Annotated in this window: 53 protein-coding genes and 1 pseudogene (2 of these 54 cut by a window edge); 37 read left to right on the forward strand and 17 right to left on the reverse strand. The window is 45.3% G+C overall.

Annotated features, from left to right (window positions below; all coding sequences use genetic code 11):
- Together EWM62_RS17900 and EWM62_RS17905 are read left to right on the forward strand one after the other, a co-directional pair.
- A protein-coding gene (locus EWM62_RS17900) for an aldo/keto reductase (protein WP_129878048.1) crosses the window boundary here: on the forward strand, window positions 1-20 show its 3' end. 850 nt of this gene lie to the left of the window's left edge; 20 of the gene's 870 nt are visible here — the last part of the coding sequence; the start codon falls outside the window, past its left edge; it ends in the stop codon at window positions 18-20.
- Between the two features lie 77 nt (window positions 21-97).
- Window positions 98-487 (forward strand): hypothetical protein, encoded by a 390-nt coding sequence (locus tag EWM62_RS17905; RefSeq protein WP_129878049.1) that lies wholly within the window; start codon window positions 98-100, stop codon window positions 485-487.
- A gap of 104 nt (window positions 488-591) precedes the next feature.
- Here EWM62_RS17905 and EWM62_RS17910 read toward each other — a convergent pair whose 3' ends face one another.
- Window positions 592-885: a YciI family protein gene (locus EWM62_RS17910; RefSeq protein WP_129878050.1), complete on the reverse strand. Its 294-nt coding sequence runs from the start codon at window positions 883-885 to the stop codon at window positions 592-594.
- A gap of 148 nt (window positions 886-1,033) precedes the next feature.
- On the opposite strand from EWM62_RS17910, the gene EWM62_RS17915 reads away from it, so the two are divergent.
- From EWM62_RS17915 to EWM62_RS17930, 4 genes are all read left to right on the forward strand, one after another.
- The gene (locus tag EWM62_RS17915; RefSeq protein ID WP_129878051.1) at window positions 1,034-2,203 is read left to right on the forward strand and encodes a galactokinase; all 1,170 of its coding nucleotides are present in this window, start codon (window positions 1,034-1,036) and stop codon (window positions 2,201-2,203) included.
- 25 nt (window positions 2,204-2,228) lie between these two features.
- Entirely contained in the window at window positions 2,229-2,762 is a 534-nt protein-coding gene (locus EWM62_RS17920; protein WP_129878052.1) for an RNA methyltransferase, read from the forward strand.
- A gap of 173 nt (window positions 2,763-2,935) precedes the next feature.
- Window positions 2,936-3,949, forward strand: coding sequence for a Kelch repeat-containing protein (locus EWM62_RS17925; protein ID WP_129878053.1), 1,014 nt, complete (start codon window positions 2,936-2,938; stop codon window positions 3,947-3,949).
- 116 nt (window positions 3,950-4,065) lie between these two features.
- Entirely contained in the window at window positions 4,066-4,728 is a 663-nt protein-coding gene (locus EWM62_RS17930; protein ID WP_129878054.1) for a YdeI/OmpD-associated family protein, read from the forward strand.
- Window positions 4,729-5,336: 608 nt separating this feature from the next.
- Here the strand turns inward: EWM62_RS17930 and EWM62_RS17935 are convergent.
- Entirely contained in the window at window positions 5,337-6,818 is a 1,482-nt protein-coding gene (locus EWM62_RS17935; protein WP_129878055.1) for a glutamate synthase subunit beta, read from the reverse strand.
- A gap of 7 nt (window positions 6,819-6,825) precedes the next feature.
- Entirely contained in the window at window positions 6,826-11,349 is a 4,524-nt protein-coding gene (gltB, locus tag EWM62_RS17940) for a glutamate synthase large subunit (RefSeq protein WP_129878056.1), read from the reverse strand.
- 250 nt (window positions 11,350-11,599) lie between these two features.
- Here gltB and EWM62_RS17945 point away from each other — a divergent pair, with 250 nt between their 5' ends.
- From EWM62_RS17945 to EWM62_RS18000, 13 genes and pseudogenes are all read left to right on the forward strand, one after another.
- Window positions 11,600-12,091, forward strand: a complete 492-nt coding sequence (locus EWM62_RS17945) for a D-glycero-alpha-D-manno-heptose-1,7-bisphosphate 7-phosphatase (protein WP_129878057.1) — start codon at window positions 11,600-11,602, stop codon at window positions 12,089-12,091.
- A 7-nt stretch (window positions 12,092-12,098) separates the two neighbouring features.
- Window positions 12,099-12,533 (forward strand): DUF4844 domain-containing protein, encoded by a 435-nt coding sequence (locus tag EWM62_RS17950; protein ID WP_129878058.1) that lies wholly within the window; start codon window positions 12,099-12,101, stop codon window positions 12,531-12,533.
- Window positions 12,534-12,544: 11 nt separating this feature from the next.
- On the forward strand, window positions 12,545-14,080 hold the full coding sequence (locus EWM62_RS17955) for a hypothetical protein (protein WP_129878059.1): 1,536 nt from the start codon (window positions 12,545-12,547) through the stop codon (window positions 14,078-14,080).
- A gap of 348 nt (window positions 14,081-14,428) precedes the next feature.
- Window positions 14,429-15,280, forward strand: coding sequence for an ATP phosphoribosyltransferase (hisG, locus tag EWM62_RS17960; RefSeq protein WP_129878060.1), 852 nt, complete (start codon window positions 14,429-14,431; stop codon window positions 15,278-15,280).
- A gap of 40 nt (window positions 15,281-15,320) precedes the next feature.
- Window positions 15,321-16,679 carry a histidinol dehydrogenase gene (gene hisD / locus EWM62_RS17965; RefSeq protein ID WP_129878061.1) on the forward strand — a complete coding sequence of 453 codons (1,359 nt, stop codon included), beginning with the start codon at window positions 15,321-15,323 and terminating at the stop codon, window positions 16,677-16,679.
- A 117-nt stretch (window positions 16,680-16,796) separates the two neighbouring features.
- Window positions 16,797-17,843 (forward strand): histidinol-phosphate transaminase, encoded by a 1,047-nt coding sequence (gene hisC / locus EWM62_RS17970; RefSeq protein ID WP_129878062.1) that lies wholly within the window; start codon window positions 16,797-16,799, stop codon window positions 17,841-17,843.
- 2 nt (window positions 17,844-17,845) lie between these two features.
- Window positions 17,846-18,994, forward strand: a complete 1,149-nt coding sequence (gene hisB, locus EWM62_RS17975; RefSeq protein ID WP_203235082.1) for a bifunctional histidinol-phosphatase/imidazoleglycerol-phosphate dehydratase HisB — start codon at window positions 17,846-17,848, stop codon at window positions 18,992-18,994.
- Window positions 18,995-19,061: 67 nt separating this feature from the next.
- Window positions 19,062-19,652: an imidazole glycerol phosphate synthase subunit HisH gene (gene hisH / locus EWM62_RS17980; RefSeq protein ID WP_129878063.1), complete on the forward strand. Its 591-nt coding sequence runs from the start codon at window positions 19,062-19,064 to the stop codon at window positions 19,650-19,652.
- Window positions 19,653-19,655: 3 nt separating this feature from the next.
- Window positions 19,656-20,405 carry a 1-(5-phosphoribosyl)-5-[(5-phosphoribosylamino)methylideneamino]imidazole-4-carboxamide isomerase gene (locus EWM62_RS17985; RefSeq protein ID WP_129878064.1) on the forward strand — a complete coding sequence of 250 codons (750 nt, stop codon included), beginning with the start codon at window positions 19,656-19,658 and terminating at the stop codon, window positions 20,403-20,405.
- A 48-nt stretch (window positions 20,406-20,453) separates the two neighbouring features.
- Window positions 20,454-20,798: pseudogene (locus tag EWM62_RS19620) on the forward strand (endonuclease domain-containing protein); the annotation flags it as partial.
- Window positions 20,796-21,635, forward strand: coding sequence for an imidazole glycerol phosphate synthase subunit HisF (hisF, locus tag EWM62_RS17990; protein WP_238989388.1), 840 nt, complete (start codon window positions 20,796-20,798; stop codon window positions 21,633-21,635). The pseudogene EWM62_RS19620 and the gene hisF, both read left to right, overlap by 3 nt.
- A 65-nt stretch (window positions 21,636-21,700) precedes the next feature.
- A complete protein-coding gene (gene hisIE, locus EWM62_RS17995) occupies window positions 21,701-22,288 on the forward strand; it encodes a bifunctional phosphoribosyl-AMP cyclohydrolase/phosphoribosyl-ATP diphosphatase HisIE (protein ID WP_129878066.1) in 588 nt (195 codons plus the stop codon).
- Between the two features lie 84 nt (window positions 22,289-22,372).
- On the forward strand, window positions 22,373-23,275 hold the full coding sequence (locus tag EWM62_RS18000; protein WP_129878067.1) for a WD40 repeat domain-containing protein: 903 nt from the start codon (window positions 22,373-22,375) through the stop codon (window positions 23,273-23,275).
- Here EWM62_RS18000 and EWM62_RS18005 read toward each other — a convergent pair.
- A complete protein-coding gene (locus EWM62_RS18005) occupies window positions 23,272-24,033 on the reverse strand; it encodes a C40 family peptidase (RefSeq protein WP_129878068.1) in 762 nt (253 codons plus the stop codon). The two genes, EWM62_RS18000 and EWM62_RS18005, sit on opposite strands and share 4 nt — an antisense overlap.
- A 107-nt stretch (window positions 24,034-24,140) precedes the next feature.
- A complete protein-coding gene (locus tag EWM62_RS18010; protein ID WP_067061870.1) occupies window positions 24,141-24,494 on the reverse strand; it encodes a 4Fe-4S dicluster domain-containing protein in 354 nt (117 codons plus the stop codon).
- Between the two features lie 104 nt (window positions 24,495-24,598).
- Between EWM62_RS18010 and EWM62_RS18015 the strand changes: the two genes are divergently transcribed.
- From EWM62_RS18015 to EWM62_RS18050, 8 genes are all read left to right on the forward strand, one after another.
- Window positions 24,599-25,621 (forward strand): acyl-CoA reductase, encoded by a 1,023-nt coding sequence (locus EWM62_RS18015; protein ID WP_129878069.1) that lies wholly within the window; start codon window positions 24,599-24,601, stop codon window positions 25,619-25,621.
- Window positions 25,622-25,726: 105 nt separating this feature from the next.
- On the forward strand, window positions 25,727-25,930 hold the full coding sequence (locus EWM62_RS18020) for a fructose-6-phosphate aldolase (RefSeq protein ID WP_129878070.1): 204 nt from the start codon (window positions 25,727-25,729) through the stop codon (window positions 25,928-25,930).
- A 5-nt stretch (window positions 25,931-25,935) separates the two neighbouring features.
- Window positions 25,936-26,619, forward strand: a complete 684-nt coding sequence (locus EWM62_RS18025) for a cell division ATP-binding protein FtsE (protein WP_129878071.1) — start codon at window positions 25,936-25,938, stop codon at window positions 26,617-26,619.
- A gap of 180 nt (window positions 26,620-26,799) precedes the next feature.
- Window positions 26,800-27,375, forward strand: coding sequence for a nucleotide exchange factor GrpE (locus tag EWM62_RS18030; protein WP_129878072.1), 576 nt, complete (start codon window positions 26,800-26,802; stop codon window positions 27,373-27,375).
- A 117-nt stretch (window positions 27,376-27,492) separates the two neighbouring features.
- Window positions 27,493-28,656, forward strand: coding sequence for a molecular chaperone DnaJ (gene dnaJ, locus EWM62_RS18035; RefSeq protein ID WP_129878073.1), 1,164 nt, complete (start codon window positions 27,493-27,495; stop codon window positions 28,654-28,656).
- Between the two features lie 140 nt (window positions 28,657-28,796).
- Entirely contained in the window at window positions 28,797-29,702 is a 906-nt protein-coding gene (locus EWM62_RS18040) for an ABC transporter ATP-binding protein (protein WP_129878074.1), read from the forward strand.
- Window positions 29,703-29,705: 3 nt separating this feature from the next.
- The gene (locus tag EWM62_RS18045; RefSeq protein ID WP_129878075.1) at window positions 29,706-30,950 is read left to right on the forward strand and encodes an ABC transporter permease; all 1,245 of its coding nucleotides are present in this window, start codon (window positions 29,706-29,708) and stop codon (window positions 30,948-30,950) included.
- A 148-nt stretch (window positions 30,951-31,098) separates the two neighbouring features.
- Window positions 31,099-32,037, forward strand: coding sequence for a Ppx/GppA phosphatase family protein (locus tag EWM62_RS18050; protein ID WP_129878076.1), 939 nt, complete (start codon window positions 31,099-31,101; stop codon window positions 32,035-32,037).
- Here EWM62_RS18050 and EWM62_RS18055 read toward each other — a convergent pair.
- From EWM62_RS18055 to EWM62_RS18065, 3 genes are read right to left on the reverse strand one after another with little or no spacing between them, the layout of a single operon-like run.
- Window positions 32,024-32,281, reverse strand: coding sequence for a hypothetical protein (locus EWM62_RS18055; RefSeq protein WP_129878077.1), 258 nt, complete (start codon window positions 32,279-32,281; stop codon window positions 32,024-32,026). The two genes, EWM62_RS18050 and EWM62_RS18055, sit on opposite strands and share 14 nt — an antisense overlap.
- A 2-nt stretch (window positions 32,282-32,283) precedes the next feature.
- A complete protein-coding gene (locus tag EWM62_RS18060) occupies window positions 32,284-33,684 on the reverse strand; it encodes a radical SAM protein (RefSeq protein WP_129878078.1) in 1,401 nt (466 codons plus the stop codon).
- Complete coding sequence (locus EWM62_RS18065; RefSeq protein WP_129878079.1) at window positions 33,684-34,427, reverse strand: prolipoprotein diacylglyceryl transferase; 744 nt, start codon at window positions 34,425-34,427, stop codon at window positions 33,684-33,686. The genes EWM62_RS18060 and EWM62_RS18065 overlap by 1 nt, the downstream gene beginning before the upstream one ends.
- Before the next feature lie 82 nt (window positions 34,428-34,509).
- On the opposite strand from EWM62_RS18065, the gene EWM62_RS18070 reads away from it, so the two are divergent.
- Window positions 34,510-36,477 (forward strand): M1 family metallopeptidase, encoded by a 1,968-nt coding sequence (locus EWM62_RS18070; protein ID WP_162499874.1) that lies wholly within the window; start codon window positions 34,510-34,512, stop codon window positions 36,475-36,477.
- 109 nt (window positions 36,478-36,586) lie between these two features.
- Here EWM62_RS18070 and EWM62_RS18075 read toward each other — a convergent pair whose 3' ends face one another.
- The 5 genes from EWM62_RS18075 to EWM62_RS18095 all read right to left on the reverse strand — a co-directional run bounded on the left by EWM62_RS18075 (window position 36,587) and on the right by EWM62_RS18095 (window position 39,306).
- Window positions 36,587-37,150 carry a Maf family protein gene (locus tag EWM62_RS18075; protein ID WP_129878080.1) on the reverse strand — a complete coding sequence of 188 codons (564 nt, stop codon included), beginning with the start codon at window positions 37,148-37,150 and terminating at the stop codon, window positions 36,587-36,589.
- A 135-nt stretch (window positions 37,151-37,285) separates the two neighbouring features.
- Window positions 37,286-37,807: a KdsC family phosphatase gene (locus EWM62_RS18080; RefSeq protein WP_129878081.1), complete on the reverse strand. Its 522-nt coding sequence runs from the start codon at window positions 37,805-37,807 to the stop codon at window positions 37,286-37,288.
- Between the two features lie 77 nt (window positions 37,808-37,884).
- On the reverse strand, window positions 37,885-38,127 hold the full coding sequence (gene iscX / locus EWM62_RS18085) for a Fe-S cluster assembly protein IscX (protein WP_129878082.1): 243 nt from the start codon (window positions 38,125-38,127) through the stop codon (window positions 37,885-37,887).
- A 44-nt stretch (window positions 38,128-38,171) separates the two neighbouring features.
- Window positions 38,172-38,504, reverse strand: a complete 333-nt coding sequence (locus EWM62_RS18090; protein ID WP_129878083.1) for a 2Fe-2S iron-sulfur cluster-binding protein — start codon at window positions 38,502-38,504, stop codon at window positions 38,172-38,174.
- Window positions 38,505-38,523: 19 nt separating this feature from the next.
- A complete protein-coding gene (locus tag EWM62_RS18095; RefSeq protein WP_129878084.1) occupies window positions 38,524-39,306 on the reverse strand; it encodes a Rossmann-like and DUF2520 domain-containing protein in 783 nt (260 codons plus the stop codon).
- Between the two features lie 76 nt (window positions 39,307-39,382).
- Between EWM62_RS18095 and EWM62_RS18100 the strand changes: the two genes are divergently transcribed.
- The 3 genes from EWM62_RS18100 (at window position 39,383) to EWM62_RS18110 (ending at window position 42,490) form a co-directional block, all read left to right on the forward strand.
- Window positions 39,383-40,303 carry an alpha/beta fold hydrolase gene (locus tag EWM62_RS18100; protein WP_129878085.1) on the forward strand — a complete coding sequence of 307 codons (921 nt, stop codon included), beginning with the start codon at window positions 39,383-39,385 and terminating at the stop codon, window positions 40,301-40,303.
- Window positions 40,304-40,331: 28 nt separating this feature from the next.
- Window positions 40,332-40,667 carry a YbjQ family protein gene (locus EWM62_RS18105; RefSeq protein WP_129878086.1) on the forward strand — a complete coding sequence of 112 codons (336 nt, stop codon included), beginning with the start codon at window positions 40,332-40,334 and terminating at the stop codon, window positions 40,665-40,667.
- A gap of 452 nt (window positions 40,668-41,119) precedes the next feature.
- Complete coding sequence (locus EWM62_RS18110; RefSeq protein WP_129878087.1) at window positions 41,120-42,490, forward strand: dipeptidase; 1,371 nt, start codon at window positions 41,120-41,122, stop codon at window positions 42,488-42,490.
- A 132-nt stretch (window positions 42,491-42,622) separates the two neighbouring features.
- Here EWM62_RS18110 and EWM62_RS18115 read toward each other — a convergent pair whose 3' ends face one another.
- Window positions 42,623-43,723: a mandelate racemase/muconate lactonizing enzyme family protein gene (locus EWM62_RS18115; RefSeq protein ID WP_129878088.1), complete on the reverse strand. Its 1,101-nt coding sequence runs from the start codon at window positions 43,721-43,723 to the stop codon at window positions 42,623-42,625.
- Between the two features lie 110 nt (window positions 43,724-43,833).
- Here EWM62_RS18115 and EWM62_RS18120 point away from each other — a divergent pair, with 110 nt between their 5' ends.
- From EWM62_RS18120 to EWM62_RS18140, 5 genes are all read left to right on the forward strand, one after another.
- Window positions 43,834-44,208, forward strand: coding sequence for a hypothetical protein (locus EWM62_RS18120; RefSeq protein ID WP_129878089.1), 375 nt, complete (start codon window positions 43,834-43,836; stop codon window positions 44,206-44,208).
- A 159-nt stretch (window positions 44,209-44,367) separates the two neighbouring features.
- Window positions 44,368-45,108, forward strand: a complete 741-nt coding sequence (locus tag EWM62_RS18125; protein ID WP_129878090.1) for a DUF4290 domain-containing protein — start codon at window positions 44,368-44,370, stop codon at window positions 45,106-45,108.
- Window positions 45,109-45,250: 142 nt separating this feature from the next.
- Window positions 45,251-46,558 carry a UDP-N-acetylglucosamine 1-carboxyvinyltransferase gene (gene murA, locus EWM62_RS18130; protein ID WP_129878091.1) on the forward strand — a complete coding sequence of 436 codons (1,308 nt, stop codon included), beginning with the start codon at window positions 45,251-45,253 and terminating at the stop codon, window positions 46,556-46,558.
- A gap of 106 nt (window positions 46,559-46,664) precedes the next feature.
- Window positions 46,665-48,221 carry an ArnT family glycosyltransferase gene (locus EWM62_RS18135; protein ID WP_129878092.1) on the forward strand — a complete coding sequence of 519 codons (1,557 nt, stop codon included), beginning with the start codon at window positions 46,665-46,667 and terminating at the stop codon, window positions 48,219-48,221.
- Window positions 48,221-48,592: a DMT family protein gene (locus EWM62_RS18140; protein ID WP_129878093.1), complete on the forward strand. Its 372-nt coding sequence runs from the start codon at window positions 48,221-48,223 to the stop codon at window positions 48,590-48,592. The genes EWM62_RS18135 and EWM62_RS18140 overlap by 1 nt, the downstream gene beginning before the upstream one ends.
- 189 nt (window positions 48,593-48,781) lie before the next feature.
- On the opposite strand, the gene EWM62_RS18145 is transcribed toward EWM62_RS18140, so the two are convergent.
- A complete protein-coding gene (locus EWM62_RS18145) occupies window positions 48,782-50,143 on the reverse strand; it encodes a pyridoxal-phosphate dependent enzyme (protein WP_129878094.1) in 1,362 nt (453 codons plus the stop codon).
- Between the two features lie 152 nt (window positions 50,144-50,295).
- Here EWM62_RS18145 and EWM62_RS18150 point away from each other — a divergent pair, with 152 nt between their 5' ends.
- Window positions 50,296-56,145, forward strand: a complete 5,850-nt coding sequence (locus tag EWM62_RS18150; RefSeq protein ID WP_129878095.1) for an alpha-2-macroglobulin family protein — start codon at window positions 50,296-50,298, stop codon at window positions 56,143-56,145.
- A gap of 51 nt (window positions 56,146-56,196) precedes the next feature.
- Here the strand turns inward: EWM62_RS18150 and EWM62_RS18155 are convergent, their stop codons facing one another.
- Together EWM62_RS18155 and clpX are read right to left on the reverse strand one after the other, a co-directional pair.
- Entirely contained in the window at window positions 56,197-57,057 is an 861-nt protein-coding gene (locus tag EWM62_RS18155) for an AMP nucleosidase (RefSeq protein ID WP_129878096.1), read from the reverse strand.
- 136 nt (window positions 57,058-57,193) lie between these two features.
- Window positions 57,194-57,671, reverse strand: partial view of an ATP-dependent Clp protease ATP-binding subunit ClpX gene (gene clpX / locus EWM62_RS18160; protein WP_129878097.1) — the final stretch only. 761 nt of this gene lie beyond the right edge of the window; the window shows 478 of its 1,239 coding nt (coding positions 762-1,239); the start codon falls outside the window, past its right edge; its stop codon occupies window positions 57,194-57,196.

Here is a 57,671-nt window from a genome sequence, read left to right on the forward strand (position 1 = left end):
TATCGCCCCCGGTTGGATAATCTCTCCGGAAGAATTTAATTATAAAGGATGCTGAAATAACCGGCATCCTTTTTTGTTATTCTGTATTTTTGTGCCGATGAAGAGCAAAGAAGAAATATTGAACAGCTATTATTCGCACGCCGCGGATGGCACGCCCGAAATAGCCGCCGATGGGTTATTGCAAGCCATGGAAGATTACCGGCTGCAAGCCGAAGAAGGCGCTTTTAACGCCGCCCGCGAGCTTAACAACGGCCAGCCTATATTTGCCACCTTTGCCGATTATAAAGCCAACCTGCAGGCTAAAACAGGATCTCTGCCAAAAGAAGATACTATTAGGCTGATCGCTGACAGCATTATAGAGCAATTTCTGCCCGATGACCCTGACCATCATACTTTTGAATTTAGCTTTAAAGCCGAAGGCGCAAACCACACCGTAGTTTACAAAAGAAATACCACAGGTCAATGGGAATACACGGGAAGGAAATAGTTAAAAAGTTTAAGTTTAAAGTTAAAAGTCAAATTTGATGTCCGGGACTCACCGAAGTCGGGGTTAACAGCAAGTTCTTTCGACTTAAACTTTTGACTTTCGACTTATCCCACATTTGCCACCCTGAATGGTTTCACATCTACGGTTTCCCATATCTTTTGGGTGATGTAGGGTTCGCTTTGCTGCCATGCTGCAAGGGCTTCCTCGGTTTCAAACTGCACTATCATTACCGATCCTATCATTTCGCCTTTGTCATTTAAGATAGCGCCACCCAACACATAATTGCCGTTCTCTTTTAAAACTTTGGCTGCGTCTAAATGATGCGGGCGTACATTCATGCGGCGTGCAAGGGCGCCTTCATCAGTATGGTCATAAGCGGTAACAAGGTATTGGTTCATGTCTGGAGATGTTTGTTTATAGGATAATTACAAATAACAGCAAGTTCTGTTTAGCATGCAAATTATCGCTGTGAAAAAAAATTTCGGGTGCCATACAGGAATAACTGTATAATTTACAATATTTGTTTTTCAATTACGAAAACCATTTATGAGAACCGATCTGAAACAAGAATTTATTAAGCGATATGGTAAAGAAGCCACGGAAACTTATTTTTCGCCGGGCAGGGTAAACCTTATTGGCGAGCATATCGACTACAACGGCGGACTGGTTATGCCGTGCGCTATTACTTTTGGTTCGTATTTACTGGTATCGCCTAATAACGATAATGTTTTCAGGTTTAAAAGCCTCAATTTTCCTGAGCAGGCCGAGGTACCCATGCATACCGAACACAAAAAAACAGGCGAGGTTTGGTATAACTACCCGGTTGGCGTAATAGCCCATTTTTTAAACGACGGTAAAGAACTGCAGGGCCTTGATATGCTGTTTTATGGCGATATCCCAATCGGTTCGGGCCTGTCGTCGTCTGCATCTATAGAGGTGGTAACTGCTTTTGCTTTGAATGACCTGTTTACAGCCGATTATAGCCGACTGGATCTGGTGAAACTATCACAATCGGTCGAGAATAAATTTATTGGCGTTAACTGCGGCATTATGGACCAGTTTGCCGTTGCCTTTGGCGAAAAGAACAAAGCCCTGATGCTGAACTGCGATACGCTGGATTACCAGGCGGTTGACAGCAACCTGGGCGATTACCTGCTGGCCATTATCAACACCAACAAGCCCCGCAAACTGGCCGAATCGAAATATAACGAGCGCGTAGAGGAATGCCAAACCGCCCTTGCAGCATTAAAGCAGGAACTGGATATTAATCACCTGTGCGATATCGACGCCGAAACTTTCAAGCAATACAAATACCTGATAACAGATAGCGTAGTTCAGGGCCGTGCCAAACACGTGGTGGAGGAGAACGACCGCGTAAAGCTGGCTGCAAAAGCCTTGAGCAATAACAACCTGGCCGAATTTGGCCGGCTGATGTACGCCTCGCACCAATCCCTGCGCGACCTGTACGAGGTAAGCGGCGTGGAACTGGATACCGTTGTAGACTACTGCAAAACCAACCCGGATGTTGCAGGTGCCCGTATGACCGGCGCTGGCTTTGGCGGCTGCGCCATTGCCCTGGTAAAAAGGGATGCCTTTGATAAATTCAGCAAGGAGGTTACCGGATACTACAACGATAAAATTGGTTATGCGCCTTCGGTTTACGCATCCCTGATAGGTGACGGCGTAGGTATATTGAAAGAGACGGTAAAATCGTAATTTCGCGGTTTATCATTTCAATAATATGCGCAAGTTAAAACTCGACGAACTGAACCGTGCTACTGTAGCCGAATTTAAGGCGCAAGATAAACTGCCCGTGGCCGTGGTGCTTGATAACGTGCGCAGTATGCACAATATCGGCTCCATATTTCGCACTTCAGATGGTTTCGCGGTTGAGCAGGTTTGCCTTTGCGGCATCACCGCCCAGCCCCCGCACCGCGAGATCGAAAAAACAGCCCTGGGTGCTACCCAATCCATCAGCTGGGCCTATTTTGAAACACCCTTGCAGGCGGCAGAACAACTCCGCGCCGATGGTTATAAGATCATCGCTATTGAGCAGGCCGAGAACAGCATTATGCTAAACACCTTTATCCCCGCCCCTAACCAAAAATACGCGCTGATATTTGGCAACGAAGTAAACGGCGTTAGCGATGAAGTAATGCAGCATATAGATGCCTGCATCGAGATCCCCCAGTTTGGCACCAAGCATTCTTTCAACATCGTAGTATCGGCAGGTATTGTTTTGTGGGATTTTTATTCGAAGATAGTTCACGGGTAATCGTTCATGGTTCATGGTGAAATATTAATACTCATGGAAGTTTGCTGTATAGGCAATTAATCAACAATATTTTATCGTTTCGGGCATTTTGGTAACCAAATGATAATCAGAAAATTAAATTTGTTTGTTTGGTTTTTATCGTAACTTTATAGTATACCCTTACTATAATCATTATGCCTAAATTAAGCCTGGCGTTAATTTCAATTTTATTGTGTTTCGCCCTCACCTCATGTAAAGACCTGCAGGTAGAACCTGATACAGACAATGACACCGACACCACGCAGGTAGGGGCAAAAGGATGGACGCAGGTGCAGGATTATCCCGGCACCGCGCTTCGCTGGACGTTCGGATTTTCGGAGGGTGGTAAGGGTTATGTTATTGGCGGGCAATATGAGGCCTCTTCCGACAACAGCGCTGCCAATGTATTTCAGTACGATCCTTCGGCAAATAAATGGTCGCATCTAAATGACTATCCCGGCAGCGGGATGGGGCTGATGGCCGGTTTCTCCATCAACGGCAAAACATACCTGGGCACCGGGTTTAACTACGGTACAAATCTTTTACAAAGCGATTTTTGGGAATACAATTCCACCAATGATACCTGGATACAGAAGGGAGATTTTCCAGGCGGTAAAAGGCAGGGTTCAATATCTTTTGCAATTGGTGGTCATGGATATTTAATTGGCGCGCTGTCGCGATTGAAACAGGACGTTTGGAAATACGCGCCCGCTACCGATGAATGGACCCAAATGGCAGATTATCCCGGAACGGGCAATGCCGAAATGATAGGCATTACCGTTAATGGCAAGGCTTATGTTGGGGCAGGCGCCGGCACAGATGCTGTTGTGAGTGATTTTTGGGAATACGACCCTGCGCTTGACAAGTGGATACAAAAAGCCGATATTATTGAGCCGCTTTATAACCCGGTTGTTTTTACTAAGGGCACCAAAATTTATGTTGTTGGCGGGATTGGCCAGAATATGAAATTTCGTAACCAGGTTTTGATATATGATACGGCAACAGATCAGTGGACCAAAGCGGAAGATTTTAAAGGGAAGGAACGGTCGGCAGCTGTTGGATTTGTAATTGGCAACACCGCGTACTTTGGCCTTGGGGCAAGCAGTAAAATTGCGGGCGGGGCCACATACCCCATATATTTAAACGATTTTTGGAAATTTAATCCCTAATGTATCTTCCGCGTAAACACTAATACTTTAGTAAATAGTAGTTTTTAATTGGCACAACTTAGCTAAAATCAATAAATTGCAGCTGCCATAAACTATCAACTATTATCTATCAACCAATGAACGCCCTTGCCAAAAAACTGCAAATAAAATCCGGCCAAACGTGGCTGATACTTAACCCGCCCGAGGATTACCTGGCATTGCTCGAGCCGCTTCCTGATGGTGTTACGATCAAATTTGGGGTTGATGGCAATTTAGACGGCGTGCAGGCATTTGTTAAAAATAGCGTTGAGTTAGCGCAATCTTTACAGCAATTAAAGCCTGCTCTTAAAGATGATACTACGCTTTGGATCATTTATCCCCGGAAAAATTCGGGCATCGATACCGATCTTTCCATGATGGCAAGCTGGCCCGAACCTGAGCAATATGGCCTGCGCCCGGTTGCTGCCGTAGCTATCAATAATGTTTGGAGTTCCCTGCGTTTCAAGCCGGAACACCTTGTTAAAAAATCGAACACCAGTAAAGAGGCCATTTCTAAACAAAACGACTACTCCACCTATATCGATGTTGATAAAAAACAAATAACCCTGCCCCCTTATTTGCAGGAAGCGCTTGCTCACGAGCCCGCCGCGATTGCAACTTACGAAAAGCTGGCGTGGTCGCACCGTAAGGAGTACGTAGTTTGGATATTAAGCGCAAAACAGGAACAAACCAGAGCCAACCGCATAGCCAAAATGATAGAAATGCTGCTGGCGGGTAAGAAAAACCCGGCGGATAAATAAGCGTCACGCATCAGGTGTCCCACTATTTGTATTAGAAAAAGCTATAATTATGCAATTATTTGATAATCAATTAATTATAAATTGACTTTAGATATTAAAAAGTCAGCTAAAATTATAAATAATTGATATACAGATAATTAATTTTATAAAGAGTGTCCCACTCGTTTCTGAATGGGACAGAATGGGACACCCCTGTACAGCGAAACATCCTGATTATAGTTTATACTTTTAGTACTGTTACTGTAAGTACTTTACTCATTTGTAGTCCCAAAACATTCCATCCTCACCGTCCAATCAAGCGTCTAAGTTTGATTTTTCGTATGATCAGTGTCTATGCTAATGCACTCGTAAGTTTCGGGAGCGTGGACGCTCCCGTTTGTTACGTTAAGCGTTGACAGTTAAACGGGCGGAGAGACTTTCCCCACGCGTCATTGCGAGGTACGAAGCAATCTCCGGATAGAAGGTCGAAACTATGCATGGTCGATAATCACAGTTCTGAGATTGCTTCGTACCTCGCAATGACGGCTTTAGAATCCCTGCCCCCACAAAAAAACCCTTGCAGAATTAACTGACAAGGGTTTAGGTATATAACTGACTAACTATTATTCTTAATAAAAAACCTGTTCAAACTGGTTAACGGCGTCTTTACTTTCCAGGTTGGAGTGGCCCATCAAAAACTCGTCGACTTTACGGGCAGCCTCGCGGCCTTCTGATATGGCCCAAACCACCAGCGATTGCCCGCGGCGCATATCGCCTGCGGCAAATACTTTGCTTACATTAGTTCGGTAAACACCTTCTTTGGCTTTTACATTCTTACGCTCGTCAAGCTCAACGCCTAATTGCTCCAGCGTGCCTTCAAACTGCGGGTTTACAAAGCCCATGGCCAGGAATACACGCTGGCAAGGGATCTCGCGCTCGCTGCCTTCCACTTCGTTGAATTTTATCGGGCGGCCCATCACATCTATCTCCCAGCTTACATCGGTCACTTTAAGGGCCCTAAGGTTGCCATCAGCATCGCCTAAAAACTCTTTGGTGTTTATACCCCATGAGCGCTCAACGCCTTCCTCGTGCGAGCTGGTAGTCTTTAGCACCATTGGGTAAGTTGGCCACGGCATATGCGGTGTGCGCTGCTCTGGCGGCTGCACCATCACCTCAAATTGCTTTACAGACCTTGCACCCTGGCGGTTTGATGTGCCCACGCAATCGCTGCCTGTATCACCGCCGCCAATCACTACTACGTCTTTATCTGTCGCCAGTATATCTTCGCCTTCAACCGCTATGCTGCTAACGCGCTTGTTTTGTTGCTTCAGAAAGTCCATGGCGAAGTAAACGCCTTTAAATTCCCTGCCCGGGATAGGTAAATTACGCGGAATGGTTGAACCACCTGTTAGTACTACGGCATCGTGGTTGCGTACAACTTCATCAACAGCAACATTTTTGCCCACTTCGGCATTGCATTTAAATTCGATACCATCCTCTTCCATGATCTGGATACGGCGGTCTATCACCCATTTTTCCAGTTTAAAATCGGGGATGCCATAACGCAGCAAACCACCGGGGCGGTCGTCGCGCTCAAATACGGTGACACTGTGGCCCGCCTTGCTCAATTGCGCGGCGGCGGCCAGCCCTGCCGGGCCCGAACCTATTACAGCTACCTTTTTGCCCGATTTTATCAGCGGGGCAACAGGTTTAACCATGTTTTTTGAGTAGGCAACCTCTATGATATGTTTCTCAATTTCCTCGATAGCTACAGGGGGCTTGTTGATACCTAACACGCATGCAGATTCGCAAGGTGCAGGGCAAATGCGGCCGGTAAACTCCGGGAAGTTATTTGTTGACGATAGGATCTGGTACGCTTCGTCCCAGTTTTTGCGATACACTGCATCGTTAAACTCCGGTATCACATTACCAAGCGGGCAACCCGAATGGCAAAACGGGATTCCGCAGTTCATGCAGCGTGCCGATTGCTGGTTTAGCTTTTCATCAGTGTACAAACCAACAAACTCATTATAGTTTTTAACCCTTTCGGCAACAGGTGTTTTAGCGGGGAGTTCCCTGTTAAATTCCTGAAATCCTGTAACTTTTCCCATTATGATATTAGCTTACGGTTTGATATTCTAATTTTTCTAACACTTTCTTGTACTCCTTAGGGAATACTTTTACAAATTGCGATGAAGCCTTACCCCAGTTTTTGAGGATGCCCTGAGCAACCTTACTGCCGGTTAAGTTGATATGTTTCTTCAGCAAAGTGGTTATCTGTTCTTCATCTTTTAACGATAGCGGGTCAAGGTCAACCATTTCGGTATTGCAATTATCTGCAAAGGTGCCGTTAGGGTTGTAGATCCAGGCTATACCACCACTCATACCCGCCGCGAAGTTCCTTCCTGTTTCGCCAAGTATCAGCGCGCGGCCACCGGTCATGTACTCGCAGCCGTGGTCGCCAATACCTTCTACAACTGTTGTAGCGCCCGAGTTACGCACCGCGAAACGCTCGCCTGCCATACCGCGTACAAATAGTTCGCCGCTGGTTGCGCCATACAAGGCTACGTTACCAATGATGATATTATCCTCGGGTTTAAAGGTTGCATTTGCTGCCGGGTAAATAGCCAGCTGCGCGCCCGATAGGCCTTTGCCTACATAATCGTTCGCTTCGCCTTCCAGCTCAAATGAGATGCCTTTGGTAGTGAACGCGCCAAAGCTTTGGCCTGCCGATCCCTTAAATTTATAGTTGATGGTATTATCAGGCAAGCCTGCCGAACCATAGATCTTCGAGATCTCGTTGGATAGCAGCGTACCGATGGTACGGTTAACGTTGATCACATCAAACGTTGCAAATACCGGCGTTTTATCTTCCAGCGCTACTTTAGCCTGTTTCAGCAATTCCCAATCGATAATGGCATCCATACCGTGGTCTTGCTTTTCGCTGTTATAAAGCGTTGTGCCTTTGGTAACAGTTACCGGGTGCAGCATGCCGCTCAGGTCTATCTTTTTGGCTTTCCAGTTTTGCAGGCCATCTTTAACCTTCAGGAACTGCACACGGCCAACCATTTCGTTAATGGTACGGAAACCAAGCTCGGCCATTATCTCGCGCATCTCCTCGGCCATAAAGCGGAACAGGTTTACTACATGATCGGGGCTGCCGCTAAACAACTTCCTTAATTCAGGGTCTTGCGTGGCAACACCTACCGGGCAGGTGTTCAAATGGCATTTACGCATCATGATACAGCCGCCTGCAACAAGGGCTGCGGTGGCAACGCCCCATTCTTCGGCACCCATCAGGGTAGCTATGGCTAAATCGCGGCCGGTTTTTAACTGCCCGTCGGTCTGCAATACTACGCGGCTGCGTAGTTTGTTGCGCACCAGCGTTTGGTGTGCTTCGGCAAGGCCAAGTTCCCAGGGCAGGCCCGCGTGTTTGATAGAGCTTATAGGCGATGCGCCTGTACCGCCGTCGTACCCGGCAATCAAAATAACATCCGCGTGTGCTTTGGCAACACCCGCCGCTATGGTGCCTACCCCTGCTTTTGATACCAATTTAACGTTGATACGTGCGGCACGGTTAGCGTTCTTCAGATCGAAAATTAGCTGCGCCAGGTCCTCGATAGAATAAATATCATGGTGCGGCGGCGGCGATATTAAACCTACCCCCGGTGTAGAGTGGCGGGTTTTGGCAATCCAGTCGTCAACCTTATGGCCCGGCAGTTGCCCGCCTTCGCCCGGTTTTGCACCCTGTGCCATTTTTATCTGCAGTTCATCGGCATTGGTAAGGTAATTGGAAGTTACCCCAAAACGTGCCGAAGCAACCTGCTTGATAGCCGACCGCATCGAGTCGCCGTTTGGCAATTTATCGTAGCGCATTTCGTCCTCGCCGCCTTCGCCGGTATTACTTTTGCCGCCAATGCGGTTCATGGCAATAGCCATGGTGCTGTGCGCCTCGTGCGAGATAGAACCGAACGACATGGCACCTGTTGCAAAGCGGGTCATGATGTTTTCTGCCGGTTCAACTTCGTCAATACTGATGGCTTCGCGATGGTGGGCAAAATCCAGCAGGCCACGTATAGTGAAGTGCTTTTCGGTTTGTTCGTTTATCGCGTTAGCATAATTTTTATAAACCTGGTAGCTGTTGCTGCGGGTTGCATGCTGTAGCAGGTGTACCGTGGTTGGGTTAAACAAGTGGGCTTCACCGCGGCGTTTCCACTGGTAAATACCACCCTCGGGTAGTAAGTGGCCTTCGCTTTTAGGGCTGTTAAAGCCTATTTTGTGTTTGCAAAGCGATTCGCGCGCAATTTCATCGAGGCCTAAACCGCCTATGCGGGTTACCGCGCCGCTGAAGTAACGGTCTACTACAGAACTGTTAAGCCCCAGGATCTCGAACACCTGCGAACCGTGGTACGATTGCAGGGTGGAGATACCCATTTTGGAGAAGATCTTCAGCAAGCCGTCGTTAACCGACTTTACATAGTTTTTATAAAGCGATTTGATATCCAGGCTGGTTTCTAACTGCCCGTTGTTCTTTAACGTTTCGATAGTAGACAGCGCCAGGTATGGGTTAATGGCGGTGGCGCCAAAAGCTAACAAAGTGGCAAAGTGGTGTACTTCCCAAACGTCGCCGGTTTCGGCAACAATACCTACCGCGCCGCGGCGGCCTTTTTTAATTAAATGGTGATGCACAGCAGATACAGCCAAAAGCATCGGGATTGGCGCATGCTCAGAGTCGATAGCACGGTCGCTCAATATCAATACCTCAAAACCATCATCAACGGCATCCTCGGCATAGCGGCAAAGCCTGGCAATACCTTTTTCAAGCGACCCGGCGTTGCCATCGGCATTGTAATAAGTTTGCAGTGTTTTGGCGTGGAACAAACCGGTATCAATCGAACGCAGTTTCTCTAACTGGTGGTTCTTTAATATCGGGTGGTTTAGCACAACGCAATGGCAGTGCATTTTATCCTCGTCCAGCAGGTTGCCGTTGTTACCTATAAAGGTAGCCAGGCTCATTACCAAACGCTCGCGGATAGGGTCTATCGGGGGGTTGGTAACCTGGGCGAAGAATTGCTTAAAGTAGCTGGACAGGTGCTGCGGCTTATCAGAAAGGATAGCCAAAGGCACATCCGTACCCATCGATCCTATTGGCTCTTTACCATCCAAAGCCATTGGCTTTATAATGGTATCGATATCCTCGCGGCTGTAGCCAAATACCTGCTGGTAACGGTAAACCGCATCGGCGCTAAGGCTGGCGAACGATAAACGCGGCTCGGCCAGTTCGCCCAGGCGAATTTTATAATTATCCAGCCAGGTGCCGTAGGGCTGCTGGCCGCTAATTTCTTTCTTAATTTCATCATCAGTGATGATACGGCCCTTTTCGGTATCTATCAGCAGCATTTTACCGGGCTGCAGGCGGCCTTTTCTAACTACTGTGCTTTCGTCAATGGTAAGTGTACCGGCCTCAGATGCGGCGATAACGCGGCCATCGTTGGTGATTACATAGCGCAGCGGGCGCAGGCCGTTACGATCGAGCACGGCACCTACAATTTTACCATCGGTAAATGATATAGCAGCCGGGCCGTCCCAGGGTTCCATCAGGGTAGCATGGTATTCGTAAAACGCCTTTTTAACAGGGTCCATTTGCTCGTTGCCATCCCATGCCTCGGGGATCAGCATCATCATTACATGCGGCAGCGAGCGGCCGGTGTGCAATAAGATCTCGATAATGTTATCCAGACATGCCGAATCTGACTGGTTGTTATCGATAACCGGCAGCAGCATCTCCATTTCCTCGTTAGTGAAGTATGCCGATGCAAATGATTTTAAGCCCGAATAAAACCAGTTAAGGTTACCGGTAAGGGTATTTATCTCGCCGTTGTGCGCAATTAAGCGGAACGGTTGTGCCAGTTTCCACGATGGGAAAGTATTGGTAGAGAAACGCGAGTGGATGACCGCGAAACCCGAAGCCAGGCGCGGATCTGCCAGGTCTGTAAAGTATTTACGCAGCTGGTAAGTGGTAACCTGCCCCTTGTAAATAATGGTACGGCAGCTTAACGATGTAAAGTAAAAATGTTCTGCCGCGGCCGGGATAGTTTCGGTAACGGTTTTGTTTATATAGCGGCGTAAAACGTAAAGTTTACGCTCAAAATCATCGGTATTGGTAATGGTATGCGGGCGGGCTATAAACAGTTGTTCGCTGTCGGGCTCGGCCTGGCGGGCGGTTTCGCCAATGGCCGATGAATCTACCGTTAGCTTACGGTAACCCAGTATATGCAGGCCCAGTTTTTCAACCGCGGCAGCAATAATTTTGCGGCTTGCCTTTTTTAAGGCCGACTCTTTCGGGAAAAATATCATCCCCACCCCGTATTCGCCGGGCTCAGGTAAGCTTATCTCCAGATCCGAGCATTCTTCCATCAAAAATTCATGAGGAAGCTGAATCAAGATACCTGCGCCATCGCCGGTTTCGGGGTCACAGCCGCATGCGCCGCGGTGCTCCATGTTCTCCAGCATGGTTAATGCATCGTCAATAATATGGTTAGATTTATGACCGTTAATATTGGTTATAAACCCTGTTCCGCAGGAATCGTGCTCAAATTCCGACCTGTACAGGCCCTGCTGGTTGCCATCTGTTTGATCCATTCTTTTATCCGCTTTTTAGTGACGCGGGTAATAACGAAATTAACAAATTTCAATATTTTTATAAAATCGCTATTAATTTTTTCAAAATTGTTAAAACAAGAACCTTTTGTTACAAAAAAATTATAATTTAGGCGATAATATTGGTTTATTTATATGAATTTAATAATTATTAACGTTAATTTAATATGCACACATAGCAAATTGACGCATTAAACTAATTTTGCCAAAATTGACTTACACCATATAATATATGCCCGAAAAAATTAAAGCAGTATTTTTAGATCGCGATGGCGTTTTAAACAAAGAAATGGGCGATTACGTATGCCGCCTGGAAGATTTTCATGTGCTGGATAATTTTGCCGCGCTTAAAGAACTGCAGGACCGCGGCTACCTTCTTTTAGTGGCTACCAACCAGGGCGGTTTGGCCAAAGGCTGGTATGATGAAACCGAACTTGGTAAAATGCATGCCCACCTAAAACAGGTGTATCGCGACCATGGCGTAGAGATAACCGACTTTTTTTACTGCCCCCACCATCCCAACTTTACCGGCGACTGCGACTGCCGCAAACCAAAGCCGGGTTTGTTGTTGCAGGGCATCGAAAAATACAATATCGACCCGGCAAGATCATACTTTATTGGCGACCGCGAGCGGGATGTAGAGGCAGGTACAGCCGCAGGTGTAAAAGGTATTTTAATTGACAGCGACCAGCCGATAAGCACTATTTTAAATTTGATCGACTAATATCAAAATGAAAAAACTCTTTATTATCATCCTACTTTTTGCGGCCGGTATCAGTAACAAAACATTTGCCCAGGGTGATAACGCGCAGGCCAGGCAACAGCTTCATAGCTTTAAAATTAAGGCAAAGCTAAACCCCGAAACAGGAGAGGTTAATTATCGCGGTTTATCAAAACCCGAACTGCAGCCCAAACTAAACAGCCTGCTAAACGTTGTTGCTGATGACTTTATTAAAATATCAGGCGACGGGGTTTCGTCAGATAAATTTGAGGATTATGTAAGGATCGGGTTAACCCGGTTCGGGCCTTATTATGCCGACCTTGATTTAGAGGACAAAAAACGCATTTGTGCTTATTTTACAGAACTGATGGAGGATGTAAACCTCGAAAGCCCTGATGCCATATTAACCAACTGGATAAATGGTTATGACCCTGCCGTAAAATAGATTGTTAATTGATGCAGATACCTGACAAATTAAAAAACTACGACACGCTGCTGTTTGCGGCAATTGCCGCTTTTGCTATATACACTTTTTGCAGCTACAGCGGAATAGGCATATCGCCCGATTCCATCATGTACACCAGCGCGGCCCGTAGTTTTGTAGCTAACGGTACCCTGCTTACTTTTAACCACATCCCTATTGTTGATTTCCCGGTATTTTATCCACTGTTTTTAGGTATCATCAGCTTTATAACGCGGGTAGACCCGGTGGCCTTTGGCGCTACACTAAACATGATACTGTTTGCCACGCTGATATACACCAGCGGGTGGATCATGTCGCGCTTTGTGCCCTCATCGCGCATATATAAATGGCTGGTGCTGGCGGCTATCATCTTAAATCCCGGTTTGCTGCAGGTGTACTCCTACCTGTGGTCCGAGACGCTGTTCATCCTGGAGGCGCTGTTCTTCCTCATCGTTTTCCGCAAATACATGTTAACCTATGCCGGTAAATGGCTGGTGTTTGCCGCGATTATTGCGGCCGTAGCCTGCATAACCCGTTATGCCGCGGTAACCATTGTAGGTACAGGCGGTTTGTTATTATTGTTAGACAGGAAACTCCCCATCAGGAAAAAGATAGGGCATATATTAATATATGGCGTTATCTGTATATCGCTGCTGGTGGCCAACCTAACATTCAACGCTTTGCATACGGGCACGGTAACCGGTCCGCGCGAGCCTTCAATCACATCCTTTGGCAAAAACCTGTTCTATTTTGGCTCGGTGTTTTGCGAGTGGATGGGGATGACGCCCAACATGTACACCTTAGTAGCATTGCCGCTTGCCATAATTATACTGGCAGGTTTTATAGCCGCCCTTGCATTTAATTTTACCCGCCGCAAGTTGGATAGTTTTGAGAACCTGGCTATCACCTTCGCGCTGGTTTATGGGCTGTTTATTGTGCTGTCGTCTACCTTTTCGCGGTACGAGCGCATTAACCCGCGCTTATTATCGCCCATGTATATACCGGCTTTGTGGGGTTACACCAGTTGGGGCCTGTTGCTTTTAAAACGCATCAGGCTTAAAAATATGCGTATTACCGTAGCTACGCTGTTTATATTGATGATGCTGGGTTATATCACCAAAATTTACCTGGTTGATAAAAAGCGATACGATGAGCAAATTGCCGACGATTACGGGAACCCCGGCTACACCGATGACGGGTGGATGGAATCGGAATTTGCCAATTACCTGCGTCATATAGATAAAAGCATTTTCGACCCCAGGGTTACCATTTACTCTGATGCGCACGAAGCAGTTTACTTCTTTTCGGGCATGTCGTCATACCTTGTTCCGCATAAATTCTTCAAAAAGGATGTAGAAAAATTTTATAAGATAAAACGCTTCTACCTCATCTGGTTCAATAACCTTGAGAACAAAGAACTTATTAATATCAAGGATATTGAAAAGGTAAAAAAACTAAAAGTGATAAAGCAGTTTGAAGAGGGTGCTATTTATGAGTATGAGGGGGAAGATGGTCTGAACTCGAATTAAACGAATTTTGGGAATTAATCGAACTATAGCAACTTCATTCTCAAAATTCTATAATTCCATAAATTCGAGTTCAGACAAATAAATTACATAAGCACTTATACATATTGCCATTCTGCTAATAAATGGCAGATAAAATTGAATTTTTAGCAATCAATTTCACATAAAATTTTGATTTAATAAAATAGGACATATATTTGCATCGCTTACCCACAGCAATTATACAAAATGAACGGACTTAACACATATCATTTACATCTGCACCATCACCACCATGTGGTGATCAGATAATTATATGTTTCTACGCGAAATATCGTCCTCCGTTTATATTCATTTCCTTAAAATCAGCTTGTGAAAACACTAAAAATAGCGATCCAGAAATCGGGTCGGCTCAACGAAAAATCCGTTGAATTGTTAAAAAATTGCGGCCTTAATTTCGAAAATTATAAGAGCTCGCTCATCTCCCCTGTATCAAATTTCCCGTTAGAGATCCTTTTTCTGCGTGACGATGATATCCCCGAATATGTGCAGGATGGCATTGCCGACCTGGGCATTGTTGGCGAAAACGTGATACAGGAAACCGAGGTTGAGGTAAGTTATCTGCAAAAACTTGGTTTTGGTAAATGCTCGTTAAAAATAGCGGTGCCAAATAACAATACCATTACCGTTTTAGATCAGCTAAACGGCAAGGCAATTGCTACCACTTACCCGGTTATATTAGGTAAATACCTGAAAGAAAAAGGCATCTCATCTGATATCCGCACCATTTCGGGTTCGGTAGAGATCTCGCCGGGCCTTGGTTTAAGCGATGCCATTTGCGATTTGGTTTCAACTGGTGGTACCTTAAAAAGCAACGGGCTGATCCCCTTTGCCGATGTGATGAGCAGCGAGGCCGTTTTAATTGGCAGCAAAGGCAGCGAGAACGATGATTTGGTGCAGGAATTGATACAAAGGATCCAGTCGGTATTACGGGCGAAGGAAACCAAATACGTGGTGCTGAATGTAGAACGTAAAAACCTTGATGCGGTAACGGCTTTACTGCCGGGCGTAAAAAGTCCATCGGTAGTGCCATTGGCCGAGGTTGACTGGGTGGCGGTACATACCGTGATCCCCGAGCGCGATTTTTGGGACCGCATAAGCCAGCTAAAACAAGCCGGCGCGCAAGGCATTGTAGTAATGCCGATTGAGAAGATAATATTGTGAGCCCCCCAACCCCCTGAAGGGGGGAGTAAAATATTTTATAATGAGTATAGATAAAAAACAAAAAAGCACTTCAAAAGCTCCCCCTTCAGGGGGCGGGGGGGGCTTCGTTTTTCATTATTCAGATCTTTCTGCTAACGACATCGCCCGCCTGGTTCAGCGTAATGTTGACCCTGCGAACGAGATTCGCGCTTTAGTTGAGGAGGTTATAGAACATGTTAAGCAAAACGGCGATAGCGCCCTGATAGACTATGCCCAAAAGTTTGATAAGGTTGAACTGACCAAACTTTATCTTGACAGGGCCGAACTGGAAGAAATAGCATCCGCAGTATCCGAAGATCAGCAGGAAGCTTTACAAACCGCTTATGCTAATATCTATAAATTCCACAAGGCGCAGTTAAAAACCGAGGATAAGGTAGAAACCATGCCCGGCGTAACCTGTTGGCGCGAGTTAAGGGCCATAGAAAAAGTTGGTTTGTACATTCCCGGCGGCACTGCTGTTTTACCATCAACCTTTTTGATGCTGGGTATCCCGGCGAGGATTGCAGGTTGCAGCGAGATCGTGGTTTGTTCGCCCCCGCAAAAAAATGGTAAGGTGAATGCCTTTATCGCCTATGTAGCTTTGATGCTGGGTATCAATAAAGTGTATCTGGTTGGTGGCTCGCAGGCCGTTGCGGCTATGGCTTACGGTACCGAAACTATTACCAAGGTCGACAAGATCTTTGGCCCGGGCAACCAGTTTGTAACCAAGGCCAAAACTATCATTCAAAGCACCACTACAACCGCCATCGATATGCCTGCGGGTCCGTCTGAAGTATTGGTAATTGCAGATAGGAGCGCCAAACCCGCTTACGTTGCCGCCGACTTGCTGGCACAGGCCGAGCACGGGATAGACAGCCAATCGATATTGGTTTGTACCTCGCAAGACATAGCTGATAAAACATTAGCGGAAGTACAAAAACAACTGGCCGTTTTACCGCGTGCAGAAATAGCTAAACAGGCTTTGGATAATTCGTACATCATCATCACCCAAGACCTGGATGAGGCGATGAATTTCAGCAACGAATACGCACCCGAGCACTTAATTTTGGCGACTGAGCAGTGGAAAGATTTAACGCCGAAGATCATTAATGCAGGCTCGGTATTCTTAGGTAATTTAACTCCGGAGAGTGCGGGAGACTATGCATCGGGCACTAACCACACGTTGCCAACAAGCAGTTATGCAAGGGCTTATTCGGGCGTATCGGTAGATTCGTTTGTGAAGAAAATAACCTTCCAGTATTTAACGGAAGAAGGCATACAAAACATAGGCCCGTCGGTAGAGATACTGGCCGAAATGGAAGGCCTGCACGCTCATAGGAATGCGGTGAGTGTGAGGATGGGGACTAATAAGAATACATAAATATGTCATTGCGAGGAGCGCAGCGACGCGGCAAACTCGTCGCCAATGCATTACCGCTATGCTTCCGACGAGGTTGCCGCGCTATCGCTCGCAATGACATGGTTTAAATAGATTACAATGTTTGAATTAAATAACCTTTTACGCGAAAACATCAAAAACCTGACCCCCTATTCATCCGCGCGCGATGAGTACACAGGCGAGGCAAGCGTGTTTTTGGATGCGAATGAAAACGCGTTCGGTTCGCCATTGGAAACGGCTTACAACCGTTACCCCGATCCTTTGCAGTACCGGGTAAAAATGAAGCTGAGCGAAATTAAAGGCGTGCCTGCCCGCAATATCTTTTTGGGCAACGGCAGCGATGAGGCCATCGATATCTTATTCCGCAGTTTTTGTAACCCGGGGGTTGATAACGTGATCATCGTACCGCCAACATATGGTATGTACCAGGTATCGGCCAATATCAATGATGTAGAAGCCCGGAAGGTGCTGCTAACTGAAGAATATCAATTAGACCTTGACGGCATTGCCGAGGCCATCGACAAGAACACCAAACTGATCTTCGTTTGCTCGCCAAATAACCCAACGGGCAATTCCATCAACCGTGATGATATTGAAACGCTGTTAGCCAACTTTAATGGCTTAGTAATAATCGATGAGGCGTATATTAATTACAGCCGCCAAAAAACATTTATACAGGAACTTACCGAATACAGCAACCTTGTGGTACTGCAAACCCTGTCTAAAGCATGGGGACTTGCAGGCTTACGTGTAGGCATGGCTTTTGCCAGCGAAGAGATCATCGAAGTGATGAACAAGGTGAAGCCGCCTTATAATATGAACGAGGCATCGCAGCAGTTGGCTTTGCAGGCGCTTAACAATGTATCGCTGGTGAACCTTTGGATAAAAGAAACGCTTGAAGAGCGCGATAAACTGGTGCTTAATTTAAAAGAGTTTGATTTTGTATTGGATATTTACCCATCTGATGCCAACTTCATCCTCGTAAAAACTACCAATGCCAAAGCCATTTACGACTTTTTGGTAAAGCACGGCATCATCATCCGCGACCGCTCTAAAGTGGAGCTTTGCGAGGGTTGTCTGCGCATCACCATCGGTACACCCGATGAAAACAAAACACTGATAGAAACCTTACAGCAATACAAATAACAATGAGCAAGCTGCAAAAAGTACTTTTTATTGACCGCGACGGTACCATCATCAACGAAACACCCGATGAGCAGATAGATTCGTTCGCGAAGCTGACGTTTTACCCCGGCGCTTTGCAGTACCTGCCAAAAATTGCCGTTGAATTGGATTTTGAGCTGGTAATGGTAACCAACCAGGATGGTTTGGGCACAGCCGTTTATCCCGAGGATACTTTTTACCCGGTGCATAACTTCATCCTTAAAACATTTGAGAACGAGGGTGTATATTTCACCTACCAGGCTATTGACCGTACATGGCCTGCCGACAACGCCCCTACCCGCAAACCGGCTACAGGTTTACTGACCCAATATTTGGACGGGGACAAATACGACCTTGCCAACTCCTTCACCATCGGCGACCGAAAGAACGATGTACTTCTGGCAAAAAATTTAGGCGCGAAAGCCATTTGGTTAAACAATAAATCGGGACTTGGCGACCAGGAATTTGCATCGGACGCTGACGGTGATATTGCGAATGTAGTAGCCCTGCAAACCATAGACTGGAAAGATATTTACGAGTTTTTAAAACTTGGCCAACGTATTGTAGAGCATAGCCGTGTTACCAAAGAGACCGATATACGCATCAAAATAAACCTTGATGGTGCTGGCGAAGCTAAAGTTTCAACAGGCCTGCACTTTTTCGACCATATGCTTGACCAGATCGCCCGCCACGGCGGCATCGACCTGGAAGTAACCGCCAAAGGCGATCTGCATATTGACGAGCACCACACCATTGAAGATACAGGCATTGCTTTAGGCGAGGTTTTTGCCACGGCTTTAGGCAATAAAATGGGCATTGAACGTTATGGTTTCTGCCTGCCGATGGACGATTGCCTGGCACAAGCAGCAATTGACTTCGGTGGCCGCAACTGGATAGTTTGGGAGGCAGATTTTAAGCGCGAAAAAGTGGGTGATGTACCTACAGAGATGTTCTATCACTTTTTTAAATCGTTCAGCGATGCATCAAAATGCAACCTGAACATAAAAGCAGAAGGACAAAACGAACACCATAAAATAGAAGGTATATTTAAAGCCTTTGCCAAAGCCATCAAAATGGCCGTAAAGCGCGACGTTAATAAAATGGTTTTACCTTCTACTAAAGGTTTATTATAGTAGCAGTTTTAAGTGGCAGCTGCAGTAGTTTATACTGCTACAGCAACTGCCACTGCAACTTTAAAATATGATAGGTATTATAAGATACGGAGCCGGGAACATCTTTTCGCTTACAGCTGCTTTGGAGCGGCTGGGTATTGCCTATGGCATGGTGAACACCGAGGCCGATATGGAACAGTTCGACCGTTATATTATACCGGGTGTTGGTCATGCGGGCGCGGCGATGCATAAGCTGGAGCAAACGGGTTTGGTTCCTGCTATAAAAGCGCTTAAAAAACCGACGCTGGGTATATGTGTTGGGATGCAATTGCTAACCGCTTATAGCGAGGAGGGTGATGCCAATTTGCTAAACCTGTTCCCTATCAAAACATTAAAATTCCCTCATCAGGCTGATTTTAAAGTGCCGCATACGGGATGGAACCAGGTTTTCATGGAAAAAGAAAACCCCTTATTTGAAAATATACCCGCCGGGTCACACTTTTACTTCGTACATTCATACTTTATTGAGTACGACCCATCATTCACTTTATCGTCAACCAGTTACATAAATAAATTTTCGGCATCAATTTGGCATAGTAACTTTTACGGTGTGCAGTTTCACCCGGAAAAGTCGGGCACGTATGGCGAAACATTATTAAAAAACTTCTCAAAAATTTAAAACATGTATATTATTCCTGCCATTGATATTTTAAATAAAAAGGTTGTGCGCCTTCGCGAGGGCGACTACAAGCAGGTAACAGAATACGACGTTACACTCGAGGAAATGATTGAAAGGTACCAAAGCAACGGTACAAATTTCATCCACGTTATTGACCTTAACGGAGCAAAAAACGATTTCAGCAACCAGCAGTATTTGTTTGATGTGATCCGCAAAACCGATATGCAGGTGCAATACGGTGGCGGTATCCGCAGTATAGATAAGGTTAAAGAGTTGATAGATGCCGGTGTGCACCGTGTTATTGTAGGTACGCAGGCCATCACCAACCCTGCCTTTTTGGAAGACCTGAGCAAGGCCATTTGCGGCCGCGATAAATGCAGCGACCAGGTAGTTATCGCCATCGATGTATTAGACGAGGTGATCAAATATTCAGGCTGGATGGAAAGTTCCCCGATCAAACTGATGGATTATGTGGACAAGTGCCTGGCGCTTGGTTTCTTCCGTTTCCTGTGTACCGATATCAACAAAGACGGTAAACTTGGCGGCGCAGGCGTTGAACTGTACAGTAAACTGCTCGACCATTCGCCGTTCATTAAACTGATCGCATCTGGTGGTGTAAGCTCGATGAATGATATTGAGGAACTTAGTAAAATTAAGGTAGAAGCCTGCGTAGTAGGCAAAGCCATTTACGAGAATCACATTAGTATCGAAGAAATTAAAAACTGGAATTTGGAATCTTTGATGTCGATATAAACAACGCAGACGCCCCCCAGCCCCCTAAAGGGGGAGCTTTTGAATAGCATGAGCAAAAAACTCTTTTTAGGAGCAGACCGAAATGTGTTTAAGAATGCTGAAGCACTCAGACATAATCCAACACAAGCCGAATTGATATTGTGGGGATATTTAAGCGGTAAACAACTTGGCGTCAAATTTAGAAGACAGCATCCATTAGGAATTTACATAGCAGATTTCTATTGTCATCAACACAGATTGATAATCGAATTAGATGGTAGCATACATAACTTGCCAGAAGTTGCTGCTAATGACATTGTCCGACAAAGCAATTTAGAAGCTGATGGTTTTAAACTGTTACGGTTCACTAATCAGCAAATATTTAATCAATTAGAACACGTATTGGCAACCATACAATCAGAATTAAATTCCCCCTTCAGGGGGTTAGGGGGCACCGGGGGCTTAACTAAAAGAATTATCCCCTGCCTTGACGTTAAAGATGGCCGCACTGTAAAAGGTGTGAACTTTGTTGACCTGCGCGATGCCGGCGACCCGGTAGAACTGGCCTGGAACTATTCGCAGCAGGGTGCCGACGAACTGGTTTTCCTGGATATTACGGCCACCGTAGAGCGCCGCAAAACCATGGTCGAGTTGGTAAAAGCTGTAGCAAGGCAAATTAACATTCCATTCACCATTGGTGGTGGTATTAACGAAATTGCAGATGCGGATGCCCTGCTTAATGCAGGTGCAGATAAGATCTCTATCAACTCGGCCGCGGTGCGTAACCCGGCTTTGATAGATGAACTGGCCAAAGCCTTCGGTGTGCAGTTTGTGGTGATAGCGGTTGATACCAGGGTTATGGGCAATAAAAACATCGTCCACCTGAATGGCGGCAGGCTGCCGACAGAAAAGGAAACTTTGGACTGGATAATAGAAGCCCAAAACCGCGGCGCAGGCGAGATCCTGCTAACCTCGATGGACCACGATGGTACCAAGGCCGGTTTTGACAACGGTTTGCTTAAATTAGTGAACGATACGGTGAATATCCCGGTGATCGCATCCGGTGGCGCGGGCTCGGTACAGCATTTTGTGGATGTTTTCAAAAAAACAAATGTAGATGCCGCGCTGGCCGCTTCGGTATTCCACTACGGTGAGATACTGATACCTGACCTGAAAGCGGTTTTGAAAGAAAATAATATTGAGGTGAGGGAAGCCTCACCCCAAACCCCTTTCCGAGGGAGAGGGGCTTAAAGAAATTTTAACAAAATAATTAAATGTCTCTCCGCTAACCAGCGGAGAAGATTTAAAGGGGGCTTATGAACATCGATTTTAACAAAACAGACGGTTTAGTACCGGTGGTAATACAGGACGAGCAAACGCTTGAAGTACTGATGCTGGGTTACATGAACCGGGAAGCATACGATAAAACCGTACAGGAAAATATCGTAACCTTCTTTTCCCGCTCTAAAAACCGCTTGTGGACAAAGGGCGAAACCAGCAAAAACTATTTGCATGTAAAAACCATGCATATTGATTGCGATAACGATACCTTGCTGATAAAGGTTAAAGCCGATGGTCCAACCTGCCATACCGGTTCGCGCAGTTGTTTCCAAACGGAATACAACCAAAACTTTTTGATGCAGTTGGAGAACATTATCACCGACAGGTATGAAAATCCTACCGAGGAATCATACATCAACAAACTGCGTAAAAAGGGTCTAAAAAAGATCACCCAAAAAGTTGGCGAAGAAGGTGTAGAGGTGGTAATTGCCGCTCTTTACGAAACCGAAACGGAGTTGGTTGATGAAGCCAGCGACCTGATGTTCCACCTGTTAGTGCTGCTGAAAGAAAAAGGCCTAAATTTGGAGCGCATAGCAAAAAACTTAGAGGAAAGACACAAATAGTTCATTTTTGATGGTTCATAGATCATAGTAGCTTCAGCACTTTTCATACCATGAACTATCATCCATGAACCATGAACCAGTCAAATGGAAGTACAAAAATCAGCAGAATTAACCGGCCATAGCAATCCTATTTTTAGCCTGGAGCTTTCGCAAAAGCCGGGCATATTGTTTAGCGGGGGTAATGATAAAGGTTTGGTGGAATGGAGTTTGGAAACCAACTCGTTCATAAAGGTGATGTTCCCGGTGATGGCGTCTATTTATGCTATCCATTGTCCTGTTGGTTATCCGTTAATGTTCGCAGGCTTGCGTAGCGGCGAGGTACTGGTGTTTAACTTTATTGAGCAGAAAATAACCCACCGCTTACGGCACCATGTTAAACCTGTTTTTGATATCAAGTCATCCGCAAAAAAAGATGAACTGCTGATAGCATCAGAAGATGGCACCGTATCCGTTTGGAGTTTAAAAACCCTTGAATTACTGCACAGTATACCGGTATCAAACGACACCGTGCGCTGCATCGCCATAAACCCAGCAGAAGACCGTATAGCTTTTGGCTGCCGCGATAACCGCGTTGTAATTTACGCCCTGGAAGATTATAGCCCTATAAAAGCGCTTATTGGCCATACTATGGCGGTATTTTCCCTACAATATTCCCCAACCGGCGATTACCTGGTATCGGGCGCGAGAGATGCGCAGGTGAAGATTTGGGACAACAAAACCTACTCGCTCATTCAAAATATCCCAGCGCATTTGTTCGCGGTTAACCATATTGCGTTCCATCCTACCCAACCATATTTTGCAACGGCCAGTATGGATAAAAGCATTAAAATATGGGATGTCGTCGATTTTAAGCTGCGCAAGATCATCAGCCGCGAAAAAGGGTATGCCGGCCATGTACTCTCTATCAATAAACTGGCATGGAATGGCGACCAGTTGCTATCTGCCGGTGACGATAAAAAGGTAATTATCTGGGATGTATCCTTCTAAAAGTACCGTTTGATAACTTTTAGCCGGTGTGTATAACGCTTTAACTCTTCCGAGTAAATACCCTGCGTATCTATGGTATCTATTTTAACCTTCCCGGAAGCGTGGATAATTTGCCCGCCGCCTAAAATTATGCCTACGTGGGTAATACGCCCCTCCTCGTTATTAAAAAAGGCCAGGTCGCCAAGCTTGGCTTTAAGTACTGTGTCAACCGGGGTGCCGTCTTCGGCCTGTAACGATGCATCCCTGCGCAGGTTAATCCCCCGCAGCTTATAAACAACTTGTGTAAAACCCGAACAATCGATACCGAAATGGGTGCGGCCGCCCCATAAATATGGCGCGTTTAAAAAAGAGCGGGCTATATTGGCAATGCTGTCCTTTTCGCCTATTTCGCCTATTATTTCAAATTTTTGGTTACCTATATAACTGGTTGTGCCTTCTAAAAAAGCCAGTGAACTACCCGCGGGCAGGTATATTACCGAATTATCAATGATCTTCCAGGCCTGCGTAACAGCCCTGTAGGTTAATGGCGGCGGGGTTTGCAATAAGCGTTTATATGCCAAATGGCCCAGCATGGCAAATTGCAGGCGGTCTATCCAACCGGTGTAATTATCTGTTGCAGTGGTTATTTGTACCCACTTTTCCTTCCATTCTAAAATTTCGAATGCTTCACCAAATAAAACCTGCGATACCTGCTCGCTGCGGTCGCTTGGTTCTGCACGTAAGGGTACCACAGCCAGGTTACAAATTCCGTATTCCATGTTTTAAAAAATCACAGATTATTACGTTAAAGTAGGTAATAATGTTTTCTTAAACAAAAAAGGGGAAAGCAATAACTGCTTTCCCCTTCAAAATAGTATTTTTTAAATTATCCGTTCTGGTGCAGCCAGTCTTTTTTGGCATGCAGTTCCTCTTCGGTTTCGCGTACGTCCTCGTCATCCACACAGCAATCAACCGGGCAAACTGCAGCACATTGCGGCTCGTCATGAAAACCAACACACTCGGTACATTTATCCGGTACGATGTAATAAATATCATCAGATAAAGCAGCCTGTGCTTCCTCTGCATTTAAAGTATTACCATCGCCAAAATCAATCACGCCTTTTAAATCTGTACCGTCGCTAAAACGCCACGCAGCACCAGCATCATAAATAGCATTATTAGGGCACTCTGGTTCGCAGGCCCCGCAGTTTATGCATTCATCGGTGATTATAATCGCCATATTATTTAAATATTCTTATTGTATTCTATTTACCTTTGCCCTATAATTCGGGCTTGCAAATATAACAAAAAAAGGCTTTAAGGGTTTAGCCCGATAACATATATATGTCAAAATTTAATATTACAGATACTATAAACACATTTTCGGAACTGGGCAGGCAACTTACAGCGCCCGATGCGCAACTGATGGAGGTAATTGAAACCGAGCGCCAGCATAATGCCTGGTTTACCCCCAAGAGTGTATTAAACGCGGTAACCGCCACCGGCCGGATGCTCAACAAAGCCGACCTGGAGCAATGGCTTAAAAAATATAATATTACAGGAGATGGCAACAAAAAGGTGGGGTTGGTGCTTGCAGGCAACATACCGCTGGTAGGTTTTCATGATGTGCTTTGTGTATTGGTAACGGGTAACCGCGCGCTGATAAAGGCATCATCGCAGGATGCCCGCCTGGTAAAATATGTGCTGAATTTACTGGTAGAAATTGATAACAGGTATGCAGATCAGTTCAGTTTTGTAGAACGGCTGGAAGGTTTTGATGCCATTATTGCTACCGGCAGCAATAACACCTCGCGCTATTTTGAGTACTATTTTGGCAAGGTGCCCAACATCATCCGCAAAAACCGCAACAGCATAGCGCTGTTAACGGGCAACGAAACCGCCGAACAACTGGCCGCCTTAGGGCACGATATTTTTGATTATTACGGCCTGGGCTGCCGCAATGTATCTAAAGTACTGGTACCCGAGGGGTATGTATTCAATTTCTTTTTTGAATCGATAGAGCATTTTGCGCCTATCATCCATCACCATAAATACAACAACAATTACGATTACAATAAATCCATTTACCTGGTAAACCGCGACGAGCACCTGGATAACGGCTTTTTATTGCTGAAGCAGGATACCAGTCTTACATCGCCCCTGGCCTGCCTGTTTTACGAAACTTATACTGATCTGCAATCGGCAGAAAAACAACTGCAACAGCAAAGCGACAACCTGCAATGCATAGTAACCACCGCGCCGTTGCAAACGCAAAACCAGGTAGTTAATTTTGGCCAAAGCCAGCACCCGCAATTGTGGGATTATGCCGATGGCGTAGATACAATGGATTTTTTGTCAAATCTTTAAAATTACAATACCTTTGGGGAGAGTTCATAGTTCATGGATCATTGTTCATGGTGACGCTTAGATAGTGCAGCTGCTATGAACCATGAACTATCAACCATGAACTAAATGTACATTATAAAAGTAAAAGGCGTTGCCAAAATACCCGATTACGTGCAGCTAAGAGACGATAAGTTTACCCTGCTGGCATATTTTAGGGTTGACAGGCCCGAGAAATCGCTGGATAAAATTGGCCTTACCGATAAGTACGAATACATTATGGGCGTTATTAAAGACCTGCCCTTTGGTAAAATATTAAAATTAGAGCTGTAAGTAACATGATTGGAAACTCTATTATAAAACTAAATAACGTTGATATTTTTCAGCAGAAGCACCTGGTTTTATCAAACGTAAACCTGCATATTGATAAAGGCGACTTTGTTTGGCTTATTGGCCAAACCGGGTCTGGTAAAAGCAGTTTGCTAAAAGTTATTTATGGCGACCTTAATATTGCCAGCGGTACCGGCCACGCCTGCGGGTACGAGCTAAGTAAACTGGCTACCAAAGATGTGCCCTACCTGCGCCGCAAGCTGGGGATTGTTTTCCAGGACTTTCAATTACTTACAGACCGGTCTGTTGAGCAAAACCTGCAGTTTGTAATGCGCGCCACCGGCTGGGAAGATAAAAAGCAAATTGCCGACCGCATACTGGATGTGCTGGAAAAAGTTGGCCTGCGTTCGAAATTAAAAAAGATGCCGCATGAGCTATCAGGCGGCGAGCAGCAGCGTGTGGTTATTGCCCGTGCCCTGCTTAACAACCCCGAAATTATACTGGCCGATGAGCCTACCGGTAACCTTGATCCTGATACATCCGAAGAGATCGTATTACTGCTAAAACAGATAAGCCAGGGCGGTACCGCCGTTGTTGTTGCCACACACGATTATCACATCATCCGCACCTTCCCATCGCGTATTATCAAATGCGAAAACGGTAAGGTATTAGAAGATGTGAAGATGGCTTAACTTTTTAAGTGGCAGTTGCGGGTAACAGTAGCTTTAAACAAACTGCCACTGCCAACTTTTAACTGCCACATCGCTTTCTGCCACTATTTACAAATTTTTTAAATTACTACTGCCACGTTGTCGGGTTTAGCCTGATGGCAGGATACTTGATTAGCACTATTTGCTATGAATTTTAATGACATGCTAAAGAAAAAAAATAAAGGAAATTCAGAAAAGCCTGAAACTACCGCCGAAGTAAAGAACGATAACGGACAGGTTGGCGGTGCAGAACAGGCTGATGGAACTGATAACGGTACAGATGCACCTACCGCCGAAGAAAAACTGAAAGACGAGCTAACACAGGCCAACGATAAGTACTTAAGGTTATATGCCGAGTTTGATAACTTCCGCCGCCGTACCATTAAGGAACGCGAGGACGCCCGCAAAACCGAAGGTAAAGACGTTATAGTTGCCCTGCTGCCTGTATTGGACGATTTTGAACGCGCTTTACGGTCGATGGATACGGTTACCGATGTTGTACCGGTTAAAGAGGGTGTAGCATTGATACAGCATAAGCTAAAAAATATATTAACCCAAAAGGGTTTAAAAGAAATGCAATCAATAGGTACCACGTTTGACCCTGACTTGCACGAAGCCATTACCAACATACCCGCGCCAACCGATGATATGAAAGGCAAAGTGGTAGACGAAATGGAAAAAGGTTATGAGCTGAACGAAAAGGTAATTCGTTTTGCTAAAGTTATAGTTGGAGCGTAAGGTTGATGTCGGGTTTGGGACCTACGATTTCGGATTTGTTTCCTGTCGTCCCCCATTCTTAAATCAATATTATTATAAAATCCGAAATTGAAAATTCGAAATCCGAAATAAAGAATTATGGCTAAGAGAGATTATTACGATGTGCTGGGCATTAGCAAAGGTGCAGATGCTGATGAGATAAAAAAGGCATATCGTAAAATGGCTATCAAATATCACCCCGATAAAAACGAGGGCGATAAAGCGGCTGAAGAAAAATTCAAAGAAGCTGCCGAAGCTTATGAGGTTTTAAGCAACCCCGAAAAACGCCAGCGGTACAACCAGTTTGGCCATGCGGCAAATGCAGGGTCGGCAAGTGGCGGTGGTTACGGTGGCGGCAGCATGAATATGGACGACATATTCAGCCAGTTTGGTGATATATTTGGCGGCGGCAGTCCGTTCGAAGGTTTCTTTGGCGGTGGCGGCGGTCGGCAGGGCGGCGGGCGCAGGGTAGCCCGCGGCAGTAACCTGCGCATTAAAGTAAGGCTATCGCTTGAAGAAATTGCCAACGGCGCCGAAAAGAAGATCAAAGTAAACAAACAAATACTGTGTAAAACCTGCGATGGCACGGGCGCTAAGGATAAATCATCCTTTTCAACCTGTTCTACCTGTGGTGGACAGGGTTCGGTGCGCAGGGTAACCAATACCATTTTGGGCCAGATGCAAACAACCAGCACCTGCCCTACCTGTAACGGCGAAGGCTCTACCATCACCAGTAAATGTACCGTTTGCCACGGCGACGGCGTTGTACGCGGTGAAGAAACCATTACCATAAACGTTCCGGCAGGTGTAAGCGAAGGCATGCAGCTGAGCATGAGCGGCAAGGGTAACGCTGCCCCGCGCGGCGGTGTACCGGGCGACCTGATCATCCTGATTGAGGAGATCCCGCACGAAACTTTAAAGCGTGATGGCAACAACGTGATATACGACCTGCACATTAACTTTGTTGACGCGGCCTTAGGTACCAGTATAGAAGTACCCACTATTGACGGTAAAGCGAAAATTAAGATAGAGCCGGGCACACAGGGCGGTAAAATATTGCGTTTAAAAGGCAAAGGCGTACCCGAGGTAAACTCGTACCACCGTGGCGATCAGCTGATCCACGTAAATATATGGACGCCAAAAGCCCTGAGCCGCGAAGAACGCGAAGCACTTGAAAAACTACAAGGCTCGCCAAACTTTAAACCAAACCCCGGCAAAAACGAAAAAAGCTTTTTTGAACGGATGAAGGAATACTTTGAGTAAGTAAGTTTGGTAAATCAGTAAAGACGAAAAGTCCGGAAGATATGAAGCCCTGCATTTGATGCGGGGCTTTTTTGTCTAAACATATTGTAACAATACATCCGCACTTATATCTAAATTAGCATATAACCATTCACTCAGATATGCTAAGCATTCGCAACATTGTTAAACAATACGCCGGGCACCGCGCGTTAGACGATGTGAGCCTTGAGGTGGAAAGCGGTAAGATCTTTGGCCTGCTTGGGCCAAACGGCGCCGGTAAAACCTCACTCATCCGTATCATCAATCAAATTACAGCGCCCGATTCGGGCGAGATCCTCTTCAACGGGGTAAAGCTCAACCAGTCGCACATCGAGCGCATTGGCTACCTGCCCGAGGAACGCGGCTTGTACAAAAAAATGGAAATTGGCGAGCAGATGATATACCTGGCCCGCTTGAAAGGCCTCACCCGCGACGATGCCACCCAAAAGCTAAAATTCTGGTTCAAAAAGCTGGACATGGAAAGTTGGTGGAAGAAAAAGATAGAAGAGCTTTCAAAAGGCATGCAGCAAAAGGCGCAGTTTGTGGCTACCGTATTGCACGAGCCCGACCTGATCATCCTGGACGAGCCCTTCAGCGGATTTGACCCGGTGAACGCCGAACTGATAAAGGACGAGATCCTGGAGCTTAACCGAAAAGGCGCAACCATCCTGTTCTCTACCCACCGCATGGAGTCTGTTGAGGAACTTTGCGATTCTATCGCCCTGATCCATAAATCGCATAAGATACTGGATGGCCGGGTGAAGCATATCCGCAATTCGTACAAGAACGAGACTTACCTGGTAGAATACACCGGCGACCAGCTGGCTTTTGATGGTTCGCAGCCCTTTGAGGTAATAAGCGAAACCGCCGGCGAGGATAATAGCAACACCATTAAAATTAAGTTGAGCGATAACTCGGCTAACGATGTATTGCAATACCTGCTTCCAAAAACACGCATCAATATGCTACAGGAAGTTATCCCGAGCATGAACGAGATTTTCATCGAAAAAGTAAACCTGATAAACTAAGCCATGAACAAAATATTACTCATTATACAGCGCGAATACGTAACACGTGTACGCAAAAAGGCTTTCTTGGTAATGATGTTTGCGGTGCCATTATTAGTAGCCGGGATGTTTAAACTTATTGCTTACGTTGCCAAGGATAGCGACCAGATCAGCAAGCCACAAACCGTTAAGGTGATTGATGAAAGCCACCAGTTTGAAGGCAAATTAAAGAATGCAAAAAACATCCAGTTCGTCCCCACCAACGAGCCATTGGAGCAAGCTAAGGCAGGCCTAAAGGATAACGAAGACCTTTCGGTATTATTAATATCGAAAGATTACGCACATAAACCTGTGCAGTTCTTTTCTAAAAAGAAACCGTCCTTCACCCTTACCGGCGAGGTGGAAAACCAGATGAACCAGATAGCATCAACCAACACGATGCTGGCTAATCATATTGATACAGCACTGATAAACAAGGCGCAGAAAAATAAAGTTAGCGTAAGCGCTATGGAAGTTACAGATGCCGGCACCAAGGACGCAGACGTTGGCGCAAGTATGGGCGTAGGTGTGGCATGTGCCATACTCATATACATGTCGTTATTTATATATGGCGCGCAGGTAATGCGCGGCGTTATAGAAGAAAAAACAAGCCGCATTATCGAGGTGATCATCTCATCGGTAAAGCCTTTTCAGTTAATGCTGGGCAAAATTATTGGCGTGGGCTTAGTTGGCTTAACACAATTTGGCGCATGGATAATTTTATCAGTACTTGCAACTAAAATTGGTGGCCAGCACGCTTCGGGTGGTATGGCCCAGTTTTTAGTTACGCTTCAAAACCTTCCGTTTGGGTACATATTATTTTGCTTTCTGTTTTACTTTATAACCGGTTACCTGCTTTACAGCGCACTATTTGCGGCAGTGGGCTCGGCGGTCGACAGTGAGACCGAAACCCAGCAGTTTATGTTCCCGATAACCATGCCTTTGTTGTTCACCTACCTGTTGTCGGTAACGGTACTATTTCGGGCACCGGATAGTCCTTTAGCCGTTTGGTTATCTATGATACCGTTTACCGCACCGGTAGCCATGATGATCCGTATACCGTTTGGAGGTGTTGGCCCGTGGGAACTGGCTATCTCAATGACTTTAATGGTGGTTGGCTTCCTGTTTACCACTTACGTGGCGGCACGTATTTACCGTGTAGGCGTACTGATGTATGGCAAAAAAGCAAGCTTTAAAGAACTGGCCAAATGGTTCTTTTATAAAGAGTAGTTTTTAAGTCTTGAGTCGATAGTCCGAAGTCTTAAGCCCGTTTAATTTCGGAATGGAGACTTTCGGCTTGAAACTAAAGACTTCAGACTTCAAGTAAAAATCCCTGCCTGAGCAAAACTCTTGCAGGGATTTTTTAATTTAGCCGCCGATGGATAACAAACGCGTTGCCGTAATGGACCTTGGCACAAACACTTTTCACCTGCTGATAGCCGAAGGCCCTGCTGATAACTTCACCACCATATTTAAAGCAACCGAAGCGGTAAAACTTGGCGAGGGCGGCATCAACAAAGGCATCATCCAGCCGGCGGCTTTTGCACGCGGCCTGGCAGCCATGCAGTATTTTCAGGATCAACTGTTGGAGCATAGGGTAGCGGATGTTAAGGCTATCGCTACGTCGGCCATACGCAGTGCGGCAAATGGACAGGATTTTATAGACCAGGTTGCAGAAAAAACCGGCATCCAAATAGAACTCATCAGCGGCGACCAGGAGGCAGGTTATATTTACCGGGGCATTGATGCCAGCGGCTGCCTTACCGATGATAACGCGCTTATTATGGATATTGGCGGTGGCAGCGTGGAGTTTATCATCGCCAACAACGATGAAGTACTGTGGAAGCAAAGCATTGAAATTGGCGCCGCCCGTTTAATGGATAAATTTCACCAAACCGATCCGATACCTGTAGCATCCATCAAAGAGCTCACCCGCTACCTTGATGGCAAACTGACGGAGCTTTTCGCCGCTGCGTTAAAATATAAACCCACCACCCTGGTAGGCTCATCCGGCGCGTTTGAAAGCTTTGCCGAGGTGATCGAATTAAAACGCGGACGGAAATTTAACCTCGACCAGACCAAAGTATATGAGTTTGATACCGACGACCTTTTAGACCTTATAGAACTTCTCATCAAATCAACCCATGCCTTGCGCGCCAGTATAAAAGGCATTATCCCCGTGCGGGTAGATATGGTAGTAGTGGCCAGTTTGCTTACCATTTACATGATGCAAAAACTGGGGCTAACGGATGTTACACTGTCCACCTATTCGTTAAAAGAGGGTGTGCTGGCGCAGATGCTAACTACGCTGCAATAGCATAACAAGTGGCAAAGCCAATTAACAACACTAAAGCCGCACTAAGTAAAAATGCCCTGGCATTTGTAAAAATTGCTATGATAAGGCATAACACCACCTGCAACGCAATTAGCATGGCATCAACGATAAAATTATATTCATCGTGATTTATGCGCAGTGCTATAGTGTAGATAATCAATATCAACATATTTACACCTATGATAATATCGTGGGTTTTTGTTTTCTTTTTTTCAGGCTCTTCCATAATTATGCAGGTTGTATTTCTTGCCTTAACTGATTTAAATAATCCTTTTTGTCATCCCGGTAAAAAATATTCATGGTTTCAAACGGGATGATCTGCATATCCTTATTTACAATATGTACGCATGATTTTTTGATAGCCCGTACGTCAAAATTTTGCGCATCTATAAACTGCATAATTATCACCCGGAACAAGTTATCGTAGCTCAGTTGGGGTGCATCAATTTCGGGCAGGCAACACATAATAGATTTTAAATGCTCTTTAGCCTTGTCAACAGAGTTACCCGTGCTAAACATATTTAAAAGATGCATTTTCAGTTGCTCGTCCTGTTCATATACAATGGTATTTTTTGAATTGTCGAGCAGATCGTCGGGGTTTATCATCCGGGTAAGCGGGAATACCTGACCGCCGAGTTTTAAAGCATACCCCATAACCAACGCGTCCGGGTTGCAAGGTACAGGTATCAAATCATTAGCATTAAAAAAAGTTGTCTGTTCTAAAATCGCCGATCTTACCTCAGTTAACGTATAGCGGTCTGTGGCGGGGTTAAAATTTTCTAACCTGCCCGCCTGTTGTGTTGGTTGAAATGTTACCCCCCGCACGCATGGTTGCTTTAAAGCATATTCAATAATTGCGCCTATCTCGTCGGTATTCAATCCTTTTTGCAGGGTTACTACCAGCGTTGTAGAAAGGTTATACTTGTTTAGGTTCTCAAGCGCTTTTATCCGAACGTTAGTTAGGTCTTCACCTCTTAACTGTATTAAAGCTTCTTTTTTAAAAGAATCGAATTGCAGATATATCTCAAAGTCGGGCTGATAAGTTGCCAGCCTTTTTACAAATTCTTCATCTTTAGCAATACGGATACCGTTAGTATTTACCATCAGATGCTTAATGGGTTTTGTTTTGGCGATATCTAAAATATCAAAAAACTGGGGGTGTACTGTTGGTTCGCCGCCGCTTATCTGCACTACATCCGGGTCTCCCTCATTTTCTACTATCACATCCAGCATTTGTTCAATTTCTTCTAAAGTACGGTGCCTGCCGTAATGCGGGGATGACATGGCGTAACAGGTTGGGCACGCCAGGTTACACCTGTCGGTAACTTCAATTACGGTTAAACAAGAGTGCTGCTCATGATCCTGGCATAAACCACAGTCGTAAGGGCAGCCATAGTGTGTTTTGGCGTTAAACTTAAGCGGCATTTCGCTACGCTTAGCATAATTGCGGCAATTTTTGTAGTACTCAATATCTGTTGCTATTAAAACCTTTTCAAAGCCATGATGCCTGCAGTTTTTGAGCATGTAAACATTATCTCCTTCAAAAACAATTTTGGCATCAACCCGCCTTAAACAAGTTGAGCAAATGCTTAGTGTAAAATCATAATATATGTACGGGCGTTCAGGCATTAGCTTTTAATTAACTTTGATGTATATAAAAACACTTTATAATAATACAAAATACCTGCCACACAAACTAACTGTATTACTGATAAGCCAAAACTGAAAAAATAATCGGGCTTTATAAATTCTATAAAAAATCTAAATAACAGGTAAGCTACCATAAATACCTTAAACCTGCTTCCATTGGTAAATTCGAGCTTGCGCTCTATTAAAAATAAAGCCAACCACAACATTATCCAGAATAGTATCTCGTACAAATTTGTTGGATGCCTGTGTATACCATCGCCAAAGTTAATAGCCCAGGGCAAGGTGCTTTGTATGCCATAGGTGCCGTCTTCTAATCCTGCAAGAAAACAGCCTATGCGGCCTATCACCATCGCCAGGATAAGGGGATAAACCATTAAGTCGCCCGACGATACAGTGACACCTATTTGCCTTTTGGTAAGCTCCACACCTATTAAACCACCCAGCATACCACCAATAATGGTTTTATTACCCATAAAATAAAAAATGTTTAGTTTAGATAAAAACTCTGGGTGTTCCAAAACGCCCACGATGTGCGAGCCGGCGAATGCGCCAAAAGCCGCGCCAATAAAAATTATTAAACGTTTGTCGGTACTGATGGTATCGTAGCCCTGTCTGCGTAGGTAGGTATAGTAACGATAGCCTGCAAAGTACGCCAGCGTTTCGAAAACAAAGTGGGCCGGTATAACAGCGCTGCCTAACGGAATATTAACGGGAAAGTGCATTTATGACTAATATATTAAAACCTGTTTACAACAAGGTAATTTAGGTCATCATTTGTATATTGCCACTGCATATTCTCATTACATGAAAAAACTCATCGGTACTTCCCTGTTGTTGTTTACCGCCGCCTTTGCACAGGCGCAGAAAAATCCTAACGATACCATCATCACCAGCTACCAGCCGTCGGTGCTGTTCTCGCCCCTGCCTTATACTGAAAAGGGCAACGAGTTCCATTCTGCCAATGGCGAACCGGGGCCAAAGTACTGGCAAAACCGGGTAGATTATAAGCTGGCCGTTAAGCTGGATACCGCGGCCAAAACCTTAAGCGGCACCGCCGATATTACCTACACCAACAACAGCCCCGATGCGCTGCAATACCTGTGGCTACAGTTGGATCAGAACACCTATAAAAAAGACGCCCGGTCTAACTTTGTCACCGGCACGCAGGCAGCCGAACATACCAGCGGTTATGAGATAGAATCGGTAGAGATAGTTACCGGCGAGGCGCGTACCAAGGCAAAATATGCCATTACCGATACGCGTATGCAGGTGCGTTTGGCCAAGCCCCTGGGTAAAGGGATTATCAAACTCAGCATTAAATACCATTACACCATCCCCGGCAGCTTTGGCGGCCGTACCGATTATGTGGATACCAAAAACGGCAAGATCTTCGAGATAGCGCAGTTTTTCCCACGGATGTGCGTTTATGACGATAGCCGCGGCTGGGCGACAGCCCCCTTCCTGGGCAGCGGGGAGTTTTATTGCGAGTATGGCGATATCGACTACTCGGTAACCGTACCATGGGATGTACTGGTGGCCGGCCCCGGCGACCTGCTGAATCCTAAAGAAGTGCTAACAGCTAAACAAATTGCAAGGTTAGCGGCAGCCCGCAACAGCGATAAAACCATCATGATACGCACCGCGGCCGAGATAAAAGACCCGGCATCAAGGCCTGTAAACAAAGGTACGCTTACCTGGCATTACAAAATGCTGAATACCCGCGATGTGGCTTTTGGCGCCTCTAAGGCATTTATTTGGGATGCCGCAAGGGTGAACCTGCCGGGCGGCAAAAAATCGATGAGTATGTCGGTTTACCCGGTAGAAAGCCAGGGTAAGGACGCCTGGGACAGGTCGACCGAGTACCTTAAGGGCGCCATTGAACATTTTTCAGAAAAGTGGTACCCGTATCCTTACCCTACCGCCATTAATGAGGCGGGTATAGCCGCAGGGATGGAATATCCCGGCATTTTGTTTGACGGTATGAATGATAAAGGCGTGGAGCTATTTTTTGTTACCGCGCACGAAATTGGCCACAACTGGTTCCCGATGATCGTTGGCAGCGACGAGCGCCGTTTTGCCTGGATGGATGAGGGTTTTAACACTTTTATAGATGTGTATGCATCCGACGCCTTCAACAAAGGCGAGTACGCACCAAAACGCGATGGCGAATATGCGCCCGGCGGCGGTAATCCTGCCGATGAGATCATCGCGCACATCGTCGACCCAAATTCGCCAACCATCATGACACAGCCGGATGCGATTCCCGAGAGATACCGACACCCGCTAACCTATTTTAAACCCGCTTTTGGTTTGATATTGCTGCGCGAGCAAATTTTAGGGAAAGACAGGTTTGATTATGCTTTCCGTAATTACATCAGCAAATGGGCTTACAAGCATCCGCAGCCCGATGATTTTTTCCGTTCGATGGAGAACGACGCGGGCGAAGACCTGAGCTGGTTTTGGCGTGGATGGTTCTACAACAATTACAAGCTGGATATAGCGCTGATAGATGCCAAATACGTGGATAAAGACCACAGCAAGGGCGTAAAACTAACCATCGCCAATAAAGAAATGATGGCTATGCCTTTTACGGTTGAAGCGAAACTGAAAGATGGCAGCAAACAACGCACCTATTTCCCGGTTGAAACCTGGCTGCAAAATAAGGTGACCACCTTTATTTTACCAACTACCCAGGATGTTGAAAGTATAACCATCGACCCGGATAACGCTTTACCGGATGTGAACAGAAAGAATAATAGTAAAAAGCTATAATAAATATGTCATTGCGAGCGATAGCGTGGCAACCTCGTCGGATGCAAGGCGTTTAGGCATAGCTACGGGGTTGCCACGTCGCTATCGCTCCTCGCAATGACATATCGGGTTATTTTAGCCTTTTCAACTGCTGATAAACCTTCTCTGTAGGTAAACCCACCACATTGGTATATGAACCATTAATGCGCTCGATGCCGATAAGGCCGATGCGCTGCTGGATGCCGTAGGAACCGGCTTTGTCCATGGGCTGGTATTCGGCTACATAACTGCTAATTTCATCATCAGTCAGTTTGCGGAAAAATACTTCGCTCCTGTCGTAAAATTTATTGTACCGGCCTTTGTAAAGCAGGCAAACACCGGTGTAAACCTCGTGCATGCGGCCGGAAAGGCGTTGCAGCATTTCTACCGCGTGTTCGGATGATTCGGGCTTGCCCAATATCAGGCCGTCTATCGCTACAATGGTGTCGGCGGTAAGCACCACCTCGTCACTTACATCTTCATCAAAGGCTTCGGCTTTTTGCTGCGCGATATAAAGGGCAATTTCGGCGGGCGATAGCCCATCGGGGTACGATTCGTCCACCTCTTTTAAAACCACGCGGAAATCAATATCCATCAGCCTTAAAAGCTCCTGCCTCCTCGGCGATTTTGATGCAAGAATAATTCTTTGGTTCATGGTTAATAGATCATGGTTAATGGTAGTATTTAGTTTATGGACGATGGTTCATCGATCATGGCAGGAGTTGGTTTATAGCTCCTACAACGTTATGGCACTGCTATGAACTATCAACCATCAACTATACGCTAAACCCTACCAGCTATAAGCCTGCTCGGTCATCCACTTGCCCTGTACCTTCATCACTTTTTCAATGATATCGCGGGCGCAGCCCTTACCACCGGCAAACGGCGATACATAGGCGCTGATGGCTTTAATTTCTTCGGCGGCATCTGCCGGGCAAACCGGCAGGCCAACCAGTTTCATCACAGCCAAATCAGGGATATCATCGGCCATGTACAGGATGTTGGCCGGGTTGATGCTTTTTTCTTCGATATAGATCTTAAACCTTTCAGATTTTGTATGCGCGCCCAGGTACACATCATTTATACCCAAACTATTTAAACGGAACAAAGCGCTTTTTGACCGGCTGCCAGATATAGCGGCAACATGGTAACCACATTTAACCGCCAGCTGCAGGGCGTAACCATCTTTAATATTAAAAGCACGGCTTTGCACACCGGTTTCGGTCACAAATATCGACCCATCGGTCAACACGCCATCCACATCAAAAATAAACGTGGTAATATCTTTAAGCTTGGTTAAAAAGGATTCCATTTTTGTTGGGTCATTGTGTCATTGGTTATTGGGTCATTACTGACTGCAAACTAACAACAGCCTACTGCAAACTGAAATTACTGGTTATCTCTCCACTCGTACACCCAGGCGCTTTGTATCTGCTCCAGGTGGCCTTCGGTAGATTGCTCGCGTGTACCGGCAAAGTTAGGCAGGCTTAGCACCCAATCCAAAAGCTCGGTAAAACGGATGCGATATATTTTCGATTCGTTAAAATCGTCGCCAAACTTTTCGTAAAGGCTCATGGCAATATCCTCGTGATCGTTCCAGTGTATTGGCAGGGCGAATTTATCGTCGTTCATGTTTTCTCTTGATTCTTGATTCTAAATATCTTGATTATTACGCGTTAGTGGCCCATAAAACCAGATTGATCCGGCAGGGTTACTTCAATATCGCCGTCGATTATAACGCACTGGCAGCCAAGGCGCGATGTAATGCGCGGGTTAACTGCCCGGTCAATAAAGTCCTCTTCCTTATCAGATATCTCCTGGATGTTATCCATCCCCTTGTTTACGTAAATATGGCAGGTACTGCAACCGCAAACCCCGCCGCAGTTATGCTGCAGGTCGATGCCGTTTTCCAGGCAAACGTCTAAAACAGATTCCCCCTCGGCAATAGGCAGTTCCACGCTTTCGTGGTCCTTTTCCTCAAAGTTAATCTTTACTTTAAAAATATTCATTTTGGCAAAAGTAACAAAATTACTTATCCCCGTTGCCGGTGTTATTGTTTTTGATAATATCCTGACTTAACCGTGTATAAATTTCCTGCAAACCAGGCTGCGCGTTTAGCATTTGCAGGTGCGCCTGCATGGTGTGTTCATCGTTACGCACGGCAGGGCCGGTTTGCACACCGGCAGGCGAGTGTTCTTTAACTTTGTCGGCTGTTTCGGCTATCAGCGGGCGCAGCATATCAAAGCCCATACCGCTTCCGGCCAAAAGCTGCTCGCTTATGTTATATAAATGATTAGTAAAGTTGCAAGCAAATACTGCCGCCAGGTGTAATACTTTGCGCTGGTCAGAATTTACCCGGTAAACGTTGTTACTAACGCTGCGGGCAAGTTCTTCCAAAGTTTTGGATATGCTTTCATCAGCCCCCTCTATACACAGCGGCACCTCCCTGAAATTAACTTCTTTTGTTTTGCTGAAAGTTTGCAAGGGGTAAAACACTCCCGCGTTTTTAGTATGATCCGATAAGGCTTGCAGATCCACCGCCCCTGATGTATGTACAACGGGCTTATTAAAGGTGGACAAATGCGGGACAAATCCGGTTATGGCGTCGTCCTTAATGGCTAATATAAAGATATCCGTATCGGCGTTGATGTCCTCTGCTTTATTTATGGCTTCGGCAGCCACATGATAGGCTAACAAAGCGGCATGCTGCATATCGCGGCTGTAAACCTGCACAATGCGGTGCCCTGCATTTTTAAACGCAGCCGCCAAATGTGTGGCAACATTGCCCGAACCAATAATGGTAATACGCATATGCTATTGATAAATGTTGCGCAAACTTAAATATTTCTGCTATTTTTATTCCCTAATACTGACCCTGATTTAATCAATGAAATTTCTGAAGAACCTGCTCTGGTTTGTTATTGTATTGGCAATACTGGGCGCTGCTGCCCTTTACATTATTTACGACCATTACAACCCCGAGAAAAAAGAACTTACTTACGAACTACGCAAAAACACTAACGGCAGCTATATCGAGCTTACAAGCGGTGTAACGCACTACGAGCTTGATGGTGCTGATACCGGTAAAGTTGTGGTGCTGATACATGGTTTTAGCGTCCCTTACTATATCTGGAACGGCACTTACGAATACCTTACCGAGCGTGGTTTTCGTGTTTTGCGGTACGACCAGTTTGGCCGTGGCTTTTCTGACAGGCCCAACGTTACTTATAACAAGCAACTTTATTTTGAGCAATTAAACGAACTGATAGATAAACTGCACCTTAAAAAACCGGTAAGCCTGGTAGGTGTATCTTTTGGCGGCGAACTGGCTACAGATTTTACTGCTGCCTACCCGGATGCAGTGGATAAGGTGGTGCTGATAGACCCCGGATACATTGCCGAAAAGCCATCGATGCCGGCAATGGTAGCCGATTTTTATGAAGCAACCCACGCCGAAGAACGCGCCCTGGGCCAGTTGACCGATTTTAAATACCCAAACCGCCAGCAAACCTGGGTTGAGCAATACCGGCCCCAAATGGAATATAAAGGTTTCCGCAGGGCGTTGGTATCCACACTCTATAATTATAACTATACCGGCCGCCAGGCAAACATCGCGCTTAATAACCAGCATAAACAGGTTTTGCTTATCTGGGGAAAGGAAGACAACACTGTGCCCTTTAAGTACAGCGACTCGGTACGCAGCGTGTTGAAAGCCGAGTTTTTACCCGTTAACGATGCCGGCCACCTGCCCTACATTGAGCAGGCTGATATTGTTAACCCTGCTTTGGTAACATTTTTGAAGAAATAGTATCTTAGTATAAACAAACTAAATTATTATGGATCTTTCACTCATCACCACCAGCACCGGTTTAGACGGTTATAAAGTTGTTAAACATTTAGGCGTTGTACGCGGTATTACCGTGCGCAGCCGTAGCGTTGTAGGCAACTTTGCCGGTGGCATCCAATCGCTTTTTGGCGGCAGGCTTTCGGTTTATGTAGAGCTTTGCGAAAACGCCCGAGAGGAAGCTTATCATTTACTAATACAGCACGCACAGGCAATTGGCGCAAATGCCATCATAGGTATGCGCTATGATGCCAACGAGGTGATGCAGGGTATTACCGAGGTATTGGCTTATGGTACTGCTGTGGTGGTTGAAAAAGTAGCGGAGTAAGTAAAAATGTTCACGTTCACGTTGCACACAATGCCGTGAACGTTCGCATTTGGCTGATAATCAGATATATGACAAATCAACTACTGACAAAATAGCGCCACCATTTATATTGGCGAGATTATTATTATCGGTACTCGATATTATGCCAGCGATTATGCAGTTATTGGCTTATGGTACTGCAGTGGTTATTGAGAAAAGAGCGGAATAATGGCAAGAAATACTAAAATTGGCTTATTCGCCATACTATTAGGCGTGGGGATGTTTCTTCTCGGAGCTTCATTGTTTAGTTATAGCGGCCCCGCTCTAAACCCATTATTGAGTGAAGCTGGGAAATATTCATTTTTTCTTTGGCTGCCGACAATTATAACCGGATTTGTTTTTATACTTATCCCCCATAAGAAGGGTTAGGAGTATTGCGGAAACACTATCTTTGCTTCAAATTATAACCTCTCATGCAAGTAATAAAGCAATATATAGAAGATAACAAGCAACGCCTGCTTGACGAATTATTTGAACTGCTGCGCTTTCCATCCGTTAGTGCCGACCCAAAATACGCGCCCGATGTTTTAAACGCCGCCGATTATGTAGCAAAAAAACTAACGGATGCCGGTGCCGATAATGTGGAAGTCTGCAAAACCGCAGGCTACCCTATTGTTTACGGCGATAAAATTATCGACCCATCCCTGCCAACCGTTTTGGTTTATGGCCATTACGATGTGCAGCCGCCCGATCCTTTAGAATTATGGCACACCCCGCCTTTTGAGCCAACCGTACGCGATGGCAAAATTTACGCCCGCGGCGCCTGCGATGATAAAGGCCAGTTTTACATGCATGTAAAAGCATTTGAGCTGATGATGCAAACCGGTACCCTGCCCTGCAATATCAAATTCATGATAGAGGGCGAGGAAGAGGTAGGATCAAACAACCTGGGCATATTTGTAAAGGCAAATAAAGAGCGTTTAAAAGCCGATGTAGTACTGATATCCGACACATCGATGATCAGCATGGAGCATCCGTCTTTAGAAACAGGCTTGCGTGGTTTATCATATTTAGAAGTAGAAGTTACCGGCCCTAACCGCGACCTCCATTCGGGCGTATATGGCGGCGCAGTGGCCAACCCGGCTACCATCCTTGCTAAAATGATAGCTTCCCTGCACGATGAGGATAACCATATTACCATCCCCGGTTTTTATGATGATGTTACGGAACTAACAGCAGCCGAGCGCGCAGAACTTAACGCCGCGCCTTACGATGAAGAAGAATATAAAAAAGACCTGGATATAGCCGAAACATGGGGCGAAAAGGGTTACACCACCTTCGAACGCACCGGTACACGTCCTACACTGGAGGTGAACGGCATTTGGGGCGGCTACATTGGCGAGGGCGCTAAAACCGTACTGCCGTCAAAAGCAAACGCCAAGATCTCGATGCGTTTGGTGCCAAACCAAACATCAGGGGCAATTACCAAATTGTTTACAGATCACTTTTTGAAGATTGCACCTACTTACGTTAAGGTAAAAGTTACCCCGCACCATGGCGGCGAACCTGTGGTTACGCCTACAGATAGCATTGCCTATAAAGCAGCACAAAAGGCCATTGCCGAAGCATTTGGCAAGCAGCCTATCCCAACCCGCGGCGGCGGCAGCATCCCTATCGTGGCCTTATTTGAAGCCGAATTGGGTATCAAAACAGTACTGATGGGCTTTGGTCTCGATAGCGATGCCCTGCACTCGCCAAACGAGAAATACGATATTTTTAACTACTACAAAGGGATAGAGACCATCCCCTTGTTTCACAAATACTTTGCAGAGTTGAGTAAGTAATCCTCTCGCTGTCATTTCGAACGATAGTGAGAAATCTTCTACATTCTGCTTGCAACCATGCAAGTTCGCTCGTAGCTTTTTAGAAGATTTCTCCTCACTATCGTTCGTTCGAAATGACATAGGGGTATATAGCTATACACTAACCTTCTCGCACCCCCTCAAAAATTCTTCATCAGCATTTGCGCCAATGCCAATTGCATCGCTGATGTTTAGCTTGTAGCCATCGTAGGTAACGCCACCAACACATGGGTCAACCAAATGGCCCAGCATGCAGGTATCCATATCGTAAAAATGAATATTGGGGCTGGCGTACACAAAGTGCAGCTTCGCGCTCAGGGCTATGCGGCTTTCCAGCATACCGCCCATCATACAGGGGATGCCTCGTTCGGCAGCCGTATCATGGATCTTTTTGGCTTCCAATAACCCGCCTGATTTTGCCATTTTGATGTTGATGTAATCGCACGATCCGCTTTCTATTTGCATCCTTGCGTCGTGGTGGTTGTACACGCTTTCATCAGCCATAATTTTTACCGGTGATAGCTTCATCAGTTGGGGCAGGCGGTCGTTATGCCAGGTGCGCATAGGCTGCTCGCAAAACTCAATATCATACGGCCCTATGGCCTGTAGGGCAAAAGCGGCCTCGTCAAAACCCCAGCCCTGGTTGGCATCCACCCTTATCTTTATTTCGGGGCCAACAGCTTCGCGGATCTGCTTAATTCGTTCTACGTCGGTTTGCGCCCCTTTACCCAGCTTCACCTTTAAAATATTGGCGCCGGTGGTTTTAAAATGAATAGCTTTTTGCGCCATGGTTTCTGGCGTGCTGATGCCGATGGTAATATCGCTTTCCACCACGCGCTTTTCTCCGCCTAAAAACCGGTAAAGCGGCAAGCCGGCATTTTTAGCGGCTATATCATACAGGGCTATATCAAATGCGCTTTTTATAGTAGTGTTGCCTGCGGCGGCATCATGCAGCTGTTGCATGCGCGTCGGTATATCCAGTGCATCCTGCTCAATCCACAATCCGGCGAAATATTTGGCCATCACCAAACAGGTGTCCTGCGTTTCGCCAACTATCATGGGGAAAGCCGAACACTCGCCCACGCCATAAAAACCCTGGTTGGTATGCACGCGGATAAACACGTTCTGTGCATGGTCCATAGTTCCGGTGGCTATGGTAAAGGGTTCCATAGGGATACTGAAGCGGTAAATATCTACAGACGTAATAATTGCCATGTTTTTGCGGATGTTTAATAGCATTAAGCGGTTTTGAAAACCATTAAGCGCTTAAATTATAAATTTAATTATATTGCTCCTAATAATCCATCTTATTACCTTTACACCATATGGCAGCCGTACACCCTAATTACATTAAATCATCCAACCTTATTATCTTGAGTATGCTGGTTGGCCTGATGAGCCTTGCATTTGCACAGGAACCACTTAAAACTTTGCCTGCTGTATTATCTGTTATAATAACCATACTGTTTTTAGGGGTGATAGCTTTTTTGGTGCGCAGGGGTATAAGTTGGATGAAATATGTTTTATTGGTAGTGTTTATATTAGGGCTTGCGGCACTTATCTTGCTCATAATTGGTAAACAGCATGTTCGTACAGGGGCGCTTGTGGTAAATATCCTGCAAACCCTGATACAGCTTTGGGCGCTGATAAGACTTTTCACCATACCCAAAAGCCCGGGCAAGGTATCGTTTAATAAATAAACCGCTTGCTGGCCATATTTGTTTCTTAACACATTTACGCTATATTTGCGTTAATACTTCATAATTTCATTTCGGTTCTCCGGTTTCTGCCTTTATTCTTAGAAACTGTCCATGCGCCGGAAAACACTTCAAGAGATCTTATTTATTTAAAAAACATACATGGCATTAACAAATTTGCCTGGTCCGTTTGATTATAACTCAACCAGGAATAAACTTTTATTAACAGAATACGGCCGTAACGTGCAAAATATGGTGAAATACATCGTAGCGTTACCAACCAAAGAGGAACGTAATAAATACGCACAGGTTGTTATTGACCTGATGGGCTTTTTAAACCCCCACCTGCGCGATGTGGCCGATTTTAAACACAAGCTTTGGGACCACCTGCACATCATATCCGATTTTCAATTGGATGTAGATTCGCCGTACCCAAAACCAAGTCCGGAGGCTATCCACCTGAAGCCCGAGCCGCTTAAATATCCGCACCAGCGTATTAAATACAAGCACTATGGCAAAACCATCGAAATGATGATAGAGAAGGCCAAGGCTATTGAAGAGCCCGACCGCAAACGACACATGGTACAGGCTATAGCCAATTTTATGAAGATGGCTTACGTGCAATGGAATAAAGATTCGGTTGCTGATGAAACCATCCTGTCGGACTTGTACGCCTTATCCGGTGGCACCTTAAAACTGGAAGAGAACATCAACCTTAACCGGGTCGAGTTCCGCGCTAACCCGTATAACAATCAAAATAACAATAACAGCCGCGGGCGCACCAATAACCAAAACAACCGCGGTGGCGGTGGTGGCGGGCGCACCAATAACAACAACAACCCGCGTAATAACAACAATCAAAATAACCGTAACCGCAACCCCGGAGGGGCGAAGAAATATTAATGGTTTATAGTTGATGGTTCATAGTTCATAGAAAGAGTTTGCAGCTTAGGCGCATTGCGATTATTTTATAATCTTTGTTATACTATGAACCATGATCCATTAACCATGAACTGTGGAATCAACCATGAACTACTTATAAACTATGAAAAACGCATTCGAGATACAGGGCGGTAAAAAGCTTAAAGGCGAGATCATCCCCCAGGGCGCAAAAAACGAAGCATTACAAATCATATCGGCTGTTTTATTAACAAGCCAAAAAATGACCATCAGCAACATCCCCGATATACAGGATGTAAACAAACTGATAGAGTTACTGGGCGACATGGGTGTTGAAGTAAACCGCATATCGCGCGATACCTGCACTTTCGAGGCCAAAGAGATAGACCAGGACTTTTTTAATTCTGAAGCATTTAAAACAAAGGGTGGCGGTTTGCGCGGCTCGATAATGATATTAGGGCCGCTGCTGGCCCGTTTTGGCAAGGCATCCATCCCAAAACCGGGCGGCGATAAAATTGGCCGCCGCAGGCTGGATACCCATTTTTTAGGGTTCGAGAAACTGGGCGCCAGGTTTGACTATAACCCCGAGAACGGCTTTTATAATGTAGATGCATCAAACCTAAAAGGCACTTACATTTTACTGGACGAAGCATCTGTTACAGGCACCGCCAATATTGTTATGGCGGCTGTATTGGCTAAAGGCACAACAACTATTTATAATGCCGCCTGCGAACCTTACCTGCAGCAGCTTTGTAAAATGCTTAACCGCATGGGCGCCAAAATTAGCGGCATAGCATCAAACCTGTTAACAATTGAAGGTGTAACCGAACTGGGCGGCACCGATCACCGCATGCTGCCGGATATGATAGAGATAGGATCGTTCATCGGCCTTGCCGCCATGACCGGTTCCGAGATCACTATTAAAGATGTGCACTACGACGAACTGGGTATGATACCCGATGTATTTAAGCGTTTGGGTATTAAACTGGAGCGCCGCGGCGATGATATTTACATCCCATCGCAAGACCATTACGAGATAGATACTTTTATCGACGGCTCGTTATTAACCGTTGCCGATTCGCCATGGCCGGGCTTTACCCCCGACCTGCTGAGCATTGTGCTGGTTGTTGCCACACAGGCAAAAGGTTCGGTGCTGATCCACCAGAAAATGTTCGAGAGCCGTTTGTTTTTTGTAGACAAACTGCTGGATATGGGTGCCAATATCATCCTTTGCGACCCGCACCGTGCAACCGTTATAGGTTTGGATAAGATGGTGCAGCTAAGGGGTATCTCTATGACCTCGCCGGATATCCGTGCAGGTGTATCGTTGCTGATAGCAGCATTATCCGCACAGGGGCAATCTACCATCTACAACATCGAACAGATAGAGCGCGGCTACCAGAATATTGACGACCGCTTAAGAGCGATTGGTGCTGATATTAAGCGCGTATAAAAGCACTCAGCTAAAAGCAGAAAGCCTAAAGCTTTTTGCTTTTAGCATTTTTTTTAGCTTTACGCTTTGTGCCTTAAGCTTTCAGCTTAATAAACCTGACGCATCAATGCCATACAAAAACCGGAGATCATCGTATTCTACTTTTATATTGATCTTTGTTGCGTTAAAAATAGTGCTTAACCTTTTTGCTATAAGCAATTTTGGTTTTCACCGCGATGAGTTGCTTCATCTGGTTTTAGGCGATCACCTGGATTGGGGATACAAGGAAGTACCACCGTTTATAGCCCTGCTGGCAAAAATAACCCTTACTGTTTTTGGCGATTCTGTTTTTGCCGCACGCATATTCAGTACCCTTGCAAGTGGTTTTATAGTTTGGCTTACCGGGCAAATTACCGCCGAATTGGGCGGCCGCAGGTTTGCCATTACCCTTGCCTGCTTAGCGTTGATATTTTCCCCGGCATTTGCCGCCAGTGGCTACCTTTTTCAACCCGTGGTGTTCGATCAGCTTTGGTGGGTGGTTACCGTATGGCTTTTTGTAAAGTACTTAAATACTGCCGATGTAAAATATTTATACTGGCTTGGCGGCGCGGTAGGCTTAGGTTTGCTAACCAAGTACACCATGGCTTTTTTTACAGCATCGCTTATTGTAGGTATCCTTATCAGCCGCGAGCGTAAGCTGTTGTTCAATAAACATGTGCTTTACTCGGCCCTGGTTGCCATAATTATATTTTTGCCCAATATTATCTGGCAGTTTGCGCACCATTTGCCGGTGATACACCACATGCAGGAGCTTAAGGCTACCCAGCTGGACCACGTAAAACCAATGGATTTTGTAATGCAGCAGCTATTGGTAAATGGCACATCGGTTTTCATTTGGCTTGTTGGGTTTATCAGCCTGCTGTTTTCTTTCAGGTTGCGCCGGTTCAGGTTTATGGCTATTGCTTATATTTTGATCTTCCTGTTTTTGCTGCAAATGAATGGTAAAAGCTATTATATATTTGGCGCATACCCCATGCTGTTTGCCGCCGGCGGTTTTGCACTCGAACGGATCCTGAACCGCAAGGCCTACATTTTACGCACGGTAACCACATTAGTATTTATTTTACCAAATGTGTTGATATTGCCTATTGTATTGCCTCTGCTATCATTAAATACAACCGCGGCATTCATCAAACGCGAAACCAAGCGTTATCCTTTTATGAAATTTATAGTTACCTGGGAGGATCAAAAACAACACCCTTTAACACAGGATTATGCCGATATGCTGGGCTGGGACGAGATGGCAAAAAAAGTAGCCGACACCTACCATTCCCTTACCCCCGGGCAGCAAAAAAACACACAGATATTTGCCGATAATTATGGCCAGGCAGGCGCAATACACCACTATCGTCATCAATACAACCTGCCCGAAGTAACATCACTCAACAGCAGTTTCCAACTTTGGGCTGCAGATAGTTTGAGCGCACATTATATTATTTATGTAGATGATGACGATAATGTGGAGCGCAGGTTAAGCCCGCTTGTAGAGAGCTACCGCGAAACAGGGCGGGTACTAAACCCACTGGCCCGCGAACATAACTCGAGGATCTACCTTATCACCAACCCATCGCCTAAGCTAAACGAAGTTTATAAAGCCGAACTGGCTAAAAAAAGATTGCAATAATGCGCGGAGTAAAAACCATCCTGTTCCTTACCATATCAAACATGTTTATGACGTTTGCCTGGTACGGGCACCTTAAATTTAAAGAGTACGAATGGGGCAAAAACCTGGGGCTTATATCCATCATATTTATCAGTTGGGGGCTGGCGTTTTTCGAATACCTTTTCCAGGTACCGGCCAACCGGGCAGGTTTTAAGGCCGATGGCGGGCCGTTTACGCTTGTTCAGTTAAAAACCATACAGGAGGCTATTACACTTACAATGTTTATGGTATTCACCATTGTATTCTTCAAAACCGAAAAGCTTGGCTGGAACCACCTGGTGGGTTTCGCGCTGATCGTATTGGCGGTGTTTGTGATATTTAAGAAATGGTAAGTTTCATTTGTCATGCTGAACGATAGTGAAGCATCTAATCGCCGACATACATTTAGGCGATTGCACAGTTCACAAATAGATCCTTCTCTCACGCTCAGGATGACAAACTTGATATAACAAAAAGAGATGCGATGTATCGCGTCTCTTGAACAAAAACCTTTCAGCTTTTACCTTTATCCTTTCACCCTATTAAGCCGATATCGCGTTAATGATATCGTATTGCGTTATAATTTCTATCCTGCCGTTATCATCTTCAACCAATACAGCAATGTTATCCTTGTTGATCATGCCCGAGATCTTATCGATAGAGGTATTCAGGTCGACAAAGGGGAAAGGCGCGGTTGATATGCTTTTAACCGGCTGCGATTTAATGCCCGGGTTTTCCATTAGCGAACCAAGGATATCACTTTCGGTTATTTTGCCAATTACCATGCCTTTTTGGGTTACGGGTATCTGGCTTATGTTGAGCGATTTAATGGTGTTTATTGCCTCCAGAACGGTTTTTTCGCAGTCGATGGTAACAATCTCCTGGTTTTCCTTTTTGCTGATGATATGGCGCGCGGTAAGTTTTTCTTCTTTAATAAAACCACGGTCGCGCAGCCAGTCGTCGTTATACATTTTGCCCAGGTAACGGGTACCGTGGTCGGGGAATATGATCACCACTACATCGCCAGCTTTAAACCTGTCTTTCATCTGCAGCAAACCTGCCACGGCAGACCCTGTTGAGTTACCGGCAAAGATCCCCTCCTTACGGGCAACCTCGCGTGTCATTAAAGCGGCATCCTTATCGGTTACTTTTTCAAAGTGGTCTATCAGGCTAAAATCAACGTTCTGCGGTAAAAAATCTTCACCAATACCTTCGGTGATGTACGGGTAGATCTCGTTCTTATCAAAGTCGCCCGTTTCCTTGTATTTTTTAAATACCGAGCCGTAAGTATCTATACCCAATACCTGTATGGCCGGGTTCTTTTCTTTTAAATAACGGGCTGTGCCCGATATGGTACCGCCGGTGCCCACCCCTACTATTATATGTGTAACTTTGCCTTCGGTTTGCTCCCAAATTTCGGGGCCGGTTTGCTCGTAGTGCGCCTGCGAGTTGCTCAGGTTATCGTACTGGTTTGGTTTCCACGAATTGGGCACCTCGCGCTCCAAACGCGACGATACCGAGTAATACGACCGCGGGTCTTCGGGCTCTACATTGGTTGGGCAAACAATTACCTCGGCGCCAAAGGCGCGCAAGGCATCAAACTTTTCCTTCGATTGCTTATCGGTACTGGTAAAAATACATTTGTAGCCCTTTATAACCGCTGCAATGGCCAGCCCCATACCGGTATTACCCGATGTACCTTCAATGATGGTGCCGCCCGGTTTAAGCTTACCGCTTTTCTCAGCATCTTCTATCATTTTTAAGGCCATGCGGTCCTTAATAGAGTTGCCGGGGTTGGTGGTTTCTATTTTAGCCAAAACCGTTGCCGGGATATCTTTTACTACTTTATTCAGTTTTACCAGGGGCGTATGGCCTATGGTTTCCAGTATATTATTGTACCACATATTGTATAAGCTACCTGTCCCTGTGGGCAGTGTTCAAAATTAGCTTTCTTAAATGATATTTTTTTATGGAATAGTAAATAGAAATGCATCGTGTGTAATATAACCCAATACTATATATTTAAAACCGACAGCAAAACCCAAACCTGTTACACATGGCATCACTATTAAAAAAACTGTTACCGCTTTTATTACTGTTAACTTTTTGCCCCTCCCTGCTATTTGCGCAAAGGCCGCTTACCAAAAGCAGGCAAAGCAGTTTTTACACTTATATATACAAGTTAAATGCTGCCGATGTATCAGCATTCTACAAAACGTCGAAAAACAAACCCGGCGAGCAATTAATGCACACGCTTACAGATTCGTTTAAAACAGATAAGTATTGGGAGAACACCCTGCCGGCCGGTAATTATTTAAAGGTGCATGCCGAAAACAACGTGCTTAAATATACGCTGATAGAGAACCATACGGCATTTGTAAAACTATTCGGTAACAATGTTGAATACCGCTTTGCCCTTACAGATAAGCAAGGGAATTATCTTACTAAGGCCACTGCCCTGTTAAACGGCAAACAGGTTATGTACGATGATAAAAGCGGCACCTGGCACTTTAAACCCTCAAAAGACACAAGCGTGCTACAGATAGATTACGCCGGGGTGAGCAACTTTTACAGTATCATCAGGTATAAGTACAAACCCTATAGTTATAAAGGGGTATCCGCTAACTGGTTTAGCAGGTTATGGCGAAGTGTGAAAAACATTTTTCATACTCCCGTAAATAAATATGCACCCAGCCCTTACACCGGCTTTATGGTTTTTAATAAGCCAATGTACAAACCGCGTGATACAGTTAAGTTTAAAGCCTTTGCTTTATACGAAGGGTCAAAGCGGCCGGTTAAATATAAAAACTTAATTGTTAAACTGGTTGAAGATGGCGATGAAGATGCCAAAACAATAGGTACCGTTAACAGCTACCGCGATGGCGGTTTTGAATACAGCTTTGTACTGGCCGACAGCCTCGACCTTTCATTGGATGAAAATTATCGTGTAAAACTGATGATACCTAATAGCAAGCCTAAGAACAGTGCAGATAATGATGATGAGGACGATGAAGATACCGACGAAAAAACAGACAAAGTAAATACCATAATCAGTGGCACTTTTAAATATGAAGAATATGAACTAAAGGGGATAAAGTTTAACACCCGTTTAGATAAGGAAGAAAACAGGCCGGGGAACCCAATGTCGGTATATTTAAAGGCCACCGACCAAAATGACCTGCCCGTAGCCGATGGCCGCGTTACCCTGACAATAATCGGCGACAAGCTGATGTCTTTTACAAACAGTCAACTGTTTGTACCCGATACTTTATGGGTGCATAAACTCACGCTTGACCCGGTGGGCGAAACCAAGGTTGTTATCCCCGATTCCATTTTCCCAAAGGCAGATATCGGCTACTCGGTACACGCCGCATTTTTAAACGCCGATAACGAATTGCAGGAGGACGAGAAACAGGCTTCCTTTAAATATCAGCGGTTTAACCTTAATACAAAAGTGGTTGGCGACAGCCTCAAAATAGATTACGAGGAATATGGCAGGCAAATTAAAGGCATGGCTTTGGTAAGCGCGCTTAATGCTGACGACGACACCTTATCAGCAACAAGGCTGATGCTGCCGGGCCTCGTAAAAATAAATCCTAACGCCGATAACTATGCTATTGAAACCGATAGCCTTGAAAAAACCCTTGAAGTTAGCCAGTTCGAAGCTTCGGTTGCCATATCCGGAGAGCGCACAGCAGATTCAGTTTTTATTAATATTGATAACCCGCGCAACCTGCCGCTTTATTACAGCGTATATGCCGGCGGTAAGTTAATAGACGCCGGGCAGGGCAAAAGTATAAACTACAAACAGGCATATAGCAAACATAAGATCATACAATTTATAGTAAATTATGTGTGGGCAGGCAAGGCACAGCAGCGGCAAAATTCGTTCGCGTATAATAAGGATGCCCTTAACATAGCTGTAAAACAACCGTTATCTGTGTATCCCGGCCAAAAAGCTACTACGGATATTGTAGTTACAGATGCTACCGGCAAACCCGTGGCAAATGCAGATATAACCGCCTGGGCGCTTACACGCAAGTTTACAGATTATAGCGTGCCGTTTGTACCCTACCTGGGTAAAAGTTACCCTGCGGTAAAAAGGGGGGTTGGTACTATAAACCTTTTGGAAAAGGAAATAAAGGGCGCCTTCAAACTCGACTGGCTGCGCCAAAGCCGCCGGCTGGGGCTGGATAGTATCGAATACTACAGATTTACACATCCATCAAACATTTACCGTATTGAAGAGCCAGGCATAGATACCATAACACAGGTAGCCCCTTTTGTGGCGCTAAAAGGAGACCTGCTGCCCGTACACGTTTTGTATATCGACGAAAGGCCCGTTTACTTTAGCCAGGCACAGCAACTGCAGCCTTACAGCTTTAAAGTATCGCCCGGCTTGCATTCGCTCAGGTTTCGTACCGCTAATTTAAATGTGCGTTTGGATAGTATTAAAGTTGAGCCATCAAAAAAACTCATCCTTAGCATCAATGCTGATGCATACGCTTCAACCAAAATGCCCGACACTTTAAATACTTACGAGGCCGACCTGCTGAATAAATACATGGTTACCATCGTTAACAATTTTGAAGGCAAGAGATCGGTACTAACAGAGGAAGACCGAGTTTTCCTTTTAAACGCTTCGGGTGCTGCCGGTTCAAACGTACTTGCCGGGCCGCTGGCAAATAATTACGCTTTTTACGAGCACCAGGGCCAAAAGCCACAACCCTTTTTGGCCGAGCCGGGGTATTCCTACTTGTTTGAACCGGGCTTTTTAAAGCAGAAAAGCATTTTGGGCGCTTACCCTTTTTCTAAAAAGCTTTTGGCGGCAACAGGCGCAACCAACCACATACAATATGTTTTAACAAACAAAGGGGCCGATAGCCTCTGGCAAAATTACCTTGATGAGCGCAGCCACAACCGATGGCTATTTAATAACCCGGCTATTACTGAAAATGAAACGGGTGTTTTGGTAATTGAGCAACACCAGGAAACAAATCAGCAAGCATCGTTTATTAAAAACATCATTATTTATAAGCCTGATGAAGCTGATTTTATGCGGGTTTTCCCCGGCAACGTAACTGACTTTGGCCGGCTGGCGGCTGGCGCATACAAAATATTTTTTCTTTTAAAAGATGATAATTATGATGTAAAGGATAATGTAAAAATTAAACCGAATGGCACTAACTATTATACGTTTGATATTTTGCCCGTGAACTGCAAAGATTCGGTGAGTATGCGTATCAGCAATGTTATCAGCAACAGGTATGATAATATTTACCGTAACGATGATAACCAGATAATGAACGATGCTTTAAAATTAAAAGAAGCGTTTAACGAAAAATACCTTACACCCAATTTTACCGGTTTGATGAGTGGCCAGGTTACCGCCGCTGATGACAAGTTACCCTTGCCGGGGGTAGCGGTAAAAGTAAAAGGTACATCAATGGGTACCCAAACAGATATAAACGGCAGGTTTAAACTTAGTGTACCTGCTAAGGGTAAATTGCTTTTCAATTTTATTGGATATTATCCCAAAGAGGTTAATATAGAACAGGGCAAGGCTATCCATATTAAGCTTGATGTTGTTTCCCAATCATTAAGCGAAGTGGTAGTGATTGGATATGGCTCCCAAAGGAAAAAATATATAACCGGGTCAGTAAGTACTGTTTATTCAGAGGGGTTGTTAATGGGGCGCGCAGCCGGCGTTACCATTACAGAAGGAGCACCCGGCGCGGGGCCTACGATAATGATAAGGGGAATTTCAAGTTTAAGTACAGGTAGCAAACCACTTTATGTGGTAGATGGCGAAGTAACGGAAGGTATTAAAAATATCAATGTGGATGATATCGCTGAGATCAGCGTTCTAAAAAATGCAGCAGGTACTGCTTTATATGGTTTAAGAGCTGCAAATGGTGTAATCATTATCACCACTAAAAGGCAAAAGACCGGGCAGGCATCAAATGCAACAATACCCGGCAGCGAACAAACCCTGCGCAGGAACTTTAGCGATTATGCCTACTGGCAGCCAAAACTAACTACCGACGAAAACGGCAAGGCGAGTTTTACAACCGTATTCCCTGACGATATTACCAACTGGCGCACCTTTGTTGCAGGAATAAACGGCAACAGGCAAAGCGGTTTTGCCGAAAACCAGGTAAAATCATTTAGGCCCCTGAGCGCTAACTTTATTGCACCGCAGTTTGCCGTGGCCGGTGACGAGATGAGCCTGATAGGCAAAGTGATGAACTATAATGCCGAAACCGCCACCGTTAACCGAAGCTTTATCTACAACGGAAAAACATTAAAGAAGGATGCCCTGCAAGTTAAAAATGCTAAAATAGATACGCTAAATATCACCGCGGCAGTGACTGACAGCCTGACGTTTGAGTACAGCATCAAGCGTGATAACGGTTATTTTGACGGCGAACGCCGCGTGGTACCCGTTTATAAACCGGGCGTAAAGGAAACTAAAGGCGTATTTGAGGCGCTGAACCGCGATACTACGGTCACCCTTAAATTCGACCCGGCTTTAGGCCCGGTTATTTTCCGTGCCGAAGCATCCATGCTACCTGCCCTGGCTGATGAAGCTATGCGCCTGCGCGAGTACAAATACCTGTGTAATGAGCAACTGGCATCAAAGTTAAAGGGCTTATTGGTTGAAAAACGCATTAAGGCACAATTTAACGAGCCTTTTAAATACGAAAAGAATATAGGAGAGATCATAAAAAAGCTACAGGAAAACCGCAAAACATCAGGCGCCTGGGGATGGTGGAAAGATAGCAGCGAGGAGCTTTGGATAAGCCTGCATGCTGTTGAAGCTTTAGTTGATGCAAAAAGCATGGGATACGACGTACTGCTTTACGCGCAAAAACTAACCGATTACCTGGTTTATCAATTAGAAAGCTACAATAGCCGGGATAAGGTAACCTGCCTGCAGATATTGTTTAAACTGAAGGCGAAGGTTGATTACCCAAAATACATTGCTGTAATAGCTACGGAACGGGCACGCAGTAAAACCCTGTCAAATTACGACCGGTTTAAACTGATGCTGTTAAAACAGGAAACAGGTGACGCAATTAATATCGACAGCTTGTTAACCATCACCCATAAAACGCTGTTTGGTAATATTTACTGGGGCGATGATAGCTACCGTTTCTTCGATAATTCGATACAGCAGAGCATACTGGCCTACCACATCATCAAAAATGATGGCAAACACCTCGAAATTCTCGAAAAGATAAGGGGCTATTTTTTAGAACAACGCAAATTGGGCGAATGGCGCAATACCTACGAATCGGCGTTGATATTGGAAACTATTTTGCCCGGTGTATTAAATCAGGCAAAAAAAGTATTGCCTGCCACTATAACGGTTAAGGGGAGCGACACTAAAACGATAACTAAATTCCCTTATACCGATACATTGACCGTTAACCAGCTAACCGTAAACAAAACAGGAAGCCTGCCGGTGTACATTAGCGGATACCAGCAGTTCTGGAACAGTGCGCCACAAAAAGTAAACAAAGATTTTACTGTGAATAGCTGGTTTGAAAAAAACGGCAAAAATCTTAGCCAGCTTAAAGCCGGCGAAGCCGTTTTGCTTAATGTGGAAGTTACCGCCAAGGGCGATGGCGATTACGTGATGGTTGAGGTGCCCATCCCCGCCGGATGCTCGTACCAGGAAAAAGAACAGCAATGGGATAACAACGAAGTACACCGCGAACACTATAAAGAAAAAGTAAGCATATTTTGCAGTAAGCTAAAACAGGGAACCTATACTTTCACCATTAGTTTAATGCCGCGCTATAGTGGTAAGTACACCTTCAACCCCGCCAAAGCCGAACTGATGTACTTCCCGGTGTTTTACGGCAGGGATGGGATGAAAAATGTGGTAATTGGGAATTAGTGAGTGGTTGGGGGTACAATTACCAGCACTTACTACTAACCATTTATCAACTTAAAACTTCAAATGCTTAACCGTTAACCCGCCGTTTATCAGTTGCTTTAACGATTCGATGCCTACGCGCAGGTGGGTTTCTACGTATTGCTCGGTAACAGCGCTATCGCTTTCGGCGGTTTTAACACCTTCGGGGATCATCGGCTGGTCTGATACCAGCAGCAGTGCACCTGTCGGGATCTTGTTGGCAAAGCCGGTGGTGAAAATGGTGGCGGTTTCCATATCAATAGCCATGGCGCGCAGGGCTTTTAAGTACTTTTTAAAGTCCTTATCGTGCTCCCAAACGCGGCGGTTGGTGGTGTAGCAGGTACCGGTCCAGTAATCGCGCGAGTGATCGCGGATGGTGGTTGATATTGCTTTCTGTAGCGCAAACGATGGCAATGCGGGCACTTCGGCAGGCAGGTAATCATTTGATGTACCTTCGCCCCTGATGGCGGCTATGGGCAGTATCAGGTCGCCTACGTTGTTCTTTTTTTTCAGGCCGCCGCATTTGCCTAAAAATATCACGGCTTCGGGGTGTATGGCAGTTAGCAGGTCCATTACTGTTGCCGCAACCGAACTGCCCATACCAAAATTAATAATGGTAATGCCATCCGCGGTAACGCTTTGCATGGGTTTATCCAGGCCTATAATAGGCGCATTATCGTGCCATTGCGAAAACAGCTGCAGGTATTTAGAAAAATTTGTAAGTATTATGTATTTTCCAAAGGCATCAAGCGGCCGGCCGGTGTAACGCGGCAGCCAGTTGGTAACAATGGCTTCTTTTGTTTTCAATCCTGATTTTACCGGCGATTGTACCTCTTTTGTCTTTTTTGCCGGGATAGTGTTATCATCTTTTTTTACATCTAATTCTTCATTCATCTTTTTTGTCCTCTTTTTTTGTGTGTATGTATCTGTTATCAGGGTTTTTCGGAAACCCTTTTATACAGCAAACCCCGGCTGTTCACCAGGGTTAGTGTGTAATATACGAAAATACTTTTATCTTATCAAGTTAGTGTTAAGCTACCTTTAACTTTTTAAGGTCCGATTTCTCGAATTTTTCCCTGGCATAATCAAGCGTTACATTCAGTCGCTTTACATCTTTTTTAGACGGGAACTCGAACATGGCATCTATCATTATAGCCTCACAGATAGAGCGTAAGCCACGCGCACCAAGTTTAAACTCCATTGCTTTATCAACAATAAAATCAAGCACCTCGGCATCAAACTCAAGCTTTACCCCTTCGTACTCAAATAATTTTTTGTACTGTTTAAGCAGCGAGTTTTTTGGTTCGGTCAGTATATTGTGCAGCGCTTCGCGGTCAAGCGGGTTCAGGTAAGTTAAAACCGGTAAACGGCCTATCAACTCGGGTATCAAGCCAAACGATTTCAGGTCCTGCGGGGTAATGTACTTGTACAGGTTCTTCATATCTATCTCGCTGTCGTCGCGTTTCATTTTGTAACCAACGGTTTGGGTACGCAAGCGGTTAGCTATC

Source organism: Mucilaginibacter terrigena (genome assembly GCF_004168255.1).
In the GTDB taxonomy this organism is placed as follows: domain Bacteria; phylum Bacteroidota; class Bacteroidia; order Sphingobacteriales; family Sphingobacteriaceae; genus Mucilaginibacter; species Mucilaginibacter terrigena.

Bases quoted from the DNA above. Each gene is read 5' to 3' on its own strand.
- EWM62_RS18025 (WP_129878071.1), top strand. From the start codon at position 25,936: ATGATTGGAAACTCTATTATAAAACTAAATAACGTTGATATTTTTCAG.
- EWM62_RS18095 (WP_129878084.1), bottom strand. From the start codon at position 39,306: ATGCGTATTACCATTATTGGTTCGGGCAATGTTGCCACACATTTGGCG.
- dnaJ (WP_129878073.1), top strand. From the start codon at position 27,493: ATGGCTAAGAGAGATTATTACGATGTGCTGGGCATTAGCAAAGGTGCA.
- gltB (WP_129878056.1), bottom strand. From the start codon at position 11,349: ATGGATCAAACAGATGGCAACCAGCAGGGCCTGTACAGGTCGGAATTT.
- iscX (WP_129878082.1), bottom strand. From the start codon at position 38,127: ATGAACGACGATAAATTCGCCCTGCCAATACACTGGAACGATCACGAG.
- EWM62_RS18120 (WP_129878089.1), top strand. From the start codon at position 43,834: ATGGCAGCCGTACACCCTAATTACATTAAATCATCCAACCTTATTATC.
- EWM62_RS18050 (WP_129878076.1), top strand. From the start codon at position 31,099: ATGGATAACAAACGCGTTGCCGTAATGGACCTTGGCACAAACACTTTT.
- EWM62_RS17955 (WP_129878059.1), top strand. From the start codon at position 12,545: ATGCAGATACCTGACAAATTAAAAAACTACGACACGCTGCTGTTTGCG.
- hisC (WP_129878062.1), top strand. From the start codon at position 16,797: ATGTTTGAATTAAATAACCTTTTACGCGAAAACATCAAAAACCTGACC.
- EWM62_RS18040 (WP_129878074.1), top strand. From the start codon at position 28,797: ATGCTAAGCATTCGCAACATTGTTAAACAATACGCCGGGCACCGCGCG.
- hisD (WP_129878061.1), top strand. From the start codon at position 15,321: ATGAGTATAGATAAAAAACAAAAAAGCACTTCAAAAGCTCCCCCTTCA.
- EWM62_RS18140 (WP_129878093.1), top strand. From the start codon at position 48,221: ATGCGCGGAGTAAAAACCATCCTGTTCCTTACCATATCAAACATGTTT.
- EWM62_RS18115 (WP_129878088.1), bottom strand. From the start codon at position 43,723: ATGGCAATTATTACGTCTGTAGATATTTACCGCTTCAGTATCCCTATG.
- EWM62_RS17920 (WP_129878052.1), top strand. From the start codon at position 2,229: ATGCGCAAGTTAAAACTCGACGAACTGAACCGTGCTACTGTAGCCGAA.
- EWM62_RS18110 (WP_129878087.1), top strand. From the start codon at position 41,120: ATGCAAGTAATAAAGCAATATATAGAAGATAACAAGCAACGCCTGCTT.
- EWM62_RS18020 (WP_129878070.1), top strand. From the start codon at position 25,727: ATGTACATTATAAAAGTAAAAGGCGTTGCCAAAATACCCGATTACGTG.
- EWM62_RS17935 (WP_129878055.1), bottom strand. From the start codon at position 6,818: ATGGGAAAAGTTACAGGATTTCAGGAATTTAACAGGGAACTCCCCGCT.
- EWM62_RS17905 (WP_129878049.1), top strand. From the start codon at position 98: ATGAAGAGCAAAGAAGAAATATTGAACAGCTATTATTCGCACGCCGCG.
- EWM62_RS17910 (WP_129878050.1), bottom strand. From the start codon at position 885: ATGAACCAATACCTTGTTACCGCTTATGACCATACTGATGAAGGCGCC.
- EWM62_RS18100 (WP_129878085.1), top strand. From the start codon at position 39,383: ATGAAATTTCTGAAGAACCTGCTCTGGTTTGTTATTGTATTGGCAATA.
- EWM62_RS18045 (WP_129878075.1), top strand. From the start codon at position 29,706: ATGAACAAAATATTACTCATTATACAGCGCGAATACGTAACACGTGTA.
- EWM62_RS18065 (WP_129878079.1), bottom strand. From the start codon at position 34,427: ATGCACTTTCCCGTTAATATTCCGTTAGGCAGCGCTGTTATACCGGCC.
- EWM62_RS17925 (WP_129878053.1), top strand. From the start codon at position 2,936: ATGCCTAAATTAAGCCTGGCGTTAATTTCAATTTTATTGTGTTTCGCC.
- EWM62_RS18150 (WP_129878095.1), top strand. From the start codon at position 50,296: ATGGCATCACTATTAAAAAAACTGTTACCGCTTTTATTACTGTTAACT.
- EWM62_RS18080 (WP_129878081.1), bottom strand. From the start codon at position 37,807: ATGGAATCCTTTTTAACCAAGCTTAAAGATATTACCACGTTTATTTTT.
- EWM62_RS17945 (WP_129878057.1), top strand. From the start codon at position 11,600: ATGCCCGAAAAAATTAAAGCAGTATTTTTAGATCGCGATGGCGTTTTA.
- EWM62_RS18030 (WP_129878072.1), top strand. From the start codon at position 26,800: ATGCTAAAGAAAAAAAATAAAGGAAATTCAGAAAAGCCTGAAACTACC.
- EWM62_RS18005 (WP_129878068.1), bottom strand. From the start codon at position 24,033: ATGGAATACGGAATTTGTAACCTGGCTGTGGTACCCTTACGTGCAGAA.
- EWM62_RS18000 (WP_129878067.1), top strand. From the start codon at position 22,373: ATGGAAGTACAAAAATCAGCAGAATTAACCGGCCATAGCAATCCTATT.
- EWM62_RS17985 (WP_129878064.1), top strand. From the start codon at position 19,656: ATGTATATTATTCCTGCCATTGATATTTTAAATAAAAAGGTTGTGCGC.
- EWM62_RS17950 (WP_129878058.1), top strand. From the start codon at position 12,099: ATGAAAAAACTCTTTATTATCATCCTACTTTTTGCGGCCGGTATCAGT.
- EWM62_RS18105 (WP_129878086.1), top strand. From the start codon at position 40,332: ATGGATCTTTCACTCATCACCACCAGCACCGGTTTAGACGGTTATAAA.
- EWM62_RS18145 (WP_129878094.1), bottom strand. From the start codon at position 50,143: ATGTGGTACAATAATATACTGGAAACCATAGGCCATACGCCCCTGGTA.
- EWM62_RS18010 (WP_067061870.1), bottom strand. From the start codon at position 24,494: ATGGCGATTATAATCACCGATGAATGCATAAACTGCGGGGCCTGCGAA.
- EWM62_RS18015 (WP_129878069.1), top strand. From the start codon at position 24,599: ATGTCAAAATTTAATATTACAGATACTATAAACACATTTTCGGAACTG.
- EWM62_RS18135 (WP_129878092.1), top strand. From the start codon at position 46,665: ATGCCATACAAAAACCGGAGATCATCGTATTCTACTTTTATATTGATC.
- EWM62_RS18070 (WP_162499874.1), top strand. From the start codon at position 34,510: ATGAAAAAACTCATCGGTACTTCCCTGTTGTTGTTTACCGCCGCCTTT.
- hisH (WP_129878063.1), top strand. From the start codon at position 19,062: ATGATAGGTATTATAAGATACGGAGCCGGGAACATCTTTTCGCTTACA.
- hisIE (WP_129878066.1), top strand. From the start codon at position 21,701: ATGAACATCGATTTTAACAAAACAGACGGTTTAGTACCGGTGGTAATA.
- hisB (WP_203235082.1), top strand. From the start codon at position 17,846: ATGAGCAAGCTGCAAAAAGTACTTTTTATTGACCGCGACGGTACCATC.
- EWM62_RS18090 (WP_129878083.1), bottom strand. From the start codon at position 38,504: ATGAATATTTTTAAAGTAAAGATTAACTTTGAGGAAAAGGACCACGAA.
- EWM62_RS18075 (WP_129878080.1), bottom strand. From the start codon at position 37,150: ATGAACCAAAGAATTATTCTTGCATCAAAATCGCCGAGGAGGCAGGAG.
- EWM62_RS18060 (WP_129878078.1), bottom strand. From the start codon at position 33,684: ATGCCTGAACGCCCGTACATATATTATGATTTTACACTAAGCATTTGC.
- EWM62_RS17930 (WP_129878054.1), top strand. From the start codon at position 4,066: ATGAACGCCCTTGCCAAAAAACTGCAAATAAAATCCGGCCAAACGTGG.
- EWM62_RS18125 (WP_129878090.1), top strand. From the start codon at position 44,368: ATGGCATTAACAAATTTGCCTGGTCCGTTTGATTATAACTCAACCAGG.
- EWM62_RS18055 (WP_129878077.1), bottom strand. From the start codon at position 32,281: ATGGAAGAGCCTGAAAAAAAGAAAACAAAAACCCACGATATTATCATA.
- murA (WP_129878091.1), top strand. From the start codon at position 45,251: ATGAAAAACGCATTCGAGATACAGGGCGGTAAAAAGCTTAAAGGCGAG.
- EWM62_RS17915 (WP_129878051.1), top strand. From the start codon at position 1,034: ATGAGAACCGATCTGAAACAAGAATTTATTAAGCGATATGGTAAAGAA.
- EWM62_RS18155 (WP_129878096.1), bottom strand. From the start codon at position 57,057: ATGAATGAAGAATTAGATGTAAAAAAAGATGATAACACTATCCCGGCA.